38 protein-coding genes and 1 pseudogene (2 of these 39 cut by a window edge) are annotated in these 57,671 nt (G+C 43.0%); 34 read left to right on the top strand and 5 right to left on the bottom strand.

The window, feature by feature from the left end; genetic code table 11:
• From ACTQ50_RS04285 to ACTQ50_RS04275, 3 genes are all read left to right on the top strand, one after another.
• On the top strand, nt 1-192 hold the 3' end of the coding sequence (locus ACTQ50_RS04285) for a response regulator transcription factor (RefSeq protein WP_441483115.1). 600 nt of this gene lie to the left of the window's left edge; the window shows 192 of its 792 coding nt (coding positions 601-792); its start codon lies beyond the left edge, outside the window; it ends in the stop codon at nt 190-192.
• Nucleotides 193-245: 53 nt separating this feature from the next.
• Nucleotides 246-1,697, top strand: coding sequence for an ABC transporter substrate-binding protein (locus tag ACTQ50_RS04280; protein ID WP_441483114.1), 1,452 nt, complete (start codon nt 246-248; stop codon nt 1,695-1,697).
• 130 nt (nt 1,698-1,827) lie between these two features.
• Nucleotides 1,828-3,357: a nucleoside hydrolase-like domain-containing protein gene (locus ACTQ50_RS04275; protein ID WP_441483113.1), complete on the top strand. Its 1,530-nt coding sequence runs from the start codon at nt 1,828-1,830 to the stop codon at nt 3,355-3,357.
• 24 nt (nt 3,358-3,381) lie between these two features.
• Here ACTQ50_RS04275 and ACTQ50_RS04270 read toward each other — a convergent pair whose 3' ends face one another.
• Nucleotides 3,382-4,722 (bottom strand): GHKL domain-containing protein, encoded by a 1,341-nt coding sequence (locus tag ACTQ50_RS04270; protein ID WP_441483112.1) that lies wholly within the window; start codon nt 4,720-4,722, stop codon nt 3,382-3,384.
• Nucleotides 4,715-5,506, bottom strand: coding sequence for a LytR/AlgR family response regulator transcription factor (locus ACTQ50_RS04265; protein WP_441483111.1), 792 nt, complete (start codon nt 5,504-5,506; stop codon nt 4,715-4,717). The genes ACTQ50_RS04270 and ACTQ50_RS04265 overlap by 8 nt, the downstream gene beginning before the upstream one ends.
• A gap of 70 nt (nt 5,507-5,576) precedes the next feature.
• Between ACTQ50_RS04265 and ACTQ50_RS04260 the strand changes: the two genes are divergently transcribed.
• From ACTQ50_RS04260 to ACTQ50_RS04190, 15 genes and pseudogenes are all read left to right on the top strand, one after another.
• Nucleotides 5,577-8,432, top strand: coding sequence for a glycoside hydrolase family 3 C-terminal domain-containing protein (locus ACTQ50_RS04260; RefSeq protein ID WP_441483110.1), 2,856 nt, complete (start codon nt 5,577-5,579; stop codon nt 8,430-8,432).
• A gap of 272 nt (nt 8,433-8,704) precedes the next feature.
• Nucleotides 8,705-11,215, top strand: a complete 2,511-nt coding sequence (locus ACTQ50_RS04255; protein ID WP_441483109.1) for a glycoside hydrolase family 2 TIM barrel-domain containing protein — start codon at nt 8,705-8,707, stop codon at nt 11,213-11,215.
• Between the two features lie 42 nt (nt 11,216-11,257).
• Nucleotides 11,258-12,298: an alpha/beta hydrolase fold domain-containing protein gene (locus ACTQ50_RS04250; protein ID WP_441483108.1), complete on the top strand. Its 1,041-nt coding sequence runs from the start codon at nt 11,258-11,260 to the stop codon at nt 12,296-12,298.
• 327 nt (nt 12,299-12,625) lie between these two features.
• Nucleotides 12,626-16,003, top strand: coding sequence for an EAL domain-containing protein (locus tag ACTQ50_RS04245; protein WP_441483107.1), 3,378 nt, complete (start codon nt 12,626-12,628; stop codon nt 16,001-16,003).
• A 288-nt stretch (nt 16,004-16,291) separates the two neighbouring features.
• A complete protein-coding gene (locus tag ACTQ50_RS04240) occupies nt 16,292-16,600 on the top strand; it encodes a nucleotidyltransferase family protein (protein WP_441483106.1) in 309 nt (102 codons plus the stop codon).
• A complete protein-coding gene (locus ACTQ50_RS04235; protein WP_226820298.1) occupies nt 16,572-16,976 on the top strand; it encodes an HI0074 family nucleotidyltransferase substrate-binding subunit in 405 nt (134 codons plus the stop codon). Before ACTQ50_RS04240 ends, ACTQ50_RS04235 begins: the two co-directional genes overlap by 29 nt.
• A 51-nt stretch (nt 16,977-17,027) precedes the next feature.
• Nucleotides 17,028-18,998, top strand: coding sequence for an ASKHA domain-containing protein (locus ACTQ50_RS04230; protein ID WP_441483105.1), 1,971 nt, complete (start codon nt 17,028-17,030; stop codon nt 18,996-18,998).
• Between the two features lie 145 nt (nt 18,999-19,143).
• Entirely contained in the window at nt 19,144-19,680 is a 537-nt protein-coding gene (locus tag ACTQ50_RS04225; RefSeq protein ID WP_441483104.1) for a DUF2284 domain-containing protein, read from the top strand.
• A 380-nt stretch (nt 19,681-20,060) separates the two neighbouring features.
• Nucleotides 20,061-23,027, top strand: a complete 2,967-nt coding sequence (locus ACTQ50_RS04220) for a cobalamin-dependent protein (protein ID WP_441483103.1) — start codon at nt 20,061-20,063, stop codon at nt 23,025-23,027.
• A gap of 291 nt (nt 23,028-23,318) precedes the next feature.
• Nucleotides 23,319-23,657, top strand: coding sequence for a hypothetical protein (locus tag ACTQ50_RS04215; RefSeq protein WP_441483102.1), 339 nt, complete (start codon nt 23,319-23,321; stop codon nt 23,655-23,657).
• A pseudogene (locus tag ACTQ50_RS04210) lies at nt 23,587-24,381 on the top strand (sensor histidine kinase); the annotation flags it as partial. The gene ACTQ50_RS04215 and the pseudogene ACTQ50_RS04210, both read left to right, overlap by 71 nt.
• Nucleotides 24,373-24,828 carry a response regulator gene (locus ACTQ50_RS04205; protein WP_441483164.1) on the top strand — a complete coding sequence of 152 codons (456 nt, stop codon included), beginning with the start codon at nt 24,373-24,375 and terminating at the stop codon, nt 24,826-24,828. The pseudogene ACTQ50_RS04210 and the gene ACTQ50_RS04205, both read left to right, overlap by 9 nt.
• Before the next feature lie 122 nt (nt 24,829-24,950).
• The gene (locus ACTQ50_RS04200; RefSeq protein ID WP_441483101.1) at nt 24,951-25,847 is read left to right on the top strand and encodes an AraC family transcriptional regulator; all 897 of its coding nucleotides are present in this window, start codon (nt 24,951-24,953) and stop codon (nt 25,845-25,847) included.
• 215 nt (nt 25,848-26,062) lie between these two features.
• On the top strand, nt 26,063-28,432 hold the full coding sequence (locus ACTQ50_RS04195) for a TIM-barrel domain-containing protein (protein WP_441483100.1): 2,370 nt from the start codon (nt 26,063-26,065) through the stop codon (nt 28,430-28,432).
• A 91-nt stretch (nt 28,433-28,523) separates the two neighbouring features.
• Complete coding sequence (locus tag ACTQ50_RS04190; RefSeq protein ID WP_441483099.1) at nt 28,524-30,998, top strand: glycosyl hydrolase family 95 catalytic domain-containing protein; 2,475 nt, start codon at nt 28,524-28,526, stop codon at nt 30,996-30,998.
• A gap of 222 nt (nt 30,999-31,220) precedes the next feature.
• Here ACTQ50_RS04190 and ACTQ50_RS04185 read toward each other — a convergent pair whose 3' ends face one another.
• Nucleotides 31,221-31,964, bottom strand: coding sequence for a response regulator transcription factor (locus ACTQ50_RS04185; RefSeq protein ID WP_441483098.1), 744 nt, complete (start codon nt 31,962-31,964; stop codon nt 31,221-31,223).
• A 105-nt stretch (nt 31,965-32,069) separates the two neighbouring features.
• Nucleotides 32,070-33,899, bottom strand: a complete 1,830-nt coding sequence (locus ACTQ50_RS04180) for a sensor histidine kinase (RefSeq protein WP_441483097.1) — start codon at nt 33,897-33,899, stop codon at nt 32,070-32,072.
• Between the two features lie 366 nt (nt 33,900-34,265).
• Between ACTQ50_RS04180 and ACTQ50_RS04175 the strand changes: the two genes are divergently transcribed.
• From ACTQ50_RS04175 to ACTQ50_RS04130, 10 genes are all read left to right on the top strand, one after another.
• Complete coding sequence (locus ACTQ50_RS04175; RefSeq protein ID WP_441483096.1) at nt 34,266-35,579, top strand: ABC transporter substrate-binding protein; 1,314 nt, start codon at nt 34,266-34,268, stop codon at nt 35,577-35,579.
• Between the two features lie 205 nt (nt 35,580-35,784).
• Nucleotides 35,785-36,666: a carbohydrate ABC transporter permease gene (locus tag ACTQ50_RS04170; protein ID WP_441483095.1), complete on the top strand. Its 882-nt coding sequence runs from the start codon at nt 35,785-35,787 to the stop codon at nt 36,664-36,666.
• A complete protein-coding gene (locus ACTQ50_RS04165) occupies nt 36,663-37,484 on the top strand; it encodes a carbohydrate ABC transporter permease (protein WP_441483094.1) in 822 nt (273 codons plus the stop codon). The genes ACTQ50_RS04170 and ACTQ50_RS04165 overlap by 4 nt, the downstream gene beginning before the upstream one ends.
• Before the next feature lie 192 nt (nt 37,485-37,676).
• Nucleotides 37,677-38,975 carry an alpha/beta hydrolase-fold protein gene (locus tag ACTQ50_RS04160; protein WP_441483093.1) on the top strand — a complete coding sequence of 433 codons (1,299 nt, stop codon included), beginning with the start codon at nt 37,677-37,679 and terminating at the stop codon, nt 38,973-38,975.
• A 405-nt stretch (nt 38,976-39,380) separates the two neighbouring features.
• On the top strand, nt 39,381-41,876 hold the full coding sequence (locus tag ACTQ50_RS04155) for a glycoside hydrolase family 2 TIM barrel-domain containing protein (RefSeq protein ID WP_441483092.1): 2,496 nt from the start codon (nt 39,381-39,383) through the stop codon (nt 41,874-41,876).
• Between the two features lie 182 nt (nt 41,877-42,058).
• Nucleotides 42,059-45,187, top strand: a complete 3,129-nt coding sequence (locus ACTQ50_RS04150) for a glycoside hydrolase family 3 C-terminal domain-containing protein (RefSeq protein WP_441483091.1) — start codon at nt 42,059-42,061, stop codon at nt 45,185-45,187.
• Between the two features lies 1 nt (nt 45,188).
• Nucleotides 45,189-45,611, top strand: a complete 423-nt coding sequence (locus ACTQ50_RS04145; protein ID WP_441483090.1) for a hypothetical protein — start codon at nt 45,189-45,191, stop codon at nt 45,609-45,611.
• Nucleotides 45,612-45,718: 107 nt separating this feature from the next.
• Nucleotides 45,719-46,429: a LytR/AlgR family response regulator transcription factor gene (locus tag ACTQ50_RS04140; protein ID WP_118577566.1), complete on the top strand. Its 711-nt coding sequence runs from the start codon at nt 45,719-45,721 to the stop codon at nt 46,427-46,429.
• A gap of 1 nt (nt 46,430) precedes the next feature.
• Nucleotides 46,431-46,571 (top strand): hypothetical protein, encoded by a 141-nt coding sequence (locus ACTQ50_RS04135; RefSeq protein ID WP_441483089.1) that lies wholly within the window; start codon nt 46,431-46,433, stop codon nt 46,569-46,571.
• Nucleotides 46,572-46,702: 131 nt separating this feature from the next.
• Nucleotides 46,703-47,710, top strand: coding sequence for an ATP-binding protein (locus tag ACTQ50_RS04130; protein ID WP_441483088.1), 1,008 nt, complete (start codon nt 46,703-46,705; stop codon nt 47,708-47,710).
• Between the two features lie 214 nt (nt 47,711-47,924).
• On the opposite strand, the gene ACTQ50_RS04125 is transcribed toward ACTQ50_RS04130, so the two are convergent.
• Nucleotides 47,925-48,950: a LacI family DNA-binding transcriptional regulator gene (locus ACTQ50_RS04125; protein WP_441483087.1), complete on the bottom strand. Its 1,026-nt coding sequence runs from the start codon at nt 48,948-48,950 to the stop codon at nt 47,925-47,927.
• Nucleotides 48,951-49,203: 253 nt separating this feature from the next.
• Between ACTQ50_RS04125 and ACTQ50_RS04120 the strand changes: the two genes are divergently transcribed.
• The 6 genes from ACTQ50_RS04120 to ACTQ50_RS04095 form a co-directional block, all read left to right on the top strand.
• Entirely contained in the window at nt 49,204-50,142 is a 939-nt protein-coding gene (locus ACTQ50_RS04120) for an ABC transporter permease (protein WP_118577563.1), read from the top strand.
• A gap of 12 nt (nt 50,143-50,154) precedes the next feature.
• Nucleotides 50,155-51,048: a carbohydrate ABC transporter permease gene (locus ACTQ50_RS04115; RefSeq protein ID WP_226820325.1), complete on the top strand. Its 894-nt coding sequence runs from the start codon at nt 50,155-50,157 to the stop codon at nt 51,046-51,048.
• 21 nt (nt 51,049-51,069) lie between these two features.
• The gene (locus tag ACTQ50_RS04110) at nt 51,070-52,749 is read left to right on the top strand and encodes an ABC transporter substrate-binding protein (protein ID WP_441483086.1); all 1,680 of its coding nucleotides are present in this window, start codon (nt 51,070-51,072) and stop codon (nt 52,747-52,749) included.
• 45 nt (nt 52,750-52,794) lie between these two features.
• Nucleotides 52,795-54,279 carry a glycoside hydrolase family 32 protein gene (locus tag ACTQ50_RS04105; RefSeq protein ID WP_441483085.1) on the top strand — a complete coding sequence of 495 codons (1,485 nt, stop codon included), beginning with the start codon at nt 52,795-52,797 and terminating at the stop codon, nt 54,277-54,279.
• Between the two features lie 59 nt (nt 54,280-54,338).
• The gene (locus ACTQ50_RS04100) at nt 54,339-55,292 is read left to right on the top strand and encodes a carbohydrate kinase family protein (protein ID WP_441483084.1); all 954 of its coding nucleotides are present in this window, start codon (nt 54,339-54,341) and stop codon (nt 55,290-55,292) included.
• A 280-nt stretch (nt 55,293-55,572) separates the two neighbouring features.
• Nucleotides 55,573-57,671, top strand: the 5' portion of a protein-coding gene (locus ACTQ50_RS04095) for a family 78 glycoside hydrolase catalytic domain (protein WP_441483083.1). Its footprint extends 1,483 nt past the window's final position; 2,099 of the gene's 3,582 nt are visible here — the first part of the coding sequence; it begins with the start codon at nt 55,573-55,575; its stop codon lies beyond the right edge, outside the window.

The following is a 57,671-nucleotide window of genomic DNA, read 5'->3' as shown; positions in this document are numbered from 1 at the left end:
GGGCTTTCAGTGCTTGAGTTTGTAACCAACTGCCGTATGGAGATGGCAAAGGAGCTGCTGAAAAATACAGACTGGAATAATGAAATTGTTTCCGATAAGCTGGGATATGCAAGTTCTGGTTATTTTATCAAATTATTTAAAAAGACTTTTGGCATGACACCGCGTGAGTTTAGAAAGGCTTCAGGCATATGAGAATCAGAAAAATCCTAGCTATATCAGTGATAGTTTTGTTAGGCGGAATAATTTTGTGGGGATGTAGGAACAGAGAAAATGGTTCCTCACAGGAAAATAGTCTGGACGAAGAAATTTGTGAGATTGCAATTGAAAATATGACTCTTGGAGCAGCGTATCCGGATACAGAGGAAGTGGAAAAAATGATCAATGAGATTACAGTTCCTGCCATCTCCTGTAAAGTGAAGATTGTAAACTGCTATATTGGAGATCATGCTAATATGCTGAAAAAGTCCAGAATGGGAATTCAACAGTTGGATTTAGTGAATACAGGAACGACTACTTCCCTGTCAGAGCTGGCTTCAGAGGGTGCACTGTTGGAACTGAATGATCTGTTAGAGAATTATGGACAGGATTTAGAAAAAAAAGAGGGAAATCTGTTAGATGTTACATCAATCAATGGGAAAATATACGCAGTATGCGCAAATTTGAATCCGGGAAGAGCTTCAGGGATTGGCTATAACAACGATATTGCAAAGAAATATGATATTCAGGTTTCAGATCAGCTTACTTTGGATGATCTTACAGAGATTGGAAGACAACTAAAAGAGAAAAATACCGGGATATATCTTACCTCATTTGGTAATTCGGGAAATGTGGAATCCTCTGCATTTACATCTTTGTTTGATGTAGAAGATTTTGGTGGAGATATGAATTATGGTGTTATTTTTCATCCTTTGGATAGTACAGAAATTGTAAATGCTTATGCTTCTGAGGAGTATCGTGATTTTTGCAGAACAGTGAAATTGTGGAGAGATGAAGGCTATATACCGAAAGATTCTTTATACAGCGGTGTTGATGCTCAGTCAATGTTTAATACCGGTGAAATGTTTTTGCAGTGGACAAGTGTATCGCAGGGGACCCTTCATCTGGTTGGAAAAAAGAATCTTAGTTTTGATGAAGTATTGGTTGCTATGACACCAAATAGAATTACCACATCCCTGGTTCAGGAATTTACCTGGGGGATCAGCAGCTCCTGCAAGAATCCAGAGAAGGCAATGGAATTGCTCAACTTGATCTATACCAATAGTCAAGTAGCAAATCTTCTGCAAAATGGACGAGAGGGAATTGATTATGTAAAAACAGGGGAGAAGACGATCCGGTACCCGGAAAATCAAGATAACAGCAACGTTGGCTATTCCAGTTATTTTTCCTGTTTCGTAGATGGGGATATGGTGTATCAGTTTGGAGACAGTGATACAGACTGGCATAACTATATAAAAAACTACTCAGAAGATTCTAGTCCTTCTAAAACTCTTGGCTATGTATTTCAGACAGATTCAGTTGCAGAGGAGGTTGAAAATGTTTCCAGAATTGTAAATAAATACAGACCTGTTCTGGAGACTGGAATGACACAGGATGCAGATGAGACGCTGGATCTGTTTCTGGCTGAATTAGAGGCTGCTGGCATGGAGCGGATTATTAAAGAGAACAGGCAGCAGCTGAAGGCGTGGCTGGAAAAGTAGAGGGCTTTTTGGGAAAAAGTCATTTTTGAATATAATTCAAGTCATAAATGGACAGCATAAAGATAGCTCCTTTGATAAAATAAATTGATATTTTATGAAAAGATTTGGTATGGAAATGAAGGAGAACAATATGTATAGAAAAAAATGGTTATCAGCATTACTTGGAGTACTAATCGGAACTATGAGTTTATCTGCATCTGTTTATGCGGCAGACTCTGTAACAGCACTTCCGAAAACAGAAGGAAAGCCTCGTCTTCTGGTTACCCAGGATGGGGAAGTTGATGATATGAATACTTTGATTCATACATTGCTTTATGCGAATGATATTGATCTGGAGGGAATTGTACAGACCAGTTCCAAGCTGCATTACAGTGGAGATGATACCACAGAATCCCTTCGGTGGATGGGAACGGACTGGATGTATGAGTTTATGGATGCGTATGCAGAGGTATATGACAATCTGAAGGTACACGATGCAGATTATCCTTCTCCGGATGACCTCCGTGCTATTACAAAAGTGGGAAATATCAAGAATGTAAGCGATACTTCTGAGGAAACAGAAGGTTCTGAGCTTGTGAAAGAGCGGATTCTGGCAGAAGATGACAGACCTCTTTATATTGAAGTTGGCGGTGGCGCAAATACAGTTGCAAGGGCATTGATGTCCATTGAAGAAGAATATAAAGATCAGGATGGCTGGGAAGAGCTTTACAATCGAATTTGCGAAAAAGTGATTCTTTTTGCCTGGGGAATGCAGGATGACTGTTATCTGAATTACATTCAGCCGAACTGGCCATCTATGCGTATGGTAGATGTTTCCGGTTCTACTCTTGCGTATGGTTACAGATGGGCGACTCTTGAGGTGCTTTCTGATGAATCCAGGGAGAAAATGAGCAGTGAATGGATGAAAGAAAATATTGAGCAGAATCTTGGCGCATTGATGGATAAATATGTGACCTGGGGAGACGGAACTTACCTGGAAGGGGAAGCAGATACTGATCAGTATGGTACAAATGAAGCACTTCTTGGAGATGACACTCTCTGGGTAGGGCATGCTTATGAGCAGTATGATTTCCTTTCTGAGGGCGATTCTCCGGCATGGTTTATTACCATTCCGAATGGACTTCGCAGTTTGGAGGATCTTTCCTACGGCGGCTGGGATGGAAGATATGAACTGAAAGAAAATGACGAAAATCCGGATGTGCGTCTGTATCAGGCGGCAAAAGGAAATGAAAAAGGAATTGCCAGTTGGATTGCTGCGATCCAGGGCGATTTTGCCATGAGAGCAAAATGGTGTGTAACGGATAAATATGAGGACGCCAATCATCTGCCGGAAGTTTCTGTGGCAGAGGGAATTGATCTGACTGCGGCTGCCAGAGAAGAGATTACCTTAAATGGAACAGCTGAAGATCCTGATGGGGATACCACTACTTTTCGTTGGTATCATTATCCGTTAGGAGATACTTATCAGGAAGCGGAGGATGAAGAGGGAAATCCTGTTGCGATTGAAGTGACAACCTCCGGAGAAAATCAGGAAACAGCAACATTCACAGTCCCTGAAGATGCAAAATCCGGCGACACTATCCACATCATCATGGAAGGTATAGACGGCGGTGGAACCAATCCGGTAGCTTACCAGAGAGTGATCGTGACGGTTAAATAAATCATAATAGTATGTGGGAAAAATTTATACTGGCTGATTAAACGGTAGCATCACACTGGCAGTAAAATATCCTTTTTCACATTCAAAATTCAACAATCCGTTCTGACTTTCCACAGCAGAGCGGATTATTTTTATACCTAATCCGTGGTTGGAGGCATCTGCTTTGCTAGTGGCAAGACTGGGATTTTCTGCGAGAATATTACTGCTTACTTTGTTGCTTATTTTGCAGAGCAGATAATTTTGCACACATTTGATGACAATCTGGATGTCCGGAGTATCCTCCTGTTTGCTGGCTTCGATTGCGTTGTCAAGAAGATTCAGGAGAATGGTGCATAGGACTTCTTCATTGATAGAAAGCTGGCCTGGAATAATAATTTCTGTATAAGTTTTGATGTGGAACTTTTGAGCTTCCTGAATTTTTCGGTTGAGGAGGTAGTCGATTAAAGTATTTCCTGTCTGAATGTCCGTAAGTTTGCTCATTTTTCCCCCAATTGCCTGGGAAATATAGGTGTCCAGTTGATCGTATTTTTTATCTGCAAGGAGAGTCTGGATATAAAAATAGTTATTTTTCAGCTCATGGCGCTCTTTTTTTACCTGCTCCTGAACCTCCAGGGAATAGCGGTAACGGGCAAGCTGAGTGCGTGTCTGGGTAAGAGCATCGTCCAGTTTGCGCTGATCTTCGTAGGAATGGATGATGGTAGCAAAAAAATAATAAATTATAGGCAGATTAGTGAGCAAAATGCCAGAAAGAATGGCAATCTGGTTTACGGAGTAAATTTGCGTACTTGAGGATATTCCGAAAAAAATCAAAAAACCAATAGGAAAATAAAGGATAAGAACGCCCTTAAAACAAGACATGGGAAAGGGTGTAGATAATTTTATCTTTCGGAAAAGTTTTGATAAAAGGAAAAGCAATATGTATAAAACCAGGGTTGTAAGCATATCAAGTGTGCGGTAAACCTGCGGCTGCATAGAAAATTCCTGACTGTAAAGAGGAGAACATACCATTTTATAAAGCTGGGTGAAGGTCATAAAATATAAGACATATACCAGTTTAGTGAAAAGTGTACCCGCCAGGGCAATATGAGCGCAAAGCACAGAAACAGGGATAGTGCATACGAAATAAAACCAGTAAGGAGTTTGGGCAGCTCCTGTAAGCTTCAGACAAATGGAAGAAAGTTCCAGACGGAGAATAAGATACACTATTATTGTGAATAACAGGTATAAGGATGAACCTACAGCAATGGAGCGCCCCACAGTATGATTCTTTTTAAGACCACAGAGAATCAGCAGGGTATAGGAAAGAAATGAAAAAATAATGACGGAGTCAAGTGTCTGGTAAAGATGATAAATAAAATTAAACATAAAACCTCCTGAATCCCTCCTTTACCTCGTCTACTTTACCGCGGCTTATAGGTAGCTCCTGACCGCTTGTAAGCTGGAGAGAAGATTTTCCTATATAAAAAATATGTCTGCAATTTACAAGATAGCTACGGTGGATTTTAATAAATCCATGAGGAACAAGATATTCTTCCATATCAGAAATTTTGCATTGAACAATGCTGTTGCCCACGGTTGTCACAATGAGACAGTTTTTACGCTGAGCCTCAACATAAAAAATATTGCGGATATCAAAGGAGAAAATATCTCCGGAACCTGGTTCTGTAATAAAAATCAAGTGTTTTGTCTGTTCTTCCAACTTTTGTGATATGGCATCCACGAGAGCGGGGAGAAGTTTCTGATATTCGCTTTTTCGGATAAAACGGAAAGGCTGTACCTCGAATGTCTGGAAGACCAGCTCTTCTTTGTTGGATATAAAAATAACAAGGGAGTCAGGTGCCTGTGCCCGTATGTGGCGGCAGACCTGGATTCCGTCAATTCCTGGCATTTCGATATCAAGAAAAATAACATCATAATGATAATTCTCATTAAAAGTTCGCAGGAAATTTTCCCCAGAGGAAAAACTGTCGAATTCTATGGCAACATGACGGTTATTGAAGGAATCAATTAGAGTATTTTTTAGATATGAAAGAATTTCAGCTTCATCTTCTACAATAGCGGCCTGGAACATGTCTCTCCTCCTTAAGTCTTTTTTATTATACCAGAGTATAGCACATTTTTTTCTGCAATTGGTACCGTATTTCTGCAACTGGTACCAAAATCATGAAAATAGAATTTTTTGTGATAAGATTCAGCTATATCAAAGGAGGAAAAACAAAATGATCAAGTTAAACATGAGTGACGTGATCAGCGTCCTCAACATGTGCAAACCTTACCTCATTGCGATTGCCGTAATTCTGGTAGTTGGTATTGTGGCTGCGGTTATGTGCAAAAAAATGGAAAATCCAAAAAGAAAACTTGTCAGAGGAAACGCGATTCTGGCAATGATCCTTGGCGTTGTGATCGTAGCCAACCTGATTTGTACAGGTCCAATGTCTACTTTGCTTACGTTAAGTACACAGGCAGCAGAAACTGTTTCTGATGAGACAACAGAGCAGTCCAATGAAGACTGTCGTACTATTGCAGCGGAGGGAACGGTTCTCCTGGAAAATGACGGTGTACTGCCATTAAAGGATACAAAAAACATCAATGTCTTTGGCTGGGCAAGTGTGAATCCTATTTATGGCGGTTCCGGAGCTGGTGCTTTAAACGATCTTTATGACCGCGTAACTATGCTGGAAGGTCTTGAAGATGCCGGATTCAAGTTAAACAGTGAATTAACAGATATGTACACCAATTATGGAAAAGAACGCGCAGACTACGGTTCAGACTGGTCTTTACCGGAGGTTCCGGCAGAAGAATATTCAGATGAACTGATTGAAAATGCAAAGGAATTTTCCGATACTGCGATTGTAACAATTGCCAGATGGGGCGGAGAAGGAAGTGATCTTCCTACTGATATGTCTGGTGTTTCATACACAAATAATTCTGATTCTTACAATGATTTTGAGGCAGGCCAGCATTACCTGGAACTGAGCCGGACTGAGAAAAATATGATCAATCTGGTATGTGAAAACTTTAAGCATGTAATCCTGGTCTATGATGGTCTTTCTACTTTTGAACTTGGATTTGTGGAAGATTATCCGCAGATTGAAGGTGTTGTCTGGTGTGCAGGCCCTGGACAGACTGGATTTGACAGCCTTGGAAAAATTATAAGCGGAGAAGTTAATCCATCTGGAAAAACTTCCGATACATTCTTATATGATCTGACTGAAACACCTACATGGAATAATTTTGGCGATTTCAAATACGACAATATGGATGAGTTCAAAATTGATGAAAGTGATCCATATGTAGGCGGAAGCGTTCCTACATTTGTAAACTATGTAGAAGGAATTTATGTAGGATATCGTTTCTATGAAACTGCTGCACAGGAAGGATTCCTGGATTATGATAAGGTTGTAAAATATCCATTTGGGTATGGTCTCAGCTACACTGATTTTACCCAGGAACTGGAATCTTCCAGAATGGAAAATGGAGAAATTACTCTTGATGTGAAGGTAACAAATACTGGAGACATAGCTGGAAAAGATGTTGTGGAAGTTTATTATAACCCGCCATATACCAATGGAGGAATTGAGAAATCAACGGCAAATCTTATTGGATATGAGAAAACAAATGAACTGAAACCAGGTGAATCACAGACGGTAACAATTTCTTTTACAGCTGAGGACATGGCTTCTTATGATTACCTGGAAAATGGATGCTACGTGTTGGAAGCAGGAGATTATGAGATCAGTATCAACAGCGATTCTCATAATGTGATTGATTCTGTTACCTATACAGTAGATGAAGATATTGTTTATGATGAGGCAAATCCACGTTCGACAGATTTGACTGCTGCTGTAAATCAATTCGGTTATGCAGACGGACATCTTACTTATTTATCACGTAAAGATGGCTTCAAGAATTATGATGAAACAACAGCTGCACCTGCGAGCACGTCTATGCCGGAGGATTTAAAAGAGGGATTTATTGTAACTTCCAACTATGAAATGCCGGAAATTCCAGATGCCGAAATGCCTGTGACTGGTGCGGATAATGGAATGAAACTGGCGGTGCTTCGCGGTGCAGATTATGATGATGAGCGTTGGGAAACACTTCTGGATCAGCTTACAATTGATGAGATGCAGAATATGATCGCCCATGCCGGATTCCAGACTGCAGAAGCAAAAAGCGTTGAAAAAGTTGCTACTGTTGACTGCGATGGACCATCCGCTGTGAGCAATAACTTTACAGGTGCAGGTTCTGTAGGATTCCCGTCAAATGTTATGATCGCCTGCACATGGAATAAGGATTTAGCTCATACATACGGATATGATATGGGAAAAATGGCTACAGAACTTGGCTGCTCTGGATGGTATGCACCATCTATGAACCTTCATAGAAGTGCATTTGGTGGGCGTACATATGAGTATCCGTCAGAGGATCCAATCCTTGCAGGAACTATGTCTGCACAGGCTGTAAATGGTGCTGCTGAGAATGGTGTTTATGCATATATGAAACATTTTGCAATGAACGAGCAGGAGACAAACCGTTGGATTATGATCTGCACTTGGTCAAATGAACAGGCAATGCGTGAACTGTATTTGAAACCATTCGAAATCTGTGTAAAAAACAGCAATGTTACAGCTGCAATGTCATCCTTTAACTACATTGGAAATGTGTGGGCTGGCGGAAATTACGAACTGCAGACAACGCTTCTCCGTGATGAATGGGGATTCAAAGGCTTTGTAGAAACCGACTATTTTGCTGGTGCATTTAACATGAATGCAGATCAGGTAATCGCAACTGGCGGTTCCTGCTGCTTGTCTACATTTGATGTAGGAACAAACTTTGTTGCAGATACATCTGACCCATCCACAGTTCAGTATATGAGAACTGCCTGCAAGAACATTATGTATACTGTTGTGAACAGTAATGCATATGCTGATGAAACATCTTTAACACTGGCATTGTGGATGAAAATCATGGTTGGTGTGGACGTGGCAGTAGCTGTTATCCTGATTCTTCTGGAAGTAGTTCTGGTGAAGAAATATAAGAAGAGAAAAAGTGTGTTAATTGTTGTTGAGTAATAGATCGTGATGAATTCATGAAGATTAATCTGCCGCATCAAACCGTTGGGAATGATGCGGCAGTTGCTTTGTAGAAAAGGCAAATTTTATATATTATAAGTCAGGCTGTGGTCATTAGCGTTTAAAAAAAGACTGTTCGCGTTAATCTTTCCACAAAGGGGGAAAAATACGGTAAACTATTGCTAGATTGAGAATGTAGAGTTATAGGCTAGAGAATGCCGAAAAAGTAGTTGGTTTAAGGACAGAGATTTCAGAAAGGAGCAGTTTACTGTATGCAGAAAATTGATTTTAATAAAGATTGGATATGCAGGTGTCTTACCCGGGATGAGGCTGCTTATCCGGTGACTTTGCCACATGACGCCATGCTGAGCGAGCCACGTACTCAGGAGAGTACCGGTGAGGGGAATATTGGATGGTATATTGGTGGAGATTACGAATATACCAAGAATTTCTTTGTGCCAGAGACGTATAAAGATAAGAAAGTCCTCATTGAATTTGAGGGTATTTACCACAATGGTGAAGTTTACATAAATGGAAAAAAGGCGGCTTACCGCCCTTATGGTTATACCAATTTTTATGTGGATACAGAGGGCTTTTTCCAGTGTGGAAAAGAGAATGAGATCAAAGTTATTGCACACAATGCTGACCAGCCAAACAGCCGCTGGTATCCTGGAACCGGTATTTACCGTCCGGCTTATCTGCATGTTGCAGGGGAGAAATATATTCCGGTAAATGGTGTGAAAATCCGTACTCTGAGTTATGATCCGGCAAAAATTGAGGTTGTTGTAAAGACTTCTGCGCCGGGAGAGGTTTCCCTGAAGATTGAGTTTGAGGGCTCTAAAGTACTTAGAGTAATTGGTGAAAGTACAAAAATAGGAAATGTAAACAATGACAAAATAATATCATCAGATAATAAAAACATGCAGCCAAACGAATCAGTACAGACTGGAAAAAATGGTCAGAAGAGTGAATTGGCGCAGGTGGAAGCAGAAAAAAATAATCAGGCAGCAGAATACCAGGCTCTCTTCCAACTGGACATTCCAAATGCAAAACTCTGGGATACAGAGCACCCGAATCTTTATACCTGTAAAGCAATTTTCGGTGAAGACGAAGTAACCGAAACTTTCGGAATCCGCGAACTGATCTGGAATCCGCAGGTAGGAATGACCATTAACGGAGAGCGTGTGATCCTTCGCGGAGCCTGCTTCCATCATGACAATGGTGTGCTTGGAGCATGTACTTATCCGGAAGCAGAAGAACGTAAAATGCGAATTTTTAAGGAGAATGGATATAATGCAGTCCGTTCCGCACACTATCCATGTTCCAAGGCACTTCTGGATGCCTGTGACCGTGTGGGAATGCTGATGATGGATGAATATGTGGATGTGTGGTACATTCATAAGACTAAATATGATTATGCCGGACAGCTTGCTGACTGGTGGAAACAGGATTTAAAAGACATGGTTGACAAGGATTACAACCATCCAAGTGTGATTATGTATTCCACTGGAAATGAGGTTGCAGAGACCGCCCAGAAGAAGGGAATTGCCCTTACCGGTGATATGACAAACTATCTTCACAGCCTGGATTCAACCCGTCCTGTTACCTGCGGAATCAACATTTTCTTCAATTTCTTAAGCTCCATAGGACTTGGTGTTTACAGTGATGACAAGGCAGAAAAGAGCGCTGTTTCCAAGCCGGAAAAGAAGAAAAAGCCGGTAGGAAGCGAGTTCTATAATACTCTTGCCTGTCTGGTTGGAGACTACTTTATGAAGTGCGGTGCCACTCTTTATCCATGCGATTTAAGGACGAAGGATGCCTACGCAAACATGGATATCGCAGGATATAATTACGGTATTTTCCGCTACAAGCATGACCTGAAAAAGTACCCGAACCGTCTGATTCTGGGAAGTGAAACCTTCTGTAAGGATGCGTATAGTTTCTGGGAAATTGCCAAGAAAAATAAAAGAATTATCGGTGATTTTGTGTGGGCAGGATGGGATTATATCGGAGAAGTCGGGGATGGTGCAGCAGAGTTTTCTGACTATAAATTTGAAGATCCCGCCACGAGAATGACAGGCGGAAACGGTCGAATTGACCTGAATGGAAAGCCGCGTGCAGAGGCTGCATATACCAGAGTCGCTTTTGAAAGAGAGACAGGTCCGTTTATTGCAGTTGATCCTGTTTACCAGAAAGAAAAGCTTCGTCTTACCGGCTGGCAGCTGACGAAAGCTCTGGAAAGCTGGGCATGGGATGGCTGTAACGGAGAACCGGCGAAGGTAGAGGTTTATGCAAGAGCTGCGCAGGTAAAGCTGTTTATCAACGGCAAAAGTGTTGGTAAAAAGAAAGTGAAAAAATGCCGTGCAAACTTTAATACCACCTATCAGGATGGGGAGATAACGGCGGTTTCTTACGATGAAAACGGAAAAGAAATCAACCGTTATTCCTTGCTGACAGCAGGAAAAGAGACGGTCCTTCAGGTGCGTCCAGAGGAGAAAACCGTGAAGCCGGAAGGCCTTACATTTATTCAACTGCAATACACAGATAGCAAGGGAATCTGGAAACCAATGGAGAAACATAACATAAAAGTAACAGTAGAAAATGGTGTCCTGAAGGGGCTTGGAAGCCCGGCTCCGTATGTAAAAGGAAATTACACGGACCATACTGTGGCGACTTATTATGGTGAGGCGATGGCCGTTGTACAGGCAGATGGAAACGGACCGGTGAAGGTTACAGTGGCAGATGAAGAACGGTTTTATGTGGCAGAAATTCCATGTGAATGAAGTGAAAGGCTTATGATTTAAGGCAGAAAAGAGGTTGAAAAAATGAAGAAAAAAGGTTTTATCATAGGGGGAATTTGTCTTGCTGCTGTAGCTGGTATTCTTGGTTACAATCATGAAGCTGTCCGTGTGGTTTTTCATAATGTATACGCTCCATCAGTGAAATTGGATGATTCTTCCAAATGGAACGGAGGAAAAGCTTATGAGAAGCTGCCATATTCTGAGGCTTCCGAAAATGATTATCTGGATCTGTATGTGCCGGACAGTGAAGAACCTATGCCGTTGATTATATTGGTACATGGGGGCGGCTTCGTATATAATGACAGCCAGTCCCGTCAGGCGCAGCTGATGTACCGCTATTTCCGCGATCATGGATATGCATGTGCATCCGTTAACTATCGTCTTGCCCAGGAAGCAGCCTTTCCGGCAGGCGTGGAAGATGTGAAATCAGCGATCCGTTTTCTTCGTGCAAATGCAGAGAAATATGGATACGATCCGGAGCGTTTCGCAATCTGGGGAGAGTCAGCTGGGGGGTATTTATCAGTGATCTGTGGCGCTTCCAATGATGAGGAATTTAATAGTGTTCCATTTATCGGAGAAGATGAGAACCATCCTGTTTCCAGTGAAGTTCAGGTGATTCTGGACTATTACGGCTGTATGGAATTCGGAACTATGGAAGATGATTACAGGGAGCTGAGGATTCCCAAAATTGTCCGCTGGGCGGCCAGCCTGTGGCTTCAGGGGGCAATTAAAGATACCGGCTACGAAGATGTGGAATCTTATTGGATGCGCAAGGATGTAAAAACTCTTACTGAGGATGAGAAAAACAATTACAGTCCATTATATTATATTGAGGAAAATCTCACTGAGGAAAACAGCCCGGATATATTGATCTGGCATGGTGATGCGGATTTAGATGTCCCGTATCTGCAGTCTGAGAGACTGAATGCGCTGCTGACAAGAACTGTTGGGGCAGATAAGGTGGAATTTAAGCTTTTTCATAATTATAAGCATGCGGCAGATCAGCTATATAGTGATGAAAATCTGGGAATTCTGAAAGAATATCTGGATGAGAAATTTGCATAAAGGAAGTCATATACATTAATATGAGCGTGATTATCGGAGAATCGGCAGACACATAAGCTGACAAAAACGAAGAAAATATCTGGCACAGGGCAGAATTGCCCCGTCAGATATTTTTTTGCCCTCAAACAAAAAGGTTTTAACAAAATCTGTCAAAACCTTGAAAAAGCTAAATGGGTTTGATATGCTATTTATGTGTACCTTTTGATGGGTTGTAAGTCATTGTTTACAGGTAATATTCTGTGCGGGTTAATTTCGTATAGAATTGCAGCACAAAGTGATCATTGTGCACTTTGTGAACAGTGCTATTTTATATAGTAGGGAGAAACTATGAAAATAGAAAAGAAACTATGGATCACTCTGTTCGCATTTGGAATGTTTGCCATCTGTTTTTCAGGTTGGATATTCAGTCAGAGTACGGTCAGAGAAAAACTGTTCTGGGATAATACGATCAAATGTGAAACAAAAGAACTGACGGATGGAGAAATTAAATCAAAGAATATTGCTCTGCCTAAAGAATTCAATGTTCCCAAATCAATCCTGTTTAAAACCACACACACCATTGCAGAAGTGTGGCTGGACGGAGAAAAAATATACGAATACGGAAACGAAGAAGATGCGCCCAGCTTTATGAAGTCACCGGGAAGCTGCTGGCACATTGTGGATATTCCGGAAGACAGCGCAGGCAAAAATCTGGAGGTCAGAATTATTCCGGTATATAATGACTATTATGGAAATGAAGTCAGCATTGTATACGGAACACGAGGCGACTGCGTTCTGAAAATCTTAACGGACAGCTTTCAAACCCTGTTGCTCAGCTGCGGGATCCTGTTTGCAAGTATCATCTGCCTGGTTCTCTATTTGGGGGTAGTGCGAAGAAAAAGAAGAGACAAGACAGAAGCGAAGATAGAGATCTTTTTAAACCTTGGATTTTTCTCATTGCTGATCGCAATATGGACACTGGCACAATGTGGATTTCTGCAGTTTTTGATTCCGGATGGAAGGACCTTGTACTTTATAGATTATTTTTCATTCTTCCTTTTCCCGGTACCCTTTAATTTTCTGCTATATGATATCTGCAAAAGCAGATACCACAAAGGTGCATTGATTTTTCCCATTCTTTATCTTGTGAACATGGCAGCTGATGTTCTGCTTCAGTGTACAGGAGTTATTGATATATTCCGGCTGCTTCCTGCAACCCATGTTATCATGGCTGCCAATGCAGTTTACACAGTTACGCTTATTCTTTACGAGGTCCGGAAAGAAGGTAACGATGAAGCTAAGAAATTCCAGTATCCTATGTGTGTAATCATTGTATTCGGAATGGCGGAAATGTTTCTTTATTATTTAAGAAAATTCCAACAGACATCCATTTTGCTTCCCACAGGAATCCTGCTGTTTATCATTATGCTGATCTGGATTCAGGTTTCCCAATATTACGATCAATACATCCAGAAACAAAAGGTGATCTATCTGCAGAAAATAGCCAACATGGATATGCTCACAGAGGCTATGAACCGAAACGCTTACGAGGACATGGTGAAATATCTGGAGGAAGGTGATATTAAACTGCGTACAACAGGTGTGGTTTTGTTCGATCTGGATAATCTGAAAGTGATCAATGACAATTTTGGACATGAAAAGGGAGACGAGGCGCTGAAGCTGTGTTATCAGTGTATCAGTCAGGCATTTCAGAACGTAAAGAACTGTTTTCGGATTGGCGGCGATGAGTTTGCGTATGTATATCATAGCGATGAGAAGGATATGATTCCGGAACGGCTGAAGGCGCTGGAGCTGATTTTGAAAAAAACAGCGGAAACGAACAAGCTGGAGTATCCACTCAGCATGTCAGCCGGATATGCTTATTATCAGCCTGATATAGACTTTGACTTTAAAGATATTGTAAGACGAAGTGATACCATGCTGTACCGTCAGAAGCGCAGGAAGAAGGTGGCACGGTCAGCAGGTCTGGACAATCTGCTCTCCCATATGAGTAAGCAGCCGACAGAGGAGATCACAGATGAGGTGATCCTGCAGGAGAAAAAGTTTCAGAGCATGTCTGTGGATGAGCTTTGCAGTGTGATCGATCTTCTGAGCCCCACTACAGATAATTACCCATATGTGGTTGACTTTCGGTCAGATTTTTATTACATAGCAAATCAGGCGCTTGAACGTTTCTGTATTCCGAAAAATGGTTTTCATAATGTAATTTCGAAGCATAAGGAATTTATATATGCACCGGATTATGAAAAACTGAAAGCGGAATTTGATGATCTTCTAGAAACAGACCGCTGCACCCATAGCATGGAATATCGCTGGCTGGATCTGAAAAAAAAGCCGATCTGGATTCATTGCAAAGGGTATCTGGTCCGTGACGATAACATGAAACCTCTTTACATGATTGGTTGTGTGAATGAAATTGGAGAGAGACCGAAGGCAGATAATGTAAGCGGATTATTGGGAGAGTCTGGTTTCCGGGAGTATATGAACCAGCTGGATACTCCTTTGGAGACAGGATATCTGCTTCGTATAGGAATCGATCATTTTAAGGAAATCAATGATAATTTCGGACAGGAGTACGGTGACTTTGTACTTAAGAAATCGGCGGAGTGTATTTCCGGCTGCATATCAGAAGGACAAAAGGTGTACAAGCTTGTGGCAGATGAATTTCTGATCCTGGATGTTTCTTCTGACGAGGCGCAGGATGCAGATAAGCTTTATGATAAAGTGAGAGAAGCAATAGACAGATTTATTGAAACCAATAAATTTAAAGTCATGTATACGGTTTCAGGAGGAATTGTGCCATTTGCGGCATTAAAAGGAAATCAGTATGCAGAAGCATTGAAGCTGACGGATTTTGCCCTGAATGAGGCAAAGAAGCTGGGAAGAAACCGTTGTTATATATTTGATGGGGAAACCTACAGAAAATTTCTTCGGAAAAGGGAGATCACCCAGGAATTGCGGGAAGCTGTGATCAATGGCTTCCAGGGCTTTACAGCTTTTTATCAGCCTGTATTTGCTGAAGATAAAAAAGTGCCTTATGGAGCAGAAGCTTTAATGCGCTTTACCTCTGAAAAATTCGGAATGATTTCACCGGCAGAGTTTATTCCCATTTTGGAAGAAACAGGTCTTATTATTCCTGCTGGCCGTTGGATGATGAAAGAGGCTATGGGAAAATGCAGTGAGATCAGGAAGATACGTTCAGGGTTCCGGATGAGTATTAATATTTCCCAGGTACAGGCCTCCAAGTCTGATGTGATCCAGGATTTCAGTGCAGAAATGAAAGGGGCAGGGCTGCCGCTGGAAGCGGTGATCGTGGAATTGACAGAGAGCGATCTTCTGGAACAAAATATAAATGAGAAGCATTTTCTCACAGAACTGAAGCGAATGGGAATCAGCCTGGCGCTGGATGACTTTGGAACCGGATACTCGAACTTCCATTATCTCAGCGAGCTGAAACCAGAGATCATTAAGATCGACCGTTCTTTCACTGCGAAAGCAGTTGCAGATGAGCAGGAATATTATCTTCTGAATCAGTTTTGCACCATGATTCATAATCTGGATATGAAGATTTGTATTGAAGGTATAGAAAGTGCCCAGGAATGGCTCAAAATCCGAAAGCTGTGCCCGGAATTCACCCAGGGATATTTCTGGGGAAAGCCTTGCGGGTATGAAGAGTTTGTGAGAAAATTTGTACAAGAGAAATAAGAGAAATTCGGTACAAAGTGTATAAAAATACTTTGTGCCGGATTCTTTTTTTATGTGTGCATATAATAATCTGCTACAGCACATAAAATTAAAAAAATGTAAAATACAAACGTTTTTAAAATATATTTTAAAAACTTGAAAAAATATCAGTGATAGCAGTCAGGAAATAAGTGAGAAAATGGAAAAAAATGATAGGGATAATTTGATACTGGATATTGATGGAAATAAATTAGATAGATTTTGCAAATTGACGTTGCGTGGGATTTAACCTATAATGAAATTAGTTTTATGAGTGAAATGGGGGAAACTATGCGCGTTGATGAGGTCATGAAAGAAATTATACAACGGTGCAGATTGTATGGGGCACAGAGGATAATTCTGTTTGGATCCCGGGCAAAGGGAACTGCGACAGAGCGGAGCGATATTGACATTGCAGTGTCTGGAGTCGCTTCACACGAAATTCTTGATTTGCAGGAGAATTTAGAAGAGATTCCAACATTGTACACAATTGATCTGGTTGATCTTGATACTTGTCAGAATCAGCTGTTGTTGGAGGATATAAAACAATATGGACGAGAAATTTATAAGAAGATTTGAGTCGTTTAGAAATTCACTGGACTCTCTGGCGGAGGCGAAACAGCGTGATTTGTCAGATTCTTTTGTACTTAGTGGAACCAGTGCTAAATTCAGTATTACATTTGACTTGGCGTGGAAGGTTATGAAAGATATTCTGGTACAGTATTATGCAATAACTGGATTTGTCACTGGCTCACCAAGAGAAGTTCTCAGAGAATCATTTCAGGCGAATCTGATTACTGGTGATGAGTGGATGGATATGCTGAAAGTAAGAAATCAGCTTGCACACGACTATGATGGAGTGATTGTGAAAGAACATTGCGGGACAATTGTTCATGTGTATATTGATAAATTATATGATTTTAGAAAGAATGTTGAAAAATTGCTGAAAGAATAGTACATCGACCGGGGCGTGCCCGGTCGGTTGTGTTTTGGGGAGGTTTGGGCTGTGGCAAGGGTTTATTTTGTGAGGGAAGAGATCAGTGTGGAAGTTCCGGTGGAAACCAGCGTGCTGGAGGCGGAGATTCTGGTGGGGCTTGCGCCGGATGCGCCTTGCGGGGGGCAGGGAACCTGTGGGAAATGTCTGGTGAAGGTGGATGGAAAGCCTGTGCTGGCGTGTCAGACGAAAGTGGAAAAGGACTGTCAGGTGGAGATTCCTGGGAAGAAAAAAAGAGGTAAAATTTTGAGCGAAGGATTTTCCAGAAAGGTGAATTTCCAGCCAGAATTGCAGGTGAAAACAGTGTGGCTGGAGAAGACGGAGACTGGGGAAAAAAAGTCAGAGTGGGAGCGACTGGTGGAAGACGTATATGGAATCTCAGACAATAAAAGAACGTCAGATGTAGATTATGGGTGTATAAAAACAGATGTAAAACTTGCCGGAAGTCTCTATGAAAAACGAAGCTTCAATCCAGAGTGGCAAGTAGCCTATACAGATGAAGAAATCCTTGATTTAAGACCAATTGTTGGCGTCCATGAAGATTCTGTCCATGGAGTGAATAGTAGTGTTGAAAAAGGTGATTGGATTTTTACTGCGGCAATCGACCTTGGAACGACTACAATTGTGGGGTATCTTCTGGATGGTAGAACTGGGGAAAACTTGGCAGTAGAAAGTAGAATGAATCCCCAGATGCAGTATGGCGGAGACGTAATTCAAAGAGCCAATTATGCGCTGGAACATGGCACAGAAACGCTGAGCAAGTGCGTGCAGAAGACAATAAATAAAATACTGGAAAGTCTTATTGTAAAAACTCAAAAAGCCCCAAAAATAGCAAGTGGAAGGAAAAAAGTGAATGATCAAACTGTCAATGGCAAGACGAAAAACGCTGAATGGAAGCCAGGAGTGGAAGATATCTATCAGGTAAGTCTTGTTGGAAACACCTGTATGCACCATCTGTTTCTTGGAATTTCCCCGGCATCTTTGGTGCATGCACCTTATACTCCAGCAATTAGTCAGCCGCTTTCCCTACCAGCGTCTGCTTATGGAATTCAGATTCACCCAAAAGGTCAGTTACTTCTTCTTCCAAACATTGCAGGATACATAGGCGCAGATACCAGTGGGTGTTTGCTGGCTCTTCGACAGGATTTAAAAGAAGAAATAACTCTTATGCTGGATATCGGAACTAACACAGAGATGATCCTTGGAAATAAATATGGCCTGGCAGCCTGCTCTGCGGCATCTGGCCCAGCCTTTGAAGGGGCGAAAATCCAGTGTGGAATGCGGGGGCTTCCGGGAGCCATTGATCATGTGAAATATGAGAATGGAAAATGGCAGTATACCACAATTGGCGGTGAGAAGCCTGTAGGCCTGTGCGGTTCCGGACTGATCGATCTGGTGGCAGAGCTTCTGCGGACTGGATTGATAGATGAAACTGGAATTCTTCACAGCGGGCAGGAAAGATCAGACACGTTTATGCTTGTGCCACCAAAAGAAACTGGTTTTGCCCAATGTGGGCAGAATATGTCAGAGGATGAGCAAAGTGAGAAAATGGAGTGTCTACAGAGAAACGAAAAAAATGGGAGTGGGCAGTTGCGTTTTGAGAATGATTGCGGAGTCTATCTTACCCAGAAAGATATTGGTGAGGTTCAGCTTGCCAAAGCAGCCATTGCCGCTGGAATCCGACTCTTATTGAAGAAAAGAAACATAGAAGAATCTCAGATTCAGACTGTATATCTGGCTGGTGGATTCGGCAATTATATGAATGCGGAAAATGCAGCCCGGATTGGTCTGATTCCGGAAAGCTTTGTGAAGAAAGTACAATGTGTGGGAAATATCGCCGGGGAAGGTGCTAAGATTGCATTGCTGAATAAAAATGAGCGTCATGAGATTGAAAGAGCGGTACAGCGCATTGAATTTCTGGAACTGGCGGCTTGCCCGGAATTTCAGGACTGTTTCGTAGATGAGCTGGGATTTGAAAGGTAAAGAGATTTCCGTGTTTATTACAGGAAATTTTAGTGCTGATTTTATAAAAATAGAAGCAAGATATAAAAATAGAAGACAGAGAATTATAAAATGTTCTTGCATATTGTTATCTGTGGATAATAATGATTTAAAAAGGATTAGAGACATGAATTTCAAAGACTTAAAACAACTATGCCTATCCCATGGTTTCACCAACGTGGCACCCCTGGCCTGCGATACCATTGAACTAAAGCCAGAAGTACGCCAGATGTGTGCCTCCGATTCCTGTCACAAATACAACAAATGTTGGAGTTGTCCGCCCGGCTGCGGAACCCTGGAGGAATGCGAACAAAGAGTAAGAAAGTATAAACTTGGAATCCTGGTACAGACAGTGGGTCAGTTGGAGGATTCCATGGATGGGGAAGGCATGATGCGCGCAGAAGTCATGCATAAGGCTTCTTTTTATAGCCTGGAAAAAGATCTGCGGAAATTTTATCCGAACATGCTTCCCATAGGCGCAGGATGCTGCACAAAATGCAAAACCTGTACTTGTCCGGACGCTCCCTGCCGCTTTCCGGATCAGGCCTTTTCCTCAATGGAAGCATACGGAATGCTGGTCATGCAGGTCTGTCAGGCGAACCATCTTGACTATTATTATGGCCCTGGAAAGATTGCGTATACCAGCTGTTATTTATTAAAGTGAAACTGGGAAGATGAAATGCAGGTGGTTAGATATTTCACAAAGAAAAGTTGTATATGTGTCAAGTGAAGGAGTGTAAGCACAAAGAAATGAAAGCTTATATAGTATTTTACGATGCTTTGCTCTGAAATCCTGCATATGCATTTAGTTGTGAAATTATTCACAGTAAGATAGTATAATCGAATGAGAAAATAACAGAAGAGGAATTTCCCCAAATTGATATAAAATGAATTTGTAAAAAGCAAGACCATTTAGCGGAGGACTTGCAGCGGAGAGAACGATACGTTACTGGTCACGGAGTGAACAGTAACAACGATACTGTTACAGCTTGCGGAGAAGGCTGCAGCAGAAAAATTACAATTTCATATTGGAGGGAAAATGCCATGATTATTATTGGTGAGAAACTGAACGGATCCATTCCGTCAGTTGCAAAAGCCATTGCTGAGAAGGATGCGGACCTGATCAGAGAAAGAGCCAGAATGCAGGCAGAAGCGGGAGCCACATTTCTGGATGTATGTGCCTCAGTAGAAGAGGATGTAGAAGTAGAAACTTTAAAATGGATGATCGATCTTGTACAGGAAGTGACAGATACACCAATCTGTGTGGACAGTCCAAGTGCCAGATCCTGCGTTGCAGCCATTCCATTTTGTAAAAGACCGGGACTTATTAACTCTGTTTCCCTTGAGGGAGACAAAATCGACACGATTTTTCCAGTGATCGCAGACACAGACTGGGAGTGCGTAGCCCTTCTCTGCGATAACGATGGAATTCCGGATTCCGTAGAGCGCCGTATGAAAATTTTCTTCGGAATTATGGAAAAAGCAAAACAGTACGGCATTGCACCAAGCCGTTTACATATTGACCCACTGGTTGTAACCTTGGGAACAGACCAGACTGCACTGACTGTATTTGCAGACTGCTGCAGAAGAATCAAATACGAATATCCGGAAATCCACATTACCAGCGGACTTTCCAATATTTCCTTCGGTCTTCCGGTAAGAAAAAATATTAACCAGGCATTTATGGTTCTTGCTATGAATGCTGGTATGGACAGCGCCATCGTAGATCCTACCAACAAGAACATGATTGGTATGATCTATGCAACAAATGCACTGTTAGAGCGTGATGAATACTGCCTGGATTACATTGGTAAATTTGGAAATAAAGTCGAAGAAGAAGCTGCACAGCCAGCCCCTGCTTCTCCGCTTGATGAGAAAATGCAGAAGGTTTTCAAATTAACCCAGGATGGAAAAAATAAAGAAATCGGACAGGCTGTTCAGGAAGCTCTTGACGCAGGTTGTGACCCGACCGCAATCCTCAACGACGCCATGATCGGCGCTATGGCAGTAGTTGGCGATAACTTTAAAAAAGAGATCATTTTCGTACCACAGATGCTGGCAGCAGCCAGAGCTATGAAAGCTGGTGTGGAAGTTCTGAAGCCGTACCTTGCAACCGGCGAAGCTGGAAGTGCTGGAACCATTATCCTTGGAACCGTTGCCGGAGACCTTCATGATATTGGGAAAAACCTGGTTGGAATGATGTTTGAAAGTGCTGGCTTCGAAGTAATCGACCTTGGCGTTGACGTACCGATCCAGACCTTTATTGATACCGTAAATGCGCACAAAGAGGCAAGCATTGTTGCCCTTTCTGCTCTTCTTACCACTACAATGCCGTCCCTTCGTGACACTGTAGCAGCACTTCTGGAGCAGCCATTCAGAAGCCGTATTAAGATCATGGTTGGCGGTGCGCCGATCAGCCAGGAATTTGCAGATGAGATCGGAGCAGACGCTTACACAGAGGACGCAGCTTCTGCAGCAGAGCAGGCGAAGAAATATGCTGAATCTGGATTCTGTGCAAAGGCAGCAGCCGGAGAATTTGACGAGCCTGCCTCAGAAGGTACGGCGGGAAAAGCATCTGCAAGTGCAGATTCCGTAGTTGGCAGCAGTGCAGAGGAAACGGTAAATTCAGCAGCTGAAAAAACTGCTCAGGATAAGGATTCAGATAAAGCTTCCAGGAGCGCGGCAGTGCTTCAGGAGGATGATTCCTATGAAACTTCCGAGACAAACGGTACGTGGGTTCGACGTCCTCTTCAGGAAGTACCTCATTTTGTAAAAGAAAAAGTAGACTTAAGCAAGATCCAGCTTCCGAAGCCAGGTGAAGGCTACAAGGTAAATATGGAAGCTACCAAGGAGAAATTCCGCAATTACTGGGCACATAAGAATACAGGAAGACCGCTTATGTGCGTAATCGCAAGAAGACCTGAGGTAGAGCAGTATTCCGATGGAACTCCTGTTGAGGGCGGTTACCTGGATCAGATCTGCCAGGGCAAATACTACAACATGCCAGAAGAACTGAAATGGAAAGATATGGAGGATAAATACCAGAATCCTCAGAGAATCGTTGACCGTTACCGTTACTTCTGCGAGACTCACGCATTCCTTGGAGAGAGCTTTCCGAACCTGAATATCGACTTTGGACCAGGTTCCCTTGCTTCTTATCTTGGATCTGAGATTGGATTTAAAGAAGACACCGTATGGTTCAATAAGTGTCTGGACAGCTGGGACGGCGTTCCGAAGCTGACTTTTGATCCGGAGAATAAGTGGTTTAAGAAACACATTCAGCTTGCAAAAGACTGCCAGGCACTTGCTGGAGATGACTTCTATGTAGACATGCCTGACCTTATGGAAAATATTGACGTTCTTGCTTCTCTTCGCGGAGCACAGGACATCCTCTTCGACCTTTTGGATGAGCCGGAAATGATCGGAGAAAGAATTCAGGAAGTAACGGATATTTATTATGAATATTACGACCGCTTCTACGATATTATCAAGGACGAAGAGGGCGGAAACGCATACACCGTATTCCAGATCTGGGGACCGGGCAGAACCGTGAAACTCCAGTGCGACTTCTCCGCAATGATGTCACCGGAAGACTTCCGTAAATACATTCAGCCGTCCTTACGTACCCAGTCTGAAAATGTAGACCATGTACTTTACCATCTGGATGGACCGGCTGCGATCAAGCATATGGATGCTCTTATGGAAATCGATGGAATTGATGCTCTTCAGTGGACCAGCGGCGATGCCGGCCCGGACGGAACACTTCCGGATTGGGACGTGATCTACGACAAGACTATTGCAGCAGGAAAATCTATCTGGGTTAAAGTTTACTCCGGCGAATTCGAAGACTGGATCCGCAACGTAGACCGTATCGTAAAGAAATACGGTTCCCACAGCCTTTTCCTTCTTTTCCCGGAAATGTCCATGGAGCAGGCTGCATATCTTCTTGACTATGCAGACCGCAACTGGAGCGATGTGAAAGGAACCTTTGTAGAGTCCCTGGGACGCTAAAATATAAGAAAATCCATTGAATGAAACAAACACATATTCAAATCAAGTTTATTTTGTTAACCCCATAATAAAATAAAAATAGCAAAGTGCCGGACAGGTTATCTGCCCGGCACTTTGTGCTAGAAAAACAGTTGTCAATTTCTACTAAAATGTCTTACGAAAAACATTCGTTTTTGTAAATTTTCAAAAAATAAATTATAATTTTGTCAAAATGTGCTAATATAGAACTATGGTATCGAACTTAACTTAACCCATCTATCACCCTGGTCCAGGGAGAAAGGAACCCTTTATATGTGGCATGTAGAAACTGACTTTTTCGCTCTGGCCGTCTTCCTGATCATGCTGATCAAAGAACACTCCCAAAGAAAAACAAAGATGATCCCTTATGCTGTTTATCTTTTGCTTGCAGCAACCAATCCTTTTACCAGCTGGTTCTTTAAGCTTACCTCGGATATGGAATACAGCAGAGGCCCGTTATTTATGTCCTTGGGCGTTGGCTTTATCATGTTGTATTCGGTGATCGGTTTCGTGCTGGCTGATCATCAATGCCAGCTATGCAGTGGTTTATGTATGGTGCGATATCACCATAGAGGAACAGCGCCGGAAAGCCCTTTACCAGGAAATCAATGAGAAGAACCGGGAGCTTCAGGTGATCGCAAAAGAGGCAGAATCTGCAGCGGAGGCGAAATCTGAATTCCTTTCCCGTATGAGTCATGATATCCGTACCCCAATGAATGCGATCATGGGGCTAACTCATCTGGCTCTGGATGAGGATAATATAGAACAGATCAAGGAGTATCTCCATAACATTGAAGTGTCCACCAATTTCCTCCTTGGCCTGATCAACGACATTCTGGATATAAGCAAGATCGAACATGGGGATCTGAAGCTGAAGGATGACATTTTCCCGAGAGATGAATTTGTGAATTCCATAGATACGGTAATCGGTCCTCTGATGCGTGAGAAAAACATTAATTTCGTGATCCAGGTGCCGAACGATGTGGAGTGCATCCGGGTAGACCGCTTATGTTTCAGTCAGATTTTCTTTAACCTTTTATCCAATGCGGCGAAGTTCACGCCTACAGGCGGTACAGTAGAATTTAGCAGCGAACTGTTGGAGAAAAAAGACGCGAAAGTGAAACTGCGTTTCCGGGTAAAAGATGATGGAATCGGTATGAGCGAAGAATTCCAGAAGCATCTTTAAGATCCATTTTCCCAGGAGCGCTCCAAGATTGGGGACACGGTAAAGGGAACCGGCCTTGGTCTTCCTATTGTAAAAAGCCTGGTAGACATTATGGGCGGTAATATCCAGGTAAACAGTCAGCTGGGCAAGGGAACGGAATTTATTGTAGATCTTCCTGTTGAGATCGCAGAGAAGAGCGAGACTGAGGAGCAGGCCAACGTTTCCACAGACAATCTGAAGGATGCCAGAATCCTTCTGGTAGAGGACAACGAGATCAACATTTATGTAGTGCAGCTGATCCTGGAAAAAGCAGGCTGCGTGGTAGAGGTTGCAAGGGATGGAAAACAGGCGGTAGAGCAGTTCCAGCAGTCCGCAGATGGATATTTCAAGGCAATTCTTATGGATGTGCGTATGCCTGTGATGAACGGTATTGAGGCAACCAGGGAGATACGAGCACTTTCAAGAGAGGATGCGAAGAAAATCCCGGTAATCGCCATGACTGCAGACGCCTTTGACGAAGAGCGGAAGCAGACACTGGATGCGGGAATGAATTATCATTTGTCCAAGCCGATCAATCCGCAGATTTTGTACAATGTGCTTTCCAAGTATATGGGATAAAAGCATAAGAGGTAATGGACAGCTTTATAAGGGTTATGGATCAGAAAAATAATACTCTGATTCATAACCTTTTTATGATACAATGATAGAAGAACCAATGAAAAATTTACAGGAGGCAGACTATGAAACTGGAACGTGACAGCATTCCTCTTGATAAAGACTTTCCTTTTCAGATATCAGAGGTGGAATTAAATCCCACCAACAGCCATCCGGACACCTGGCACTGGCACAGTTATTTCGAGATTACCTGGGTACTGGAGGGAAAGGGCAATTATTTTGTAAACGGACAGGAATACACCATGGAGGAGAACGACATTATTATTTTTAATAATGTGGAGCCTCATGGATGGAATCTTCTTGGGGAAAATATGAAGCTTCTGGTGATGATCTTTTCACCGGAGTTTGTTGCTGAGAAAATCAGTGTTTTTGATACGGAATACCTGAAGCCGTTCGTGGAACGAGGAAGTAATTTTAAGAACAGAGTGGGCCATGAGGAAAAGGTGAATGCGGAGATCCGCACCAGTATCCGGGAAATTTATCAGGAGTGGAACCAGCGCAAGGAAGGTTATCCGCTGATGATCAAGGCAAATGTGCTGCGGATCCTTACCATGCTGATCCGCGCTTATCAGGATGAAAGCAAATCTGGCGAGATGCTTCGGGAAAAGAAAAACGCCATGAAGCGGCTGGAGCAGGCTTTTGCATACATAAATACCCATTATTGCGAGAAGATCACCCTTGAGGAGGTGGCGGCTTCCGCCTATATGAGTTCCAATTATTTTTCCTCTTATTTTCGGAAAGTGGCGAATATCAGCTTCAGTGATTATGTGACCCGTCTGCGTGTGAACCGCGCCCGGGAACTGCTTCGGGAAGAGGGGGCAAATGTGACAGAGATCGCCATGGAGTGCGGGTTCAACAACATTTCCAATTTTTACCGATTGTATAAGAAATATATGGGAAAAACTCCTGGGGATGAGAAGAGTAAAAACAGTCAGGGAGTACGGCCTGGTGGCAGTAAGTAAAAATAATTAAAATTCAGGAGTGGATATGACATAGACCTTTTGAAGGCTGGCATGTTAGGATGAAAGTAGGAAATTTTGTCCTGATATGACGGCCTTTTTATATAGAAAGTATAGTACATAAGAAGGAAAAATTGTACACACATTTCAATGGATTGTAGGGGCGCATATGCGGAATGCGTGCCATAATTACAACAAAAAGACGGAGGGAATGGAATATGATCAAAACAGAGAAGTATGTGCAGACAGAAGCGGCTGGGATGACTTATCGGCTGATCCCAGTGACAGAGAAAATTATCCGCTGTGTGATTTCAAAGGAGGAGATCCCGGAGGAGAAAGAGTCTCTTATTATTGAGAAAAAGGAGTATCCGATCGTTGATTTTGCAGCAGAGGAGAAAGATGGAAAGCTGGAATTAAAGACTGGGAAGGTGCTGGTTTCTTTAAATATGGCCGACGGATGTGTGACGTGGAAACATGCAGACGGCACTGACTGGTGTGTCCAGAATAAGGCGGACTTGACGAAAATTGACGTAGTACGCTATACAACTGGCGGGGAGAAACCGGTTATCAACCGTGTGAAAACAGTTGACGGTGAGCGTAATTTTATCCAGAACCTGAAGCCGGAGAAGGTGCGTGACGGTTATCGTGCAAGGGTTTTCTTTGACTGGAAGGAAGAGGAAGAAATTCATGGCCTTGGTCAGGCGGAGGAAGGAATCTACAATTATCGCGGACATAATCAGTATCTTTACCAGCACAATATGAGGATTCCAATGCCGCTTTTTGTTTCCACAGAGGGGTACGGAGTGCTGTTTGACTGCTGTTCTTTGATGACTTTTAATGATGAGGGACGGGAATCCTATCTGTTTTTGGATACGGTGGATCAGATTGATTATTATTTCATGGGCGGAAATACCATGGATGGAATTATCCATGACTATCGTTATCTGACGGGCAAAGCGCAGATGCTGCCGAAGTGGGCTTATGGCTATATTCAGTCCAAGGAGCAGTATTATACTGCCAAAGAATTAGAAGAAATCGTACGCCATTACAGAGAAATCGGGGTTCCGCTGGACTGCGTGGTACAGGACTGGAATACCTGGGATCCGGGCAACTGGGGGGAGAAGATCCTGGATCAGTCCCGTTATGGGGACAATAAGGAGTGCATGGAGCGGATCCATGAAATGCATGCTCACAGCATGGTTTCTGTATGGCCAAATATGAATGCTGGCGGAAAAAATCACCAGGAATTTTTTGATGCGGGATATCTTCTTTATGATTATGCAACTTATGATGCTTTTAATGAAAAGGCAAGGGAAATGTACTGGAAACAGGCGAAGGAGGGGCTGTTTGACCAGGGCTTTGACTCCTGGTGGTGTGATTCCACGGAGCCGTTTTCCGGTCCGGACTGGGGCGGTGCTGTGAAAAGAGAGCCTTGGGAGCGTTTCCAGATGGTTGGCGGCGAGCACAAGAAATACCTGGATCCAGCTGTGGCCAATGCTTTTGCCCTGGAGCATGCGAAGGGAATTTATGAGAACCAGAGAAAAGACCGGGAGGATATGCGTGTGCTGAACCTGACACGTTCCGGTTATGCGTCTGGTCAGAAGTATGCTGCTATGCTGTGGTCCGGAGATACCTGTGCAGACTGGAAGAATCTGAAGATCCAGATCGTAGAGGGACTGAATATGGGACTGAGCGGTTATCCTTATTGGACTTTGGATATTGGGGCATTTTTCACAGTTGCAGATAAGTGGCAGAACCGTGGATGCGGCTGCAACACAGATTCAGAGCCAAAGTGGTTCTGGCAGGGCAAATATAATGAGGGTGTGAAGGATAAGGGATATTGCGAGCTTTATACCCGCTGGCTTCAGATGGGGACTTTTCTTCCTATGTTCCGGTCTCATGGTACGGATACACCGAGAGAGATCTGGAATTTCGGGGAAAAGGGTACCATGTTCTATGATGCAATCGAGAAATTTATTAAGCTGAGATATCATTTTATGCCTTATATTTATTCTCTGGCTGGGGCAGTGCATTTTCAGGATGATACGATCATGCGAAGCCTGCTGTTTGATTTCCCGGAGGATAGGGATGCGAGAAGAGTGGAGAATGAGTTTATGTTTGGACCGTCTCTGCTGATCTGCGCGGTTACGGAGCCCATGTATTATGGTCCGGAGAGTACTGAGCTTAACAGGGAAAAAACATGGGAGTGTTATCTGCCGGCTGGTATGAGCTGGTATGATTACTGGACCAATGAGAAATACGAGGGCGGCCAGTATGTGACGGTGGAGGCACCGATTGACCGGATCCCGATTTTCGTGAAGGCTGGTGCGGTCATTCCAGTGGCGGATGGACTGGTTTATGCAGAGCAGGAGCCAGAGCAGCCAGTGCAGATCATGGTTTATCCTGGTGCGGACGGGGAGTTTGTGCTGTATGAGGATGAAGGAAATAACTATAACTTTGAGAATGGGGCGTATGCGACGACCAGATTCCAGTGGAAGGATGAGGCTGGACAGCTGCTGATCGGGCATAGAGAGGGCAGCTTCCCGGGAATGCGGGAAGCGGTCTATGAGACGGTGATTGTAAAATAGGGGGAAGCCGCGGCGCGGACGCCGAAAGAGAAAAAGTTGGAATTCACTTCGGGTTAGCACAGGTGTTGAAAGTAGGGAGAAGGAAAACTATATGAGAGTAGAAAGAAACAAGGCTATATTTACAGAGCCACCGGCGGCTGTGCCAGATGGAAATGTGGATGTGTCGGGGAGCGGAAGGTGGAAGATCTGGCAGAATGCGGGGACGAAGATTGACGCGCCGATTTTGGGAAATGGAGATCTGCTGGCAGCAGTGGCTGGAGATGGGAGATATCCCCAGTTCTGGTTTACCACCAATGACTTCTGGCAGATGGAGAGCGCGGCGAACTGGGAATTCTTTCATGATAACAGTTCTGCCAAATGTGATCCTGCGGTAAGCGGCGGAAGCCCCCGGCCGGTAGGGCGCATGGTGTTTGATATTCCTGCCATGGAAGGGGCAAAGTGGTATACGGAGCAGAATTTTGCCACTGGGGAAACGATAACAATATTGACAAATTCTGCTGGGGAGAAATGCTCTCTGAAAAGCTGGGTGGCTGCGGATGAGAACATTCTTGTGGTAGAGTTTGAGAGTGAGACAGACCTGGATCTGGAATTTGATTTTTATTTTCCAGACGAAACGGGAAAAGGCTGCGAAAAAGCTGTGGATGTCTGGGGAAGCGGCGAGTCGGAGTATATCCAGAATGGGATGTTCGTAGGACTGGTGACAGGGCGCCCGCTGCAGGTGAAGAAAATTGGCGGCGGGATTGTAAGTGGATACCGGCAGTTTTCTGATCATGTGGATATTCCAACTAAGGTGGGATTCGCAGGGGGATTTCTGAAGGAAACGAAAGGATTTGGAAATACAGGGAAGCTAAGTGACAGAAGCACTCATAGAAAAATAAAAGCTGGTAAGAAGGCGACTTTTGTTCTGCCAGTGCGCTCCTGGGCGAAGTGCAGCAGACCTTATGAGTATGCTTTTTCCCGGGCAAGGTGGATAACGGCAGAAGATGTGGAAGCTCTTCATGAACGGCACCTGGCATGGTGGAAAAAGTTCTGGAGCGTTTCTGAAATTGTCCTGGATGATCCGGTGATCGAGCAGCGGTATTATTTATCCAAATACATGCTGGCGAGCGTATCCCGGGATCCAGAATATCCGCCCAATATTCTTGGAATCAGCACTTTTGACCGCCCAGCCTGGAATGGAAATTATAAGATCAACTACAATCATCAGTCTCCCTATCTGAATCTGATGGTTTCCGGACATTTCCAGCAGTCCGATCCCCATGATGCGCCTTATCTGAAACTGATGGAAATTTCAGATGAGATGTGTAAGCGGCTGCTTCACCATGAGGGGCTTTATTATCCACTGGGACTTGGACCTCATGGACTAGTAAGCGAGGCTCTGCTTTTACATATGAAATCACCTGCCATTCACGGTGCTTTGAATATGATCTACCGTTATGGGATCACGGAGGATGAGACATATGCGCAGAGAGTTTACCCTTATCTTCGCGGCGTGGCAGATTTCTGGGAAAAGGATCTGGTGTGCAGGGATGGCGTTTACCATGTAGTTGGAGATGGCATGCACGAGCGTACAGATGGAAATATCCGTGACAATGGTGTGCCAGAGGATCCGGTGAATACATTAGGTTATCTGAAAACCTTCTTTACCTGGATGCCGAAAATCAGTGAGGCTCTTGGCCTGGATGAGAAAAAGAGGGAAAAATGGCTGGAAATTGCAGAGAACCTGGCGCCTTATCCAAAGGGGACCATTCGGGAGATTCAGGATAATCCCACTCTTTGGAAAGAGGTGGATGTGAAGCTGGAGGATCTGCTTCCGGAAGAAATGCTGGACAAAGAGATTTATTATGATGAAGGTGTTGGAGGCAAATGGTCTTTTCATTTTCCGGGAAATGTAATGCAGATTTACCCGGGCAATGCAATTGGACTGGGAAGTGATCCGGAAGAACTGGAAGTGGCGCGAAATACGGTGCAGATTCATGCAATGGTGGAGAATGCACTGGGGGAACTTGAATATAAGAGGGCACTTGAAAAAGCAGAAGGCGTGAAAAATCCTCATTTCTACAAAGCTGGCGCCTTTAACGCGTCCAACTTAAGCTGCCTGTTTTTTACTGCCGCAGTGCGTGTAGGCTACGATCCGGAAATCATCTGGAAAGAAATGCGCGACATGATTCTTAACCGTGGAATTCCTAATGGTTTCCTGAAGGAAAACCCTCACGGAATCGAGCAGTTGAACACCATCCCGGATGCCATCCAGGAGATGATGCTGCAAAGCTACGAAGGTGTGATCCGCATTTTCCCAGTATGGCCAAGAGTGAAGCATCCCAATGCCTCTTTCCGAAATTTCCGCGCCTGGGGCGGCTTTGAGGTAAGCGCTGCCCTGAAAAACGGCGAAGTAGAGCGGGTTACCATACTCAGCCACAAAGAGCACCCATGCAGAATCGAAAATCCATGGCCAGGAAAATCTGTGAAGGTTTCCTATGAATATGGAAGACCGAATGAAGTGCATTTCGGAGAATATATAAATATAGAATTGCATAAAGAAGAACATGCAGAATTGTTTATTTAGTGTATTGGATTCCAGCCAGTACACAGCGTTCGGGCAATGGGTATTACTCCAGCGAACCATTTCAGGCGCGCCCTTAGCGTAAGCGAAATCCACTGCTTACGGAGAATTAATCGTGAAGGCTCTCCTGAACGATTTAGTCGCAGCTAGCAGTTAGTTCGCTGGAGCGTTGCGTCGGTGAGTGAGTAATACCCCTTGTCCGAATGCGTCCCTTTTGAAACCCTTTTACCCCCTAAACTCCAACGGGCTTTTCCCCGTATGCTTCTTAAAGATCCTGCTAAAATACCCCTGATCGTGATACCCGCACATTTCCCCAATCTGCTTCACGGACAGCCCCGGCTCATGGAGCAGAAGCCGCTGGGCATGGCTCATGCGCAGGTTGATCAGATATTTGGACGGGGTACAGTCGTAGACCTGACAGAAAATTTTGGTCAGGTAGCTGGGACTGTAGTTCATGTTGTCTGCGATCAGGTTTAGATTAATGTCCTCGCTGTAATTTTTTACAATAAAATCCTTCAGCAAAGATGCGATCTGAGTAGGTGTCATGGCAGCAGTCTGAGCATTAAACACTTCTTCATAATCATTTCCGGCAATCTGAAATTCCTGCTTGATCTTCGACAAAGATTCCTTCAGTTCATCGGGATCAACCGGTTTCAGCAGATAATCAGAAACCTTCAAAGTAATGGCCTTTTTCGCATATTCGAAATCTGAAAATCCACTGGTAATAATAAATTTGGTAAATGGAAACTGCTCCCGCACTTTTGTGAGCAGGGTAATTCCATCCATCACAGGCATACGGATATCCGTAACCACAAGATCAGGGCTAAGCTTCTCTACCAGAGCCAGGGCCTGATCGCCTGTCTGTGCAGTTCCTGCCACCTGAAAATCCGGATCCGCTTTCTGGATTTTCTGGACAAGATTGTTGAGCAGAAGTTCTTCATCCTCCGCAACGATGACAGTGTACTTCATACTATTTTTAATTCCTCCTTGAGTGGCTGCGAAAGTCCCAATTGACAGTCATGAATTTCTCATGGAGACATGGGAAATTTATAAATGCCGGGGATGTCAGCCAGATTATTCACTTATGTTGTCAGCCTCATTCGCTGGGCTGTCTGTCCTGGAAAAATACCGCCCAATAGACACGATCCCATGTCCCTCAGCCGTATTTCCATATCTGAAAATAATATCTCCTTTACAGAATATTTTCCATCTGAGATACACATTTATGGTTCCCAGACCATTTATCTTCAGCTCCGGAAGTCCCGGATTCTGAATGGCTTTCATAATGTTGGCGGTGATCCGCTCCTTGGCTTCCTCCGTAAAGCCAGGACCGGAATCTGTCACCTCAATCTGCCAGCTTCCCTCAGTGACCACACTGGTAATGGAAATGTTCCATGGTGGTGCACAGTTCGAACCATAGCGAATGGCATTCTCCACAATAGGCTGGATGATCAGTTTGGGGACAGGCTGGGAAAGAAGGCTCTCGTCCACGTCGATGGTGTAATTCAGACTGGACTGATAACGGACCTTCATGCAGTACAGATACTTCTGCACGTAATCCAGTTCATCCTTCAAAGTCACCGTTGTCTCCACGGTGCTGGTAATATAACGCATGATCTGGGAAAGATTCCGGCACATTTTTACCACCGTCTCAGAATCTCCGTTCTCTGCCAAAACCATAATGCTGGACAAGGTATTGTAGTAAAAATGAGGGTTGATCTGAGTCTGTAAAGCCATGCTTCTGGCTTTCATTTCCTGCTCCTTTGCCTGATTCAGCTGCTCCATGGAATCCTTCAGATTGTCGCTCATCAGCTGAAAGGCCTGGTAAAGCTCCTCCAGCTCATTGACAGAAACCGGGTAGGCGGTGACTTTTTCCTGTCCAAGAGAGTCCAGCTCCATTCGCTGGATAATGTGTTTCAGATGTTTTACCGGTCTTACAACAGAACGGGAAAGACGGTAGGAGATCAAAACAGAGATGGTCAGGAACAAGGCCACGATTGCTGCCAGTACACGAAGGAGATTGTAAACAGGAGCCAGCACTGCTGATTCCGGCAAAACAGTGAGATACGTATATCCCGTGTAAGTGGAAACTGTCCGGGAAGCATATTCTGTTTTCCCGGTGAGCGGGCTGGCCAGGGTGCTGCTGGAGCCATCCGTCTGGGTAAGCTGATAATACGGGGCAAGATTCGCTGCTTCCTGGGAATCAATATCATATGGATAGATCAGATTGCCGTTGCTGTCGAAAACGTAGACATTGGCAGCATCCTCGTGATTTTTCTTTTGATAGGTAATAATACTTTTGAAGATAGATTTACATTGCTTGGCGGTTTCGATAACACCCACACCCCGTTTGTACTGGTTGTTAAAGGAACGGTACAGGGAAATAAACCACTGATCGTACTTGGCAGATTTGGAATATTCCTTGGTGCAGTAGGGCTGGGTGAGGATCTTTTTGCCCTCCAGCTCCCGGGCTGCCTGGATCCATTCCTCCTTGGATCCGTCGGTCTGCTTGACCAGAGTGGAAATTCCTGCTTCCAGTACATATCCGGAGAAGTCGTAAAGATTTACCTGGTCGGCTTTTAACTCTGTTCCGGAAAGGGAAATAAACAGGTCGGACATGTCTGAGAGCATATCGCTGGAAATACTCAGGCCAAAGGACTGGTCCAGAATGGATTTGGACTGATTACTATAGTTAATGTTTACAGATACCGCATCCAGATTGCGGATGGCGGAATCTACCTGTGTCTGAAAACTGGAATTCAGAGTGTTCATAGCGCTGATCTGACTTTCTTTCAGCTGCCGGGAAACAAAAACATAGAAAAAAATGGCAAAAGAAAACAGAATCAGGCAGGCCAGACTGATGTAGGCAAGGAAAAGTTTGGATTGTAAGCTGCGTGTTTTCATCTGGCAGAACCTCCCGTGAGTGTTTAGGAAAAAATCGTTGGGACTTGGGCAGCTGGCTGTATGATGGTGCCAGATGTACAAATCCATAGGTGAAACGTTAAAAATTAGTATAGCATATTTGTACATAAAGTACAAATGAATGAAGGAAAATAACGGTTTTATATATAAGAATTACGTTTGCTTTCGTACGAAAATATGAACTTATGTGAAAATAGTATAATTCACGGTGAAAAAAGTACAAATTGAAAGTAAGAATATCCATGGATTAAGAAGCCCCCAGCTGATAAAATAATATCATCAAAAGGACGAAGGAATCAGCGGAGATTCCTACATGAAAATGCCATTTAATAAAAGGAGGACATGTAAATGAAAAGAAAGAATTTTGTAGCAGTTGCATGTGCAGCTGCAATGATCGCGTCCATGACAAGCGGAATTACTGTATTTGCGGAGAGTACAGATTTTTCTGGTGAAGAGCTGAGCATTCTGGTATCTGCAGGCTGGATGGATAACAGATATGATGAGACAATTGCTCGTTTTGAGGATACCTACGATGTAACCGTAGACCTTCAGACAATCCCGGCTGACCAGTATTCTGATCTGCTTCAGTCCAAGCTGGCTACTGATTCCTGTGCAGATGTTTTCTGGATCCAGTCCAACCCATTTGCAATCGAGTCTACAATCGTTGATCCTGAGAAATATTGTATCGATTTTACAGGAGCTGAGTGGGAAGACCTTATGCCAGAAGCAAGAAAGGCATCCTGCGTATACAATGATAAATTATACGGACTTCAGATCTGGCACAACTCTCCAGAGTACGTAATGGTTTATAACAAGACCATGTTCGAGGAGAATGGCTGGGAAGTTCCTACCACATATGCAGAACTGAAAGACCTTTGCGCAAAGATCGCAGACGAAGGAATCACACCTTGGTTCATGCCAGGTGCAGACGGATGGCAGCATCAGCTGGCATTCTTCCAGATCGGCGGTGTTTATGAGGAAGCTACACCAGGTCTTTACGACGCACTGAATACAAACCAGGCCACATTCGCTGATAATGAGAAAATGCTTGAGGTTCTGAACGAGTTCAAAGAGCTTTCCGATAACGGCTACTTCGGAGAGGACTGGATCGGAACAGACAGCACCAACATGGCAAACGAGTTTGGTGACAGAAACATTGCAATGGCAATGGCAAACTCCAGCTATATTCAGCAGATCAAAGATGACACAGGCACAGAAGATGAGTTCGGTATGTTCCTGATCCCACTTGGCGACAACACCTGGTATCCAACCAACCCGGCTGGTCCTACCATGTTTGGTTACAAGGGAACAGAGCATGAGGATCTTGTAAAAGAATTCTTCAACTTCGTTACCTCCACAGAGAGCCTTCAGGAAATCCTTGACAACTCTCCTGCATACACAAACGTTGATATGAACGACGACGCAGTTGAGCAGCATTGGCTTCCAGAGGAAGAAGAGTTCCTTGCAACTGTAGATGACAGCAAGAAGAGCGTATCTGTTCTTCAGACTGGTACCAAATATACAAACGACTACTGGATGCAGTTCGGCCAGGATATGGTTGCATTCTGCCAGGGCGAGATGGAAGCAAACGATGTTCTTGCAAACATGGACACCAACCGCGCAGAGGCTGCTAAGACTGTAGGCGATGCAAACTGGAACTAATCATTATTGACATTATATTTTAGCAGAAGGTTTTTAATAAGGGTAGATCTTCAGTGCGAAGGAGTTTCTCCTTCGCACTGTTTGGTAAAGAGGAGTAAAGCTGGTCGGCGGATCAAGGCGTTTACTCTAAGGCGGAAGGATGTTCGTTTATTGCGGAGAAAACGGACAAGTACCCTTGAAATGCGGAGAATAGGAGGTACCGCCTGTGAATAAGAAGAAAATTTATCCCCAGTGGTTTTTGATTCTGCCACTGGCTTTATACATCATTTTCTTTTTGCTTCCCAGTATAATGGGTGTTGCATATTCATTCACTGACTGGAATTCAAGAAGCGTATTAAACGGTGTCCATTTTATTGGACTGGACAATTTTAAAGAGATTTTCACATCAAACAAAGATTATTTAAGTGGTATTGGAAATACATTGAAATTCACCATTATTTCCAACATCGTGAAGCTGATCCCGGCACTTCTGATCGCGATCATGCTTCAGGAAGGTCTGAGAGGAAAAGGTTTTTACAGGACCTTACTGTATCTGCCGTCCATCCTTCCATTTGTTATCATCGGTCTTGTTTTCAAGTCCATTTTGAACTATAACAATGGTCTTCTCAATGCAATTCTGGATGCACTTCATCTTGGAATCCTGAAACAGAAATGGCTGTCAGATCTGGGAGTCGTGTGGAAATCCATTTACGGTGTGGATGCATGGCGAGGTATTGGTTATGTTATGACCATTTTCCTTGCAGGCTTAAATACCATTCCGAAGTCTTATTATGAAGCTGCACAGATCGACGGTGCAAATTTTTGGCAGAGACTTCGCTATGTAACACTTCCAATGCTTAGCGGCGCTATTATGATCAACCTGGTATTCGGTATTACATACGGCTTGAAAGTATTTGATATTGTTTACGTTCTGACAAACGGCGGCCCGGGACATGCAACAGAGGTTCTTACCACTTACGCATTCCAGCTTTATTCCAGAGGCCAGTACGGAATGTCTTCCGCACTGAACAGTATCCTGCTTCTGATCACCGCGATTGTTGGTGTTATTATTGTTAAAACTTTAGGAAAACAGGAGGTACAGCAATGACAAAGAAAAAAATTCAGACTTTGCTGAAACATGTGATCTGTATTCTGTTGTGCCTGACCGTTATCCTGCCTTTCTATATGGTAGTGATCAACTCTTTCAAGGATAAGGGAGAGGCTTCCCGAATGAGTCTTGCCCTGCCAAAGGAATGGCTGTTTTCCAACTATACAGAGGTTATTGACAAGGGAAATCTGATCCAGGGCTTTTCAAACAGCTTACTTTACGCACTGGTTGCCACTACTCTTGGTGTTGTGCTCTGTGCAATGGCTGCTTTTGTAATGTGCCGCAAGCGTACCAAATTAAATGTGTTCTTATATTATTTTGTGCTTTGCGGACTGTTTTTCCCTGTAAACTATGTAACACTGGTGAGAGTGCTGACCACTCTTCATCTCAACGATACACGCCAGGGAATTATCATAGTTTTTACCAGTGCCATGATTCCGTTCTGTGTATTTACTATCCGTAACTTTGTGGTTTCCGTTCCTGTGGAACTGGACGAGGCAGCCGTGATCGACGGTGCAGGCCCTCTCAGCCTGTTTTTCAAGATCATCATGCCCCTTCTGAAACCAACTATGGTTACCTGTTTTATCCTGCAGTTCATGGGCGTATGGAGCGATTTCCTCACACCTTTGTATCTGTCCAGCAAGAGCAAAATGTTCCCGATGACCATGGCAGTATATCAGTTCTTCGGGAAAAATAAGAACTACTGGAACTATATTTTTGCAGATATCGTGCTTACCTGTATTCCGGTTATTATCGTGTATATGATCGGACAGAAGTACATCGTAGGCGGTATGACCTCCGGTGCGGTGAAAGAGTGATCTGGAGCCTGCAGCGAGGTAATAATTTATAATTGAAATTCCTTCTAAACCGGGAATGGTTCTTTGAATTTTGGAATTCGGAGAGCTGTTCCCGGTATTTTTTGCCTAAAAGATGTCTGCATTTGCCAGAATGCTGAAAAAATTTATGAAATGTGGTATAGTATCTGGAGAAAATGTAGGAGTGATAAAGTGATGAGACAGAATATTAAGAACAAAACAGATGAGAAAATGTGGAACCGGATTTGTCTGATCCCGGCAATTGTGCTGATATTGCTGGCGGGAATTGATAGTGTCCGTTTTGCAATTCTTGGTGATAAAACTGCGTTTATTACATTTGGGCTGATCGCAGCGGTATTTATGCTGGTGGCGTACACTGCGTGGAAAAGCAGGATGCCGTTTCTGTATTTGGTGATTGCTGTGGCGGCGTTTGTTCTGTATTTTAATACGAATTTTTCTACCAGCACTTATTACTTCAACTGGATGTTTCTGTTGGAAAGCATTGTTGCGGCAGCTGGGGGAATCCTGGGAACTGGGTATATGATCTGGAAAAAGACACCAGTTGAGAAAGCAGCAGTTTTTCCGCTGGTGGCAGCAGTTCTGATTGTGGCAGGGGCGCTGGGATTCTGGAAAACCAGATATGAGGCAGCGCACAGTACACAGGGACAGGCCCGAGATGAATTGTGGGCAGTTCCGGCGAAGTATGATGAGGAAGAGCCGGAGCAGGCTGGAACGGTGGAAGAAGTTGTGTATAATACCAAGGCTTATGCCACTGATGAACGGGATGTGAAAAAGACGGCTTATGTATATCTGCCTTATGGTTACAGCGAGGAGAAAGAGTACAATATTCTTTACCTGATGCATGGAACTGGTGATACTGAAAAGTATTGGCTGAAAACCAATCCATATAATAAAACCATGCTGGACAATATGATCGCAAATGGGGATATTGATCCGCTGATTGTGGTGACTCCGACTTTTTATGTAGAAGATGACTGCGCGGATGATCTGGACCAGCTGACCTATTCTTTTGCAAAAGAGCTTCGGAATGATCTGATGCCGGAGATTGAGTCTTCTTATTCCACTTATGCGAAAACAGCGGATACTGAGGGATTTTCCCAGAGCAGGGATCACCGGGCTTTTGCCGGATTGTCCAGAGGGGCGGTTACCATGTACCATTCTGTGCTGTGCCAGAGTCTTGATTATTTTTCCTGGTTCGGGGCATTCAGTGGAAGCAGAACGGATGCAAAGGTATTTGAGGATACTATTCAGGCTGAGGATTTTGCAGAACTACCCATTCACTATTTGTATGTGGCAAGCGGCAACTTCGACTTCGCCCTGCCGGGACAGGTGCAGGATTACCAGACACTTCTGGATATAGAGCCTCGGCTGACAAGCGGGGTGAATACATGCTTTGATGTATTTCCTATGAGATATCATTCTATGGGCAACTGGCATTTGGCGTTATATAATTATCTGCAGAAGATTTTCTAAGGAGCTGTGGCACAGTTGGCGTATATTTTCAGGCAGGTTGCGTTTTAAGTCGCGCAGCCTGCTTTTTGTTTGGTAGAATACGGATAGAAAATATGTGAAATTGCTATTTTGTGGGTTAAAAGTTCTTCAGAAGGGACGCATTCGGACAATGGGTATTACTCACTCACCGGCGCAACGCTACGATGAACTAATCGCTAACTGCGACTAAGGAGTTCCGGAGAGCCGTCACTCTTAAGTCTTCGTAAGCGCTGGATTTCATCTACGCTAAGGGCGCGCCTGAAATGGTTCGCTGGAGTAATACCCATTGCCCGAACGCTGTGTACTGGCTGAAACTACCAGCACACTAAATAGCAATATAATTGGAGATTTTTTATTATAAAGCAGAGAAAATTTCAGGAGGAAAACATGAAGCAGTCATTTAACGAAAATTGGGTATGCTACAGGAACGGAGAGAAAGAAAAGGCATTTGCAGTTACTCTTCCTCATGATGCCATGCAGCTGGACGAAAGAAGCGAGACAAGTGCTGGCGGTGTAAATACTGGATGGTATGAGGCGCAGGATTATACTTATGAGAAGACATTTATTTTGCCAGAAGAAGCAAAGGATGAGAAAGTGATCCTGGAATTTGAGGGTGTTTACCGGAAGGCTACTGTGTATCTCAATGGGGAAAAAGTGGCTTATCATTCTTATGGATATATCGGATTCTATGTGGATGCCACAAAGCATGTAAAATTCGGGGAAGAGAATGTGATCCGCGTGGAAGTGGTCAACCATGATCAGCCAAACAGCCGCTGGTATTCCGGAACTGGAATTTATCGTCCAGTGTGGCTATATATCGTGCCGAAGAAACATCTGAGATTTGACAGTGTGAAGATTACCACACTGGACTATAAGGAGCCGAAGATCCGCGTGGAGGCATGGCCGAATGGGGCTGGCGAGGTGAAAGTGGAGATTCTGGACAAGCAGGTTGTTGCCAGAAAAGCTGTGGCTGGCGAAAGTGCAGGCCGGACAGACGAGACCATAGAGCAGTGTATTGACGAAAATGCAGTACAACCAACTGTTCAAAATTCTGACAGAGCATCAGATAAGATCATCGCCTTGGAAATTCTCCAGGCAGATGGTAAATTTTCCAGAGAAATTGCTCTTCCGGGAGCAAACCTTTGGAGCCCGGAAGCACCAAATCTTTATACCTGCCGTGTATCCTTCGGCGATGATGTTCAGGAAGAAACCTTCGGAATCCGTGTGGTAAGCTGCACTCCAGAGCATGGCTTCTGTATCAACGGAAAACGTGTCCTGTTAAAAGGTGGCTGTATCCATCACGATAACGGTCTTCTTGGTGCATGTGCGTATGAATTTGCAGAACACCGTAAAATCCGCATCCTTCTGGACGCTGGCTATAATGCAATCCGTTCTGCACATAACCCATGCTCCAAAGCACTTCTTCGCGCCTGTGACGAGATGGGAATGCTTGTAATGGACGAATATATTGATGGCTGGTATATCCATAAAACAAAGTATGACTATGCAGATGAGATTCTGGATAACTACAGAAAAGACTTAAAAGATATGGTGGATAAGGACTATAATCATCCATCTGTGATTATGTATTCTACAGGAAATGAAGTGTCTGAGACTGCGCAGAAAAAGGGAATTGCCCTTACAAAATCCCTTACAGACAGACTTCATGAGCTGGATCCCACCCGTCCTGTAAGCTGCGGAATCAATATCTTTTTTAACTTCTTAAGCTCTATGGGATTTGGTGTTTACAGCGATAAAAAAGCAGACGAAGCTGCTGAGAATGCCAAGAAGAAAAAGGCTGTGGGAAGTGAATTTTATAACACGGTAGCCGGAATTTTTGGTGCCGGATTTATGAAAACAGGAGCAACTCTTTATCCATGTGATGTGAAAACAAGAGATGCATATGCCAATATGGACGTGGCAGGATATAACTATGGAATCAAGCGTTACCGTCATGACCTAAAGAAGTATCCCAAGCGAATTATTCTTGGAAGTGAAACCTTCTGTGCTGATGCTTACAGATTTATGCAGGAAGCAAAACGTGATAAGCGTATCATTGGTGATTTCGTCTGGGCGGCTCAGGATTATCTGGGTGAGGTTGGAATCGGCGCATGGGAATATAAGGATTATGCACCTCGTTTTGATGGCGGCTGTGGCTGGGTAAGTGCCGGATCAGGCCGGATTGATCTCACAGGAAAGCCTCTTGGCGAGATGGCATATACCAGAGTTGCCTTTGAACTGGAGGATCTGGCAATTGCAGTTATGCCGGTTGATCACACAAAGGATGCCCATTCCCCATCTGCATGGAAAATGACAAATGCAATAGAAAGCTGGTCCTGGGAAGGCTGTGACGGGAATGCGGCAAAAGTAGAAGTTTACACCCGTGCAGATCATGTGAAGCTGTATATAAACGGTAAATGTATAGGCACTAAAAAGCCCAAAAATGGCTGTAAGGTATTCTTTGATACAACCTATCAGAATGGAGAAATCAAGGCTGTTGCCTATGATGCAAATGACAATATAATTGCAGAAAGGACACTGACAACAGCTGGAAAAGAGACGATTCTTGTGGCAGAACCAGAGCTTACCCGCGTGAATGCAGACACCGATCTTTGTTATGTGAGAATGCGCTATACAGACGAAAATGGTCAGACAAAACCGCTGGCAAAGGGCAGAATCAGGCTTACTGTAGAAGGTGGTGAGCTTCTGGCATTTGGAAGCGCCTGCCCATACTATCCGGAAAGCTACCAGAGCAATGAGACAGATACTTATTATGGAGAAGCGCTGGCGATTATCCGTCCACAGGCTGGAGCTGGTAAAGTAGTTGTGAAAGCTGAATCTGAGCTTGGAAATGCAGAGACGGAGATTGAAATATTAGATTGATTTAAAGTTCATATGCTTACCAGTTTTGCCAGAAACGGTTCCAAATTTGCCGAATTTTTCACAAATCCCATTCCTTTTGCTATAGTAAATCCAGCGGTTCAAACAGAACTGAAAGGACAGAGTAACTATCTGAAAAGTATGTGTTTATCTGTCAAAGGAAATTTACTAGGAGGAAAGGAAATATGAAAAAGCATACCGGGAAAATCTGGCGTGGTTTGGCAACAACTACAGCCTCACTTCTCACGATCACATTGGGCGGAAGTTCAATTGCAAATGCAAGAGTGGATTTCATTAATGCGACACTTGGAACCTCAAGCTACAAAATCGAGCAGGGAGATTCTGACTCTGATGGCATTTATTATGAATCTGAATTTGACAATGTAGAGGATCTGGTAAAGGCTAAAGAACAGCTGGCTGCTGAAATTTCTTCAGAAGGTTCCGTTTTATTCAAAAATACAGATCAGACCCTTCCACTTGACAAATCCAAAGAAGCTGTTACCCTCTGGGGCTTAAACAGCCATCTTCCGGGAACCGGCGGATTAATTGGTTCCTCTGTTGTGGCTGATTCAGAGGATGGTCAGATCGCTTATGGTATTGAAGAAGCTATGGATGAAAGAGGCTTCACAGTAAATGAAACCATGAAAGGCTTTTATGCAAGTGAAACCTGCGCGCCATATTACAGAAAAGCTTCTTTCTTTGGAAATGAAGTTCCGGGCCATAGCCTTGTACCTGCTTTTTCCGCTTCTTATAATGAAGCGGATACATATACAGTAGGTGAGGCACCTGCTGAACTTTACACAGATGATATTCTGGAATCTGCTAAGGATACAACAGCAGTTGTTGTTCTTTCCCGAGACAGTTCAGAGGCGTCTGACTACAGCACAAATATGAAGGATCCTAATGGGGACAGCTTCGACACACCGATGTCTATCTCAGCTTACGAAAAAGAGATGATCCAGCTTGCAAAGGAAAATAGCAATGGAAAGGTGATCGTTTTGATCAACTCTGACGTTCCTATGGAAATCCAGGAACTGAAGGATGATCCGGAGATTGGAGCAATTCTTTGGACTGGACTTCCGGGAATGAATGGATTCCTTGGAGTATGTGATGTACTTTCTGGCGATGTGAATCCATCCGGTCATATTTCTGATACTTATGCCACAAGTTCTGTTTCTGCTCCGGCAATGACCAACTTTGGTCTTTATACTTATACTAATGCTTCCAATGCAGAATCTGGTGCAGAACTTACAGAAGCAGACAAGGGTGACTGGTATGTAGTAGAAACTGAAGGTATCTATGTTGGTTATAAATATTATGAAACCCGTTACGAGGATACTGTTCTGGATCAGGGAAATGCAGACACCACAGAAGGCTCTTCTACTGGCAAAGCATGGAACTATGTAGATGAAGTAACTTATCCGTTTGGATATGGTTTATCTTATACAACCTTTACTCAGGAGCTGGAAAGTGTAGATGTAATATCTGGGGAAAAGGGACTTGCAAAAGTGAAGGTAACCAATACCGGTGACGTTGCCGGAAAAGATGTTGTCCAGCTTTATGTACAGACACCATATATAGAGGGCGGACTGGAGAAAGCTTCTATTCAGCTTCTTGATTTTGGAAAAACAGAGGTTCTTGAGCCTGGCGAATCACAGACTCTGGAAATTGAGTTCGCTCCGGAATATATGGCAAGCTATGATGAAAAAGCTGTAAAAGAAGATGGAACAGAGGGCGCATGGGTGCTGGATTCCGGTGATTATTATTTCACAATCGGAAACGGTGCGCATGAAGCATTAAACAATGTCTTGGCGGTAAAAACAGATTCCACAGACGATCTGATCACAATTACAGACGATGAAACAATTGAGCCGGAAAATGTAGTGACAGTTTCTCTTGGTGAAGATAAAGAGACTTATTCTGAAAACGTAGAGAATGCATTCCAGGATTGCGATATTAACAATCTGATCCCGGATACTGCTGAATACACTACACGTTCTGACTGGAGCAAGGGCTGGAAAGAAGTGGAAAGCATTACTCCAATAGAGGAAATGATGAAAGGTCTTACAAACTCCACTTATGAACTTACTGAGAACAATGACGAAGAAGTTGTCTGGGGAGCTGACAACGGATTAAGCACCGTTGATTTCCTCCAGTTTAATGAGGATGGAACTTTCGCAGGCGCACTTCCTCTGTCTGATGAAAAATGGGATCAGCTTATGGATCAGCTGACTTTGGAAGAGGCTGCCAACTTTATTGAGAAAGCAGGAGATAAAAACTTTGAGAAGCTGGATTCTATTTTCCTGCCAGAAGCAATCTGGTATGACGGACCGATCGGTTACAGCTACGACCAGATTGCAGGATATGCAACCCGCTGGAATGAATCCAACTCTTCCGAGCCGACTTATGTTTCTTCAGACAACGAATATGCTTCCTACTCTATGAGCTCCATGCCTACAGAACCTGTAGTTGCAGCAACATTCAATAAAGAACTTGTAGAGAGAGAAGGAGAGCTCTTTGGTGAAGATGGATTGTGGTCCAATGCCAACTCCATTGCAGCACCTGGTCTTAACATTCACCGTGCACCTTACTGCTCCAGAAATCATGAATATTATTCAGAAGATGCCATGCTTACCAACCTGTTGGGACAGGCTGTCTGCAAAGGCGGAAAATCCAAAGGTCTTATGATGATGCCGAAACACTATATCATGAATCATCAGGAGTTAAACCGTTCCGGTGTTTCCACATTCTTCACAGAGCAGGCTGCAAGGGAAAATGAACTCCGCGCATTCCAGGGAGCTATGGAAAATAACTATGCGCAGGGAATCATGACAGGCTTCAACCGTCTTGGAACTGTATATTCAGGAGCTTCCGAAGCTTCACAGGTGCAGGTTGCACGTAACGAGTGGGGCTTTGAAGGCTGGATCGTAACAGATATGATCAACGGTGCTGATTACATGAACTGGAGAGATATTGTATTTGGCGGCGGTGGCGGATGTCTTACAACTTCCGCATATGAAAGCGCTAATATTGGTTCCATGACTTCAACCGAGAACCTGAAGCTGATTGCAAAGGACTCTGCTTTCCAGAAAAAGATGAAAGAAACAATTAAATATTTCGTATATAATACAGTTGCAAGTAATGATATGAATACAATTACAACCTCCACTAAATATATTCACGTTCTTACATGGTGGCAGATTGCCTTTATGGCAGCAGAGGTGGTATTTGGACTTCTGACACTTTTGTTTGCAGTTATGTACCTTCGAAATTCACTTCGCAAAAAGACAGTTTACGTGAAGGAGGACAAGTAATATGGGATATCTGAAAAATAAAACATTTGGTTTTTACTTAAGCTTTGTGGCTGCAATCCTTGCGCTGATCGGCTTTGTAATGTACCGCCAGGCAGGACATACAGAATCTTATATTGAGGTTCTGCTGCTTGTAACAGTGGTTCTGCAGATTCTTGCGATGATCGTTTTGAAGGTGGCACCTGATTTTAAGTGGACAAGCCTTCTGCTTACTGCAAATGCAATTCTGACTGCAGCAGCACTTGTTAACAGTTTTTATACACAAGTTGATTTTATTGGATATGTGGTATCAGGACTTTATGAGTTTGCAACCATAAAGAAATTCATAATTTCAGCCGTACTTATGGCACTTTCCATGATTGCATATATTGTTTCCTCTTATTCTGGATTTCAGAAATGCACTTGTAAGGATGAGACAAAAGCTTGATTTATCTGCTGTAAAATATGGCACAAATTAATATTTACATGGTATAATAAAAAAGCCGGAATGCCCAAAAGGACTCCGGCTTTTGCCGTATACCATGGAGGATAACTATGATTACCATTGCTATTGTGGAAGATGATAAGAAAAGTGCAAAAATTCTTCAAGACTATATATTACGCTATTCAGAAGAAAAACAGGAACCGTTAGCTGTAGAATGCTTTGAAAACGGATTAAATTTTATCAGCGATTATAAAGCCAGCTGCGACATTGCTCTTATGGATATTGAAATGCCTCATATGAATGGTCTTGACACCGCCAGAAAACTGCGGGAATTTGATAGCCAGATTCCTCTTATTTTTATTACCAATATGGCACAATATGCCATTAACGGATATGAAGTGCAGGCTCTTGATTTTATGGTAAAGCCTATTGAATATTTCAACTTTTCGCTGAAACTGGACAAAGCGATCCGAATCTGTAAAAAGCTTCATGGTTATCAGATATATGTTCCTTCTGAACAGGGAACTGTTAAAATTGATATTGCAGATCTGATTTATATTGAAAGTGCAAAGCATTATCTTTATCTTCATACTTCGAAAGAGACCTTTCGCCTGCGAAGCACAATGGGAGATTTTATAGCACAGCTTCCGACAGGTCGCTTCTCCTGTTGCAGCAAATCCTTTTGTGTAAATCTGGAATGGATTTCCCGCTATCAGGGAAACAGCGTGTTTGTAAATGGAAAGGAATTATCGATTTCCCGTTCTTATAAAAAAACTTTTATAGATCAAATGACAATGTACATTAACCGGGGAGGAAACTGACGTGGCAATTTATGAAATATTAGCTTCATCTACAAGTGAAATACAGGGAATTACCTGTTTTATCATCCAGCTTTTTATAGCGGAAGCTATGTTCTTTTTCCATCTAAAAAAAGGAAACGCTTCTGGTTACGCCTGCTTGTAGGGGGAACTGCCTGTCTGCTTTTGGGAGTTACCCTTCCAATTATAATTGGTCAATATATAAGCGGAATTCGAACCTTTATTGTGCTTGTTTTTATGCAGCTTTACATGTGGTTTTGCTTCAGGCGTTCTTTTTTGGATATTTTATTTTGTACAATTGGAGCTTTTACTGTACAGAATCTTGGAAGCAATATTCAGGTGCTGATTTGTATCGTGACCAAAACTTCTTTCAAGATGCTTTCCACGGAAATGGTCATTGGATTTACCATTGTATATATTATTTGCTATCTCACTTGTGCAGCAAAAATAAAAAATTTTCCGAATATCAGCCAGAACAGAGTCCGTGTACTTTGGGTAGCCATTATTTCCTTATGTGTCTGCTGGCTCCTTCAGAGCTGGCTGATCAGTGAAAAGCTGGATATGGTTATGGTGTGCCGTGTTCCATTTGCATTCTGCTGTATTTTATCTCTTTTTATGCAGTTTGGGCTTCTGGAGCAGTCCCGGCTCAATGAAGAAAATCTGGCTCTTGAGCAGTTAATAAAGGAAAATGCAAAACAGTATGAGTTGTCAAAGAAAACAGTTGAAATCATTAACATGAAATGTCATGATCTTAAGCACCGGATTCTGGAATTGGAACAAGCCGGAAATGCAGATCATGGCCAGCTGGAAGAAATACGTAAAGCAGTAGATATTTATGACGGGCTTGCGAAAACAGGCTGCCAGCCATTGGATATTATTCTTTCAGAAAAGAATCTTCTTTGTGAAAAATATCAAATTAAGTTTTCATATATGATTGATGGAGAGAAGCTTACTGGTATTAAATCGGGAGATATCGCTGCTATATTTGGAAATGCTTTAGATAACGCTATTGAATGTGCAGCGGAGCTGCCAGTTGAAAAGAGAATTATCAGCCTCATCGGATATGCGAGACAGGATGTGATGGGGATTCATATTGAGAATTATTGCGAGGATGAACTGGAATTTCGTAATGGGCTTCCAGTGAGTACCAAAGGAGATGATAATTATCATGGCTTTGGCATGAAAAGTATTCAATATGTGGTGGAAAAATATGGCGGAAATCTTGTGGCGAATTTGGAAGAAAAGATTTTTAGTGTAGATATTATTTTTCCAGTTCTAGATTAGAGCCTTTTTCAAACTGGGGAGGTGCCTTTTTTTGAACGCAGATAAGTATTCTCCCGCTTCAAGTGCGCGGAGCACTAAGCGGCAGGTGAGGGGGGATGCTTCTGTCAGTGGGAGCCTTCAGCTCCTACTGACAGATCACGAAGCGACTGCGTTCATGAGCAAGTAGCGAAGCGGACCTGGAATGTCCGCTTTACTAATATACGACAGCAATAAGTTAACTGGTAGTATTCCGGCGAATCAGCACCGGAGTGATCTGTTTGTGAATTGGCTTTTCCAGTGGCTTAGGCGCTCGCTTTTTTTGCTCTTCCATCTGCTGCACCAGAAGCTCCATGGCAGTCTGTGCAATAACATCAATTTGCTGACCGACAGTTGTGATCGGAAGGATTGATTCACTGGCAATTGGAGAATTATCAAAACCTATAATTTCGTAAGTAGGTGGTAATTTACCATATTTCTGGAAAATTAAATTGAGAAACATATTGGCATAGGTATCATTCGCAAGAAAGATACCTTTTTTTTGATTCGGATACTTTTCTTCAATTCTTGTAAAGATACGTCTTATCACATTTAAAATCTCTTGATAAGAATTGCCGCTTACGCTTAGATCAATGTCATAAGGAACCTGATATTCTTTACATGTTTCCTCAAATGCACGTATACGATCATAAGCCGGGACTGTTTTTTCAACATTGACATTGATATGAATCAATATATCACATTTATCACGAATTAACAGGGAGGTAGCCTGAAGGGAACCCATATAATTGTCAGTGGTAATGCTGCTGATATATTCTGCCTCTCGCTCAATGGCAATGACAGGAATCTGATAGGAAGCCAGTTTTTGGGATGACAGTGTATGGCTTAAAACAATAAGCCCCTCAATCTGATAGGAAAGAAGCTCTTCAATATACTGTTGTTCCTCTTCGGCACCGTGTTCACTGGAAAAAACAAGAAATTTGTAATGGTAGTTACTATAGCTTGAAAGAAGCTGTGTCAGCATTTCAGAGTAGTAATGCAAGTAGAGATTTGGAATAATAATTCCGATAAACTCACTTTTACCATTTGCCAGAACTTTTGCAAGTTTATTTTTTTTATAGCCAAGGGTATCAAGGGCCTGTGAAATCTTTTCCTGATTTTCAAGCGTAAGAGAATCGGGATGATTGAAATACCGTGATATTGTAGTTTTTGAAAAATGAGTATATTCTGCAATATCTGCAAATGTCACCTGTTTTTTTGCCATAAAAATTTAATCTCCTTATAAATAAATGAGAATAATATTGGGGAATCTTTTAATTACTGGGATTATATTATTTTTTTAGTATAGCAATTATTTAAAAAAAAGGCAATGATAAAATAACCGATTACGTAACCGGTTATTTTAGCTTGAAAAAGTGTTGACATATGAACTTGGATGTAGTAACATTGAGCCATAAAGTAACCGGTTACTTAACCGGTTACAAGAACGGAAAAGGAAAGGAATGGAGGAGAAGTGCATGAAAAGAATGCAGAACCAAACAATGCCCGTGAAAAAGCAAACGTGGAGAGATAAGGCTACATATGTGAAGAAAAACTGGCAGTTATATCTTTTTTTCTTAATGCCAGGACTTTTACTGACAATCATTTTTAAGTATCTTCCTATGGGGGGACTTCTGATTGCATTTGAGGATTACAACGTAATCAAGGGAGTACTTGGAAGTCCATGGGTTGGACTTGAATATTTCAGGCGGTTTTTATCTTCACCGGATTTTATGAACTACCTGTTGAATACGTTAAAACTGAGTATTTATGGACTGTTGTGGGGCTTTCCGGTTCCGATCATTCTGGCATTGCTTTTAAATCGTATCCGCAGAACCGGAGTTAAGAAGAAAGTACAGCTTCTGGTCTATATGCCGAACTTTATATCTGTAATTGTACTTTGCGGTATGGTACGAATGCTGCTTTCTCCGGTTGGACCTCTGAATAAGCTTTTAGGAATCAGTACAAACTGGATGACAATGCCATCTGCTTTCCGTACCATTTACATAGCAAGTGGAATCTGGCAGACAGCAGGCTGGGCCTCTATTATGTACACTGCTGCTTTATCCAATGCAAGCAAAGAACTGGAAGAAGCAGCTATTATGGATGGTGCAAATCTTCTGCAGCAGATCTGGTATGTGGAGCTTCCTGCAATTAAGAATATTATTGTAATTCAGTTTATTCTGCAGGCTGGAAATATTATGAGTATTGGATTTGAGAAAGCCTATGCATTACAGACAGATATGAACCTGCCGGCATCAGAAATTTTATCAACATATGTATACCGTATTGGTCTTTTGAACGGCGATTATGGTTATTCTACGGCTGTTGGTCTGTTTAATTCAGTAGTAAATGTAATTCTGTTAGTTTTTGTAAACTGGGTGGTAAAGAAGCTGAACGACGGAGAAGGATTATAGGAGGAAGCGAAAATGGAGAAAATAAAGAAAAAATATTCGAAGACAGACTGTATGATCCTTGGAATTGGATTCCTGATTCTTGGACTGTTTGTACTTTCTATTGCAATTCCAATCGTGTATGTAGTGCTGGCCTCTTTTATGGATCCTACAGTTTTGAATAATCAGGGACTGAGTTTTCATATTAAGGACTGGACTTTGGATGCATATCGCAGAGTACTGGAAAATGAGATGATCTGGCGTGGATTCCTGAATTCTTTTCTGTATTCACTTGCATTTACAGCTATTTCTGTTTTTATAACATTGCTGGCAGCGTATCCATTGTCCAAGAAGGAATTTGTGGGAAGAAAATTTTTCAATCTCATTTTCCTGATTACAATGTTCTTTGGCGGTGGAATGATCCCGACTTTTATTTTAATCAATCAGTTGCATATGGTAAATACAGTCTGGGCAGTTTTGATTCCTGGAGCATTTAATGTATGGAATATGATCCTTGCAAGAACATACTACCAGTCAATCCCGGCAGAATTAAGAGAAGCTTCCGCAATTGACGGAGCCAATGAGATCCAGCATTTCTTCAAAATCATGATGCCGGTATGCAAGCCAATCATTGCAGTACTTGCACTGTGGTCATTTGTAGGAATGTGGAACAGCTATTTTGATGCAATGATTTATCTGAATGATGCAAATCTTCAGCCTCTGCAGTTAGTACTTCGTTCCATTCTGGTACAGAATACTCCGCAGCCAGGTATGATTGCAGATATTCAGAGTACTGCTGAAATGGCAAAGGTAGCGGAACAGCTGAAATATGCAACCATTGTAGTATCAAGCTTACCGCTTTTAGTAATGTACCCATTCTTCCAGAAGTATTTTGATCAGGGAATTATGGTCGGATCAGTAAAAGGCTGATAAGAAAGGAACGATACAGATATGAAGAAAAACAGAGTAAAAGGTTTACTTGCACTTGGACTTTCTTTGACGATGATGATAAGTACAGCAGGGTGTGGAAAAGAGCAGCAGCTTAATGCGGAGATCAGCCCGGACACACCAGTATCTGAGGTACAGTTTCCATTAAAGGAAACAGAGGAGCTTTCTTTTATTACAAGTGCACCGGCTACTTCCACACAGGATCCCAATGAAAGAGTGATTTTCCAGCGACTGGAAGAACAGACAAATGTTCATATTGACTGGACCTGCTTTGTATCCGATCAGTTTTCCGATAAAAAGAATCTGGCATTGGCTCAGTTTGGAAATCTGCCGGATGGTCTGTTTAATGCAGGTATGAGTGATTATGACCTGCTGCGTTATGCCAAGCAGGGAATTATTATTCCATTGGAAAATCTGATTGACAAATATATGCCGAATCTTCAGGCTGTGTTTGAAAAATACCCAGAGTACAGGACTATGTGCACAGCACCGGATGGACATATCTATTCTTTCCCGTGGATTGAACAGCTTGGTGCAGGAAAAGAAGCAATTCAGGCGATTGGAGATATTCCATATATTAATAAAAAATGGCTTGACTACCTTGGACTTGAGATTCCTACAACAACAGACGAACTGGAACAGGTACTGATTCAGTTCCGCGATCATGCAGAAGAACTGGAGAAAGAATTTTCCATTGAAGGTGATGTAATTCCAATGTCCTTTATTATCAATAACGGAGATCAGGATCCGGCGATTTTAATAAATGGATTTGGAGAGGGTTACGGAGACACAGGAGATCATTTCGCGGTAACAGATGAAGGAAAAGTAATTTATACAACTGTTCAGGAAGGCTACAAGGAAGGAATTGAATGGCTTCATAAACTGGTGACAGAAGACCTTGTAGATCCGGAAGCCTTTACACAGGAGTGGTCTACTTATGTTGCAAAAGGAAAGAATCACCGTTACGGACTCTGCTTCACATGGGATATTGCGAATATAGATAACAATACAGATTATGTGATGCTTCCGGCACTGACCGGGCCGGATGGCATGAGAAATATTACCAGACAGAACAACAGTGAAACCAGTGGATTTGACCGTGGAAGATGTGTTCTTACATCCAGCTGTCGTAATACAGCACTTGCTGCTGCATGGATTGATCAGATGTATGCACCCCTCCAGTCTCCGCAGAATAACTGGGGTACTTATGGCGAAGAGGATTCCTTTAACATTTTTGAACTGTCTACAAACAAAGACGGCGGCGAAATGTTAAAACATATGGATTTGGGAGAGCAGTCTCCAGTGGAAGTGCGTGAGGCGCAATCTGTAAATGGCCCTCTGGCCGTGCTGAATGAATATTATGATGTATATGTGACACAGCCGGAAGATGCAAAATGGCGTCTGGATAATATGCACGAGACATATTTACAGGATATGAACAGCAAATATGTTTATCCGAATGTATTTATGAGTATTGATGATACAAACAAAGTATCACAGTATGATACCGATATTAAAAAATATGCAGAACAGAAGAAAGCTGACTGGATCCTGAATGGAGGAATAGAGGAAGAATGGGATTCCTACCTGGAAAAAATGGAGAAGTACGGACTTTCTGATTATCTTTCAATCAAACAGAAATATTTTGATCAGTATCAGGAATCCTTAAGCGCGGAAAAGTAACAAAAGATGTAAGAACTGAACAACGACTTTGACAGGAGATTTTTCATGAGCGAAATGTTAGAAAAGGCAAGAAAATATGAATTTACACAGGGACAGCAGATTAAAGCGGAAGACAGACCGGCTTTTCATATAACTCCTTATGTTGGATGGATGAATGATCCCAATGGATTTTCCTGCTATAAGGGAGACTACCATTTGTTTTATCAGTATAATCCATATAACACACATTGGGACAGCATGCACTGGGGGCATGTGGTAAGTAAGGATCTGCTGCATTGGGACTATCTCCCGGCAGCATTGGCACCAGACCAGGATTACGATAAAGTGGGCTGCTTTTCCGGAAGTGCCATAGAGCTGGAGGACGGCAGACAGCTGCTTATGTATACAGCTGTGGACCGGGAAATACTGGAGGACGGAACCGCAAGGGATGTTCAGACACAGGCGGTGGCTGTGGGAGATGGAAAGGATTACGTGAAGTATGACAAAAATCCGGTCCTGACCTTTAAAAATCTGCCGGAAGGTGCAAGCAAAGCAGATTTCCGTGATCCAAAAATCTGGAGAGAAAAAGATGGAAACTTATATTGTGTTATAGGCAGCCGCCCTGCAGATGGAAGCGGACAGATTCTTCTTTACAGAAGTAAAGACGGATTTGAATGGGAATTTGTCAGCGTTCTGGCAGAGAATAAAAACCGCTATGGAAAGATGTGGGAATGCCCGGATTTCTTTGAACTGGACGGCAAATATGTGCTTCTGACAAGCCCACAGGACATGATTCCGGAAGGATTGGAATATCATAATGGAAATGGAACCTTATGTATCATAGGAGATCTGGATTCTGAGACACATACTTTGAAGGAACAGTCTTATCAGAGTGTGGATTATGGAATTGACTATTACGCAATGCAGACACTGCTTGCTCCAGATGGAAGAAGAATTATGATTGCCTGGATGCAGAACTGGGATACTCTTGCTTATCGCAGGAATGATTCTAAATGGTTTGCACAAATGAGCCTTCCAAGAGAGTTGTCTGTGAAAAACGGAAGATTGTATCAGGTTCCGGTCAGAGAACTGGATTCCATGCGTGCAAATAAAGTCGAATACAGGGATGTTGTGATTAAAGACACCAGAATCACACTTGACCAGATTGAAGGACGTACCGTAGATCTGGAGCTTGTAATACGACCGGTAGATAAAGATAAGCTTTATAAAAAATTCGAACTCTGTTTTGCAGAGAATGAAAAATATCATTCCACTTTACGATTCCGTCCAGATGAATCAGTTTTGAAAATCGACAGAAGCTTCTCCGGAAGCGAACGTGCAGTGGTTCATCAGAGAGAATGTCTGGTAAATGGTGACTGTAATGAATTGAAATTACGAGTAATTCTGGACAGATTCAGCGCGGAAATATTTATCAATGACGGAGAACAGGTTATGTCTGCTGTTATTCTTACAGAGCAGGATGCAAAGGGAATTTCTTTTGCTGTGGATGGTGCTGCCAGAATCGATGTAGTGAAATATGATTTGGTATGAAAGCTCCAGATGCTTGTCATGAATGAGTAAAGTAAAAATACAAGAATTGGGAGCGACGTATGAAGAAATATGATGTAACGGCACTAGGCGAATTATTGATTGATTTTACTGAAAATGGAAAAAGCAGTCAGGGAAATCCGCTTTTTGAAGCGAACCCGGGAGGGGCACCTTGTAATGTACTTGCAATGCTGGCGAAGCTGGGACATAAGACAGCGTTTATAGGGAAAGTGGGAAATGATTTCTTCGGAGAACAGCTGAGAGCGGCAATAAAAGAAGCTGGGATTGATGACACTGGATTATGTACAGACGAAAAGATCCATACAACCCTTGCTATGGTACATACATATCCCGATGGAGACAGGGATTTCTCTTTTTACCGTAATCCGGGAGCAGATATGATGCTGAACAAAACGGAGATTCGCGAAGATATTCTCAAAGAGACCGGAATTTTTCATTTTGGCACGTTGTCTATGACTCATGAAGGAGTGCGGGAGGCAACGAAAGAAGCAATTCATATTGCAGAAGAAGCTGGCGCTATTATTTCATTTGATCCAAATTTACGCCCACCGCTCTGGGAGTCTCTGGATGAGGCAAGAGAGCAGGTCTTATATGGTCTTGGACATTGCCAGATTTTAAAGATTTCAGATAATGAAATTCAGTGGCTGACAGGGGAAGAGGATTATACTGCTGGTGTAAACTGGATCCTGGAAAGATATCAGATTCCGCTGATCCTTGTGTCTATGGGCAAAGAAGGAAGCCGCGCTTATTATAATGAAATGATGGTGGAAGTAAAGCCGTTTTTACAGGAGAATACCATTGAGACAACCGGAGCAGGAGATACCTTCTGCGGCTGTGTATTGCACTATGTCTGTGAACATGGAATTAATGGACTAAAAGAGGAAAATCTGGCTGAAATGTTAACATTTGCCAATGCAGCTGCCTCAATTATCACAACAAGAAAAGGCGCACTGAGAGTAATGCCGGAAGAAAAAGAAATAAAGCTATTAATATAAAATATTCAAAAGAATAGGAATACAATAAAGGGACTTCTTCGGAGGTCCCTTTATTGTAGTAGAAAATAGTTTAAATTTCATTTGACGTATAAATATGCACACTTTACGACGGAAACGATTATTTTACTGTGAAAATGGTACAATGCAAAATAAGCAAGGTAAGAAAAAATAGTTAAAATAACGGACATCGCAAAATATGAAAGCCATCTGATCTGCATCAATGACACTGATTAGATGTTGTCCGGGATTTTCACAGAAAAATCGAGGAGGAGAGAAATTCATGAGTATGAAACGAGTGCTTGCTGCATTCATGGGCGTGACGCTTCTGGTTGGCAATGGACCGGTAAGTGTGTTCGCTGAAGAAGTGACAGCTGAGGCAGCAGCGGAAACTGCAATTGTAAATCTGGAAACTCAGGGGCGTACAAATCCCATTGGCGTAGACGAGGCTAATCCTGCATTTTCCTGGCAGATGCAGTCAGGCGAGATCGGGGCAGCCCAGAAATCGTATCAGATCGTTGTCCAGGACAAAGGCGGAAGCGTGGTCTGGGATTCCGGTGTGGTAGAAAGCAGTCAGTCAAATGAGATCAAATATGAGGGAAGCGGTCTGACTCCGGCGACTCAGTACAGCTGGAATGTGACTGTGACCGATAACAAGGATAATTCCATTCAGTCTGAGACTGCAACTTTTGAGACTGGTTTGATGGATACAAGTTCAGCATCCTGGGACGGAGCCAAATGGATCGGAGCAGGAGAGCTATCTCTTGATGCAGCATCTAAAGCAGTTTTTAATATTTCCGCAGATGTTCAGGTGGCAGAGGGCAGTAACGGGGCATCCTTTATTCTTGGTGCAGATGATTTCCGTTTGGAGAACAAAGTGTTCAACAGCGAAATGCAGGAAGGCGAAAACTATGTCCGCGTAGAACTGGATCTTTCCGGTGTTGGCGCGAACGGTGGTGCGAAGATTAACGCTTACCGCATGGGCTATGCAAAAGACGATGATCCTACAACTCCATTTTTCACAATTGAAGATGATGAAGATTTGAACACTCTGATTACAGACAAGAACAAAAACGATATTCACCACATTAATATTTTCTGTACTGCAAGTACATTGTCCATCACAGTTGACGGAACCAAGGTGGGAGATGACATCCTGGTAAACACCATGGAAAATGGAAATACTTTCCCGAACCTGAACTCCGTAGGTTTTGCAGCAAATGCAGGTGACAGCGCCACATTCACAGATTATAAGATTGAGAACGGCGGGAAATATGCAACCGGAACTCTTCTGGATGCAGAGACAGGTGCAACTTATTCTATTTTTAACGGAATGGACGGCGTGGTTGTAGATGGAAATACAATTACTGTAAATGGCGGTGACACAGGTATTCTTGGATATGCAGATCCTTCCTATGCAGCAGCACCGATGGTTCGTACAGATTTCGAAGCGAAATCAGAAATCGAATCTGCAAGACTTTACCTGACTGCACAGGGTATCTATGATTTCTATATTAACGGACAGGAAGTTGCACCGGAAGAATGGTTTAACCCAGGCTCCACAGAGTATGATTCTATTCTTGCGTACAATTCCTATGACGTAACTGATTACCTTCAGACTGGCGAAAACGCAATGGGAGCAATTCTCGGCGAAGGCTGGTGGACTGGTATGACTACCTTCGAGTGTACAAATAACAATTATTATGGCGACCAGCCTGCACTGATGGCGAAACTGGTAGTGAACTACACAGATGGTTCCAGCGACACAGTAGTAACCGATGACGGCAGCTGGACTTATTACAACGATGGCCCGGTACGTCTGGCTTCCCTTTTCCAGGGTGAAAGATATGACGCTACAAAAGAGGTGGCTGTAGAGGGCTGGACAGAGGCTGGATATGATGACTCTGCATGGACAGCTTCCTCTGAAATCGAGACAAGAAAACAGTTTGCAGATTATCAGCTGGTTTCCCGCTATGATGAGCCGGTTCATGTAATCCGTACCAACGATGTAAAAGAGGCTCTTGGCGAGACAAAAGAGGGATCTGGTTCTTACATTTACGATATGGGCGAAAATGTTTCCGGTGTTCCGGTGATCACAATTCCAGAAGAATACGCAAAGCCAGGCGAGACAGTAACCGTTCGTTTTGCGGAGATCCTTTACCCGGAACTGGATGAGTACACCAGTGAAGGTGTTGACGGAATGCTGATGGTGGAGAACTATCGATCTGCAATGGTAACGGATTTCTATACCATGAAAGAGGGGGAGAATGTATTTGCACCAGACCTTACTTTCCATGGATATCGTTACATTGAGATCACAGGTCTGGATCAGGAGCTTCCGGCAGACTGCATTAAAATGCAGGTACTTTCTTCACTGGACGC

It is taken from the genome of Blautia sp. Sow4_E7, assembly GCF_052116245.1.
In the GTDB taxonomy this organism is placed as follows: domain Bacteria; phylum Bacillota; class Clostridia; order Lachnospirales; family Lachnospiraceae; genus Blautia_A.
The sequence above is the reverse complement of the archived record's forward strand: the minus strand, read 5'-3'. Positions and strand labels throughout refer to the sequence as shown.

Coding starts and splice junctions, on each gene's coding strand:
- ACTQ50_RS04235 (WP_226820298.1), top strand. CDS start 16,572: ATGGACGAGAAATTTATAAGAAGATTTGAGTCGTTTAGAAATTCACTG.
- ACTQ50_RS04120 (WP_118577563.1), top strand. CDS start 49,204: ATGAAAAGAATGCAGAACCAAACAATGCCCGTGAAAAAGCAAACGTGG.
- ACTQ50_RS04160 (WP_441483093.1), top strand. CDS start 37,677: ATGAGACAGAATATTAAGAACAAAACAGATGAGAAAATGTGGAACCGG.
- ACTQ50_RS04215 (WP_441483102.1), top strand. CDS start 23,319: ATGTGGCATGTAGAAACTGACTTTTTCGCTCTGGCCGTCTTCCTGATC.
- ACTQ50_RS04270 (WP_441483112.1), bottom strand. CDS start 4,722: ATGTTTAATTTTATTTATCATCTTTACCAGACACTTGACTCCGTCATT.
- ACTQ50_RS04125 (WP_441483087.1), bottom strand. CDS start 48,950: ATGGCAAAAAAACAGGTGACATTTGCAGATATTGCAGAATATACTCAT.
- ACTQ50_RS04105 (WP_441483085.1), top strand. CDS start 52,795: ATGAGCGAAATGTTAGAAAAGGCAAGAAAATATGAATTTACACAGGGA.
- ACTQ50_RS04220 (WP_441483103.1), top strand. CDS start 20,061: ATGATTATTATTGGTGAGAAACTGAACGGATCCATTCCGTCAGTTGCA.
- ACTQ50_RS04225 (WP_441483104.1), top strand. CDS start 19,144: ATGAATTTCAAAGACTTAAAACAACTATGCCTATCCCATGGTTTCACC.
- ACTQ50_RS04190 (WP_441483099.1), top strand. CDS start 28,524: ATGAGAGTAGAAAGAAACAAGGCTATATTTACAGAGCCACCGGCGGCT.
- ACTQ50_RS04195 (WP_441483100.1), top strand. CDS start 26,063: ATGATCAAAACAGAGAAGTATGTGCAGACAGAAGCGGCTGGGATGACT.
- ACTQ50_RS04110 (WP_441483086.1), top strand. CDS start 51,070: ATGAAGAAAAACAGAGTAAAAGGTTTACTTGCACTTGGACTTTCTTTG.
- ACTQ50_RS04250 (WP_441483108.1), top strand. CDS start 11,258: ATGAAGAAAAAAGGTTTTATCATAGGGGGAATTTGTCTTGCTGCTGTA.
- ACTQ50_RS04245 (WP_441483107.1), top strand. CDS start 12,626: ATGAAAATAGAAAAGAAACTATGGATCACTCTGTTCGCATTTGGAATG.
- ACTQ50_RS04145 (WP_441483090.1), top strand. CDS start 45,189: ATGGGATATCTGAAAAATAAAACATTTGGTTTTTACTTAAGCTTTGTG.
- ACTQ50_RS04150 (WP_441483091.1), top strand. CDS start 42,059: ATGAAAAAGCATACCGGGAAAATCTGGCGTGGTTTGGCAACAACTACA.
- ACTQ50_RS04275 (WP_441483113.1), top strand. CDS start 1,828: ATGTATAGAAAAAAATGGTTATCAGCATTACTTGGAGTACTAATCGGA.
- ACTQ50_RS04115 (WP_226820325.1), top strand. CDS start 50,155: ATGGAGAAAATAAAGAAAAAATATTCGAAGACAGACTGTATGATCCTT.
- ACTQ50_RS04260 (WP_441483110.1), top strand. CDS start 5,577: ATGATCAAGTTAAACATGAGTGACGTGATCAGCGTCCTCAACATGTGC.
- ACTQ50_RS04185 (WP_441483098.1), bottom strand. CDS start 31,964: ATGAAGTACACTGTCATCGTTGCGGAGGATGAAGAACTTCTGCTCAAC.
- ACTQ50_RS04255 (WP_441483109.1), top strand. CDS start 8,705: ATGCAGAAAATTGATTTTAATAAAGATTGGATATGCAGGTGTCTTACC.
- ACTQ50_RS04100 (WP_441483084.1), top strand. CDS start 54,339: ATGAAGAAATATGATGTAACGGCACTAGGCGAATTATTGATTGATTTT.
- ACTQ50_RS04175 (WP_441483096.1), top strand. CDS start 34,266: ATGAAAAGAAAGAATTTTGTAGCAGTTGCATGTGCAGCTGCAATGATC.
- ACTQ50_RS04180 (WP_441483097.1), bottom strand. CDS start 33,899: ATGAAAACACGCAGCTTACAATCCAAACTTTTCCTTGCCTACATCAGT.
- ACTQ50_RS04155 (WP_441483092.1), top strand. CDS start 39,381: ATGAAGCAGTCATTTAACGAAAATTGGGTATGCTACAGGAACGGAGAG.
- ACTQ50_RS04240 (WP_441483106.1), top strand. CDS start 16,292: ATGAGTGAAATGGGGGAAACTATGCGCGTTGATGAGGTCATGAAAGAA.
- ACTQ50_RS04140 (WP_118577566.1), top strand. CDS start 45,719: ATGATTACCATTGCTATTGTGGAAGATGATAAGAAAAGTGCAAAAATT.
- ACTQ50_RS04200 (WP_441483101.1), top strand. CDS start 24,951: ATGAAACTGGAACGTGACAGCATTCCTCTTGATAAAGACTTTCCTTTT.
- ACTQ50_RS04165 (WP_441483094.1), top strand. CDS start 36,663: ATGACAAAGAAAAAAATTCAGACTTTGCTGAAACATGTGATCTGTATT.